49 protein-coding genes (2 of these 49 running past the window's edge) are annotated in these 57671 nt (G+C 61.6%); 23 read left to right on the top strand and 26 right to left on the bottom strand.

Annotated elements, in window-relative coordinates; genetic code table 11:
• The 4 genes from ACZ445_RS29860 to aspA form a co-directional block, all read right to left on the bottom strand.
• On the bottom strand, positions 1–878 hold the 5' portion of the coding sequence (locus tag ACZ445_RS29860; RefSeq protein WP_058424300.1) for an AraC family transcriptional regulator. It extends 115 nt beyond the left edge of the window; only the first 878 of its 993 coding nucleotides appear in the window; the start codon lies at positions 876–878; the stop codon falls past the left edge of the window.
• A gap of 51 nt (positions 879–929) precedes the next feature.
• Positions 930–1907: an asparaginase gene (locus tag ACZ445_RS29855; protein ID WP_179028269.1), complete on the bottom strand. Its 978-nt coding sequence runs from the start codon at positions 1905–1907 to the stop codon at positions 930–932.
• 77 nt (positions 1908–1984) lie between these two features.
• On the bottom strand, positions 1985–3436 hold the full coding sequence (locus ACZ445_RS29850; protein WP_058424298.1) for an alanine/glycine:cation symporter family protein: 1452 nt from the start codon (positions 3434–3436) through the stop codon (positions 1985–1987).
• 381 nt (positions 3437–3817) lie between these two features.
• Positions 3818–5242: an aspartate ammonia-lyase gene (gene aspA / locus ACZ445_RS29845; protein WP_025854459.1), complete on the bottom strand. Its 1425-nt coding sequence runs from the start codon at positions 5240–5242 to the stop codon at positions 3818–3820.
• Positions 5243–5424: 182 nt separating this feature from the next.
• On the opposite strand from aspA, the gene ACZ445_RS29840 reads away from it, so the two are divergent.
• Entirely contained in the window at positions 5425–6336 is a 912-nt protein-coding gene (locus ACZ445_RS29840) for a LysR substrate-binding domain-containing protein (protein ID WP_179028268.1), read from the top strand.
• A gap of 7 nt (positions 6337–6343) precedes the next feature.
• On the opposite strand, the gene ACZ445_RS29835 is transcribed toward ACZ445_RS29840, so the two are convergent.
• A complete protein-coding gene (locus ACZ445_RS29835; protein ID WP_179028267.1) occupies positions 6344–8086 on the bottom strand; it encodes a zinc metalloprotease in 1743 nt (580 codons plus the stop codon).
• Between the two features lie 361 nt (positions 8087–8447).
• Between ACZ445_RS29835 and purE the strand changes: the two genes are divergently transcribed.
• The 4 genes from purE to ACZ445_RS29815 all read left to right on the top strand — a co-directional run bounded on the left by purE (position 8448) and on the right by ACZ445_RS29815 (position 11003).
• The gene (gene purE / locus ACZ445_RS29830; protein ID WP_003176980.1) at positions 8448–8939 is read left to right on the top strand and encodes a 5-(carboxyamino)imidazole ribonucleotide mutase; all 492 of its coding nucleotides are present in this window, start codon (positions 8448–8450) and stop codon (positions 8937–8939) included.
• Between the two features lie 11 nt (positions 8940–8950).
• Complete coding sequence (locus tag ACZ445_RS29825; RefSeq protein ID WP_015886586.1) at positions 8951–10036, top strand: 5-(carboxyamino)imidazole ribonucleotide synthase; 1086 nt, start codon at positions 8951–8953, stop codon at positions 10034–10036.
• 106 nt (positions 10037–10142) lie between these two features.
• On the top strand, positions 10143–10388 hold the full coding sequence (locus ACZ445_RS29820) for a GlsB/YeaQ/YmgE family stress response membrane protein (RefSeq protein WP_058424295.1): 246 nt from the start codon (positions 10143–10145) through the stop codon (positions 10386–10388).
• Between the two features lie 78 nt (positions 10389–10466).
• A complete protein-coding gene (locus tag ACZ445_RS29815; protein ID WP_058424294.1) occupies positions 10467–11003 on the top strand; it encodes a DUF3299 domain-containing protein in 537 nt (178 codons plus the stop codon).
• A gap of 121 nt (positions 11004–11124) precedes the next feature.
• Here the strand turns inward: ACZ445_RS29815 and ACZ445_RS29810 are convergent, their stop codons facing one another.
• Both ACZ445_RS29810 and ACZ445_RS29805 read right to left on the bottom strand, forming a co-directional pair.
• A complete protein-coding gene (locus ACZ445_RS29810; protein WP_058424293.1) occupies positions 11125–12024 on the bottom strand; it encodes a D-hexose-6-phosphate mutarotase in 900 nt (299 codons plus the stop codon).
• 58 nt (positions 12025–12082) lie between these two features.
• Positions 12083–12487 (bottom strand): acyl-CoA thioesterase, encoded by a 405-nt coding sequence (locus tag ACZ445_RS29805; RefSeq protein ID WP_003176975.1) that lies wholly within the window; start codon positions 12485–12487, stop codon positions 12083–12085.
• A 455-nt stretch (positions 12488–12942) separates the two neighbouring features.
• Between ACZ445_RS29805 and ACZ445_RS29800 the strand changes: the two genes are divergently transcribed.
• The 10 genes from ACZ445_RS29800 to ACZ445_RS29755 all read left to right on the top strand — a co-directional run bounded on the left by ACZ445_RS29800 (position 12943) and on the right by ACZ445_RS29755 (position 24022).
• A complete protein-coding gene (locus tag ACZ445_RS29800) occupies positions 12943–14232 on the top strand; it encodes an MFS transporter (protein ID WP_058424292.1) in 1290 nt (429 codons plus the stop codon).
• Between the two features lie 178 nt (positions 14233–14410).
• Positions 14411–15397, top strand: coding sequence for a phosphate ABC transporter substrate-binding protein PstS (locus ACZ445_RS29795; protein ID WP_016978637.1), 987 nt, complete (start codon positions 14411–14413; stop codon positions 15395–15397).
• Positions 15398–15884: 487 nt separating this feature from the next.
• The gene (locus ACZ445_RS29790; protein ID WP_179030016.1) at positions 15885–17918 is read left to right on the top strand and encodes an ABC transporter permease subunit; all 2034 of its coding nucleotides are present in this window, start codon (positions 15885–15887) and stop codon (positions 17916–17918) included.
• 15 nt (positions 17919–17933) lie between these two features.
• A complete protein-coding gene (pstA, locus tag ACZ445_RS29785; protein ID WP_058424290.1) occupies positions 17934–19604 on the top strand; it encodes a phosphate ABC transporter permease PstA in 1671 nt (556 codons plus the stop codon).
• A gap of 133 nt (positions 19605–19737) precedes the next feature.
• Positions 19738–20571: a phosphate ABC transporter ATP-binding protein PstB gene (gene pstB / locus ACZ445_RS29780; RefSeq protein ID WP_058424289.1), complete on the top strand. Its 834-nt coding sequence runs from the start codon at positions 19738–19740 to the stop codon at positions 20569–20571.
• Positions 20572–20641: 70 nt separating this feature from the next.
• Positions 20642–21403: a phosphate signaling complex protein PhoU gene (gene phoU / locus ACZ445_RS29775; RefSeq protein WP_464707864.1), complete on the top strand. Its 762-nt coding sequence runs from the start codon at positions 20642–20644 to the stop codon at positions 21401–21403.
• Between the two features lie 169 nt (positions 21404–21572).
• A complete protein-coding gene (locus ACZ445_RS29770) occupies positions 21573–22484 on the top strand; it encodes a response regulator (RefSeq protein WP_464707863.1) in 912 nt (303 codons plus the stop codon).
• Positions 22485–22676: 192 nt separating this feature from the next.
• Complete coding sequence (locus ACZ445_RS29765) at positions 22677–23000, top strand: type II toxin-antitoxin system RelE/ParE family toxin (RefSeq protein ID WP_464707862.1); 324 nt, start codon at positions 22677–22679, stop codon at positions 22998–23000.
• A gap of 4 nt (positions 23001–23004) precedes the next feature.
• On the top strand, positions 23005–23304 hold the full coding sequence (locus ACZ445_RS29760; RefSeq protein ID WP_071494656.1) for a helix-turn-helix domain-containing protein: 300 nt from the start codon (positions 23005–23007) through the stop codon (positions 23302–23304).
• Between the two features lie 55 nt (positions 23305–23359).
• On the top strand, positions 23360–24022 hold the full coding sequence (locus ACZ445_RS29755) for a M23 family metallopeptidase (protein WP_464707860.1): 663 nt from the start codon (positions 23360–23362) through the stop codon (positions 24020–24022).
• A 3-nt stretch (positions 24023–24025) separates the two neighbouring features.
• Here ACZ445_RS29755 and ACZ445_RS29750 read toward each other — a convergent pair whose 3' ends face one another.
• The 3 genes from ACZ445_RS29750 to phoB all read right to left on the bottom strand — a co-directional run bounded on the left by ACZ445_RS29750 (position 24026) and on the right by phoB (position 27706).
• Positions 24026–25366: a hemolysin family protein gene (locus ACZ445_RS29750; RefSeq protein WP_058424283.1), complete on the bottom strand. Its 1341-nt coding sequence runs from the start codon at positions 25364–25366 to the stop codon at positions 24026–24028.
• Positions 25367–25635: 269 nt separating this feature from the next.
• Complete coding sequence (gene phoR, locus ACZ445_RS29745) at positions 25636–26922, bottom strand: phosphate regulon sensor histidine kinase PhoR (protein WP_464708639.1); 1287 nt, start codon at positions 26920–26922, stop codon at positions 25636–25638.
• Between the two features lie 94 nt (positions 26923–27016).
• Complete coding sequence (gene phoB, locus ACZ445_RS29740; RefSeq protein ID WP_003176964.1) at positions 27017–27706, bottom strand: phosphate regulon transcriptional regulator PhoB; 690 nt, start codon at positions 27704–27706, stop codon at positions 27017–27019.
• A 155-nt stretch (positions 27707–27861) separates the two neighbouring features.
• Here phoB and ACZ445_RS29735 point away from each other — a divergent pair, with 155 nt between their 5' ends.
• Both ACZ445_RS29735 and ACZ445_RS29730 read left to right on the top strand, forming a co-directional pair.
• Positions 27862–28242 carry a COG4315 family predicted lipoprotein gene (locus ACZ445_RS29735; protein ID WP_058424281.1) on the top strand — a complete coding sequence of 127 codons (381 nt, stop codon included), beginning with the start codon at positions 27862–27864 and terminating at the stop codon, positions 28240–28242.
• A 165-nt stretch (positions 28243–28407) separates the two neighbouring features.
• The gene (locus tag ACZ445_RS29730; protein WP_464707611.1) at positions 28408–29556 is read left to right on the top strand and encodes an integrase core domain-containing protein; all 1149 of its coding nucleotides are present in this window, start codon (positions 28408–28410) and stop codon (positions 29554–29556) included.
• Between the two features lie 79 nt (positions 29557–29635).
• Here the strand turns inward: ACZ445_RS29730 and ubiA are convergent, their stop codons facing one another.
• On the bottom strand, positions 29636–30526 hold the full coding sequence (ubiA, locus tag ACZ445_RS29725) for a 4-hydroxybenzoate octaprenyltransferase (protein WP_058424280.1): 891 nt from the start codon (positions 30524–30526) through the stop codon (positions 29636–29638).
• The gene (locus tag ACZ445_RS29720) at positions 30526–31089 is read right to left on the bottom strand and encodes a chorismate--pyruvate lyase family protein (protein WP_058424279.1); all 564 of its coding nucleotides are present in this window, start codon (positions 31087–31089) and stop codon (positions 30526–30528) included. The genes ubiA and ACZ445_RS29720 overlap by 1 nt, the downstream gene beginning before the upstream one ends.
• Before the next feature lie 194 nt (positions 31090–31283).
• Here ACZ445_RS29720 and ACZ445_RS29715 point away from each other — a divergent pair, with 194 nt between their 5' ends.
• The 3 genes from ACZ445_RS29715 (at position 31284) to ACZ445_RS29705 (ending at position 33105) form a co-directional block, all read left to right on the top strand.
• Positions 31284–31451, top strand: coding sequence for a rubredoxin (locus tag ACZ445_RS29715; RefSeq protein WP_015886569.1), 168 nt, complete (start codon positions 31284–31286; stop codon positions 31449–31451).
• A 38-nt stretch (positions 31452–31489) separates the two neighbouring features.
• Positions 31490–32638 carry an NAD(P)/FAD-dependent oxidoreductase gene (locus ACZ445_RS29710; protein WP_310862898.1) on the top strand — a complete coding sequence of 383 codons (1149 nt, stop codon included), beginning with the start codon at positions 31490–31492 and terminating at the stop codon, positions 32636–32638.
• A gap of 191 nt (positions 32639–32829) precedes the next feature.
• Positions 32830–33105, top strand: coding sequence for an HU family DNA-binding protein (locus ACZ445_RS29705; RefSeq protein WP_003176958.1), 276 nt, complete (start codon positions 32830–32832; stop codon positions 33103–33105).
• Positions 33106–33209: 104 nt separating this feature from the next.
• Here the strand turns inward: ACZ445_RS29705 and ACZ445_RS29700 are convergent, their stop codons facing one another.
• The 14 genes from ACZ445_RS29700 to tssA all read right to left on the bottom strand — a co-directional run bounded on the left by ACZ445_RS29700 (position 33210) and on the right by tssA (position 55136).
• The gene (locus ACZ445_RS29700; protein WP_058424277.1) at positions 33210–33617 is read right to left on the bottom strand and encodes a hypothetical protein; all 408 of its coding nucleotides are present in this window, start codon (positions 33615–33617) and stop codon (positions 33210–33212) included.
• Positions 33618–33632: 15 nt separating this feature from the next.
• Positions 33633–37940, bottom strand: a complete 4308-nt coding sequence (locus ACZ445_RS29695) for an RHS repeat-associated core domain-containing protein (RefSeq protein ID WP_464707859.1) — start codon at positions 37938–37940, stop codon at positions 33633–33635.
• 66 nt (positions 37941–38006) lie between these two features.
• Positions 38007–38288 (bottom strand): hypothetical protein, encoded by a 282-nt coding sequence (locus ACZ445_RS29690; protein ID WP_058424275.1) that lies wholly within the window; start codon positions 38286–38288, stop codon positions 38007–38009.
• 2 nt (positions 38289–38290) lie between these two features.
• Positions 38291–42721 carry an RHS repeat-associated core domain-containing protein gene (locus ACZ445_RS29685; RefSeq protein ID WP_464707858.1) on the bottom strand — a complete coding sequence of 1477 codons (4431 nt, stop codon included), beginning with the start codon at positions 42719–42721 and terminating at the stop codon, positions 38291–38293.
• A 12-nt stretch (positions 42722–42733) separates the two neighbouring features.
• Complete coding sequence (locus tag ACZ445_RS29680; RefSeq protein WP_058424273.1) at positions 42734–43168, bottom strand: DcrB-related protein; 435 nt, start codon at positions 43166–43168, stop codon at positions 42734–42736.
• Between the two features lie 14 nt (positions 43169–43182).
• Positions 43183–45123: a type VI secretion system Vgr family protein gene (locus ACZ445_RS29675; protein WP_464707857.1), complete on the bottom strand. Its 1941-nt coding sequence runs from the start codon at positions 45121–45123 to the stop codon at positions 43183–43185.
• A 157-nt stretch (positions 45124–45280) separates the two neighbouring features.
• The gene (tssH, locus tag ACZ445_RS29670; RefSeq protein WP_464707856.1) at positions 45281–47944 is read right to left on the bottom strand and encodes a type VI secretion system ATPase TssH; all 2664 of its coding nucleotides are present in this window, start codon (positions 47942–47944) and stop codon (positions 45281–45283) included.
• A complete protein-coding gene (gene tssG, locus ACZ445_RS29665) occupies positions 47937–48980 on the bottom strand; it encodes a type VI secretion system baseplate subunit TssG (protein ID WP_058424270.1) in 1044 nt (347 codons plus the stop codon). Before tssG ends, tssH begins: the two co-directional genes overlap by 8 nt.
• Complete coding sequence (gene tssF, locus ACZ445_RS29660; RefSeq protein WP_464707855.1) at positions 48944–50803, bottom strand: type VI secretion system baseplate subunit TssF; 1860 nt, start codon at positions 50801–50803, stop codon at positions 48944–48946. Before tssF ends, tssG begins: the two co-directional genes overlap by 37 nt.
• Positions 50800–51315 (bottom strand): type VI secretion system baseplate subunit TssE, encoded by a 516-nt coding sequence (tssE, locus tag ACZ445_RS29655; RefSeq protein WP_058424463.1) that lies wholly within the window; start codon positions 51313–51315, stop codon positions 50800–50802. Before tssE ends, tssF begins: the two co-directional genes overlap by 4 nt.
• Before the next feature lie 78 nt (positions 51316–51393).
• Positions 51394–51882 (bottom strand): Hcp family type VI secretion system effector, encoded by a 489-nt coding sequence (locus ACZ445_RS29650; RefSeq protein WP_464707854.1) that lies wholly within the window; start codon positions 51880–51882, stop codon positions 51394–51396.
• Between the two features lie 171 nt (positions 51883–52053).
• Positions 52054–53553, bottom strand: coding sequence for a type VI secretion system contractile sheath large subunit (gene tssC, locus ACZ445_RS29645; RefSeq protein ID WP_058424268.1), 1500 nt, complete (start codon positions 53551–53553; stop codon positions 52054–52056).
• A 2-nt stretch (positions 53554–53555) separates the two neighbouring features.
• Positions 53556–54062 carry a type VI secretion system contractile sheath small subunit gene (gene tssB / locus ACZ445_RS29640; RefSeq protein WP_010207547.1) on the bottom strand — a complete coding sequence of 169 codons (507 nt, stop codon included), beginning with the start codon at positions 54060–54062 and terminating at the stop codon, positions 53556–53558.
• Positions 54063–54116: 54 nt separating this feature from the next.
• Complete coding sequence (tssA, locus tag ACZ445_RS29635) at positions 54117–55136, bottom strand: type VI secretion system protein TssA (protein ID WP_058424267.1); 1020 nt, start codon at positions 55134–55136, stop codon at positions 54117–54119.
• A 394-nt stretch (positions 55137–55530) separates the two neighbouring features.
• Between tssA and tagH the strand changes: the two genes are divergently transcribed.
• The 3 genes in view from tagH to tssK are tightly spaced (at most 52 nt apart) and all read left to right on the top strand, a layout consistent with a single transcriptional unit that may run on beyond the window.
• A complete protein-coding gene (tagH, locus tag ACZ445_RS29630; RefSeq protein WP_464693865.1) occupies positions 55531–56865 on the top strand; it encodes a type VI secretion system-associated FHA domain protein TagH in 1335 nt (444 codons plus the stop codon).
• 52 nt (positions 56866–56917) lie between these two features.
• Positions 56918–57427, top strand: coding sequence for a type VI secretion system lipoprotein TssJ (gene tssJ, locus ACZ445_RS29625; protein WP_058424265.1), 510 nt, complete (start codon positions 56918–56920; stop codon positions 57425–57427).
• Positions 57428–57445: 18 nt separating this feature from the next.
• Positions 57446–57671: the 5' portion of a type VI secretion system baseplate subunit TssK gene (gene tssK / locus ACZ445_RS29620; protein ID WP_058424264.1), read on the top strand. Its footprint extends 1109 nt past the window's final position; only the first 226 of its 1335 coding nucleotides appear in the window; the start codon lies at positions 57446–57448; its stop codon lies beyond the right edge, outside the window.

The following is a 57671-nucleotide window of genomic DNA, read 5'->3' as shown; positions in this document are numbered from 1 at the left end:
TCCGCCAGCAGTTGCTTGGCGCGTTCGAAGCGCAGCTCGTCCAGCAGCTCCTGATAGCTGCAGCCCAGGTCGTGCAAATGCCGGCGCAGGGTGCGCGCCGAGCAGTTCATCTGCATGGCCAGGCCTTCCAGGCCCGGCGCGGCGTTGAGTTGCGCAGTGAGCAACTGGCGAATCCTGCCCAGCCAGGCCTGGCGCCCGGTGAACTCCAGGTTCTGTTTGCGGCAGCGCTCGGCCATGGCCTGGTGGGTGACGGTGTCTGCCAGCGGCAGTGGCTGTTCGAGCCAGTGCCGGTCGAAGGCAAACGCGTTGGCGGTGGCCTGGAACTGCAACGGGCAAGGGAAGCGTTCGGTATAACGCGCGCGGTAGTCCGGAGCGTCATATTCAAAGCGTGCGGCGAGCAGTGGCAGTGGCTGGCCCAGCAGGTCGTCGCAGATGACTTTCAGCGAGGCCAGGCACAGTTCGACATTGAACCGCTCAAGCGCCGGGTCTTCGCGATAATCACGGGCGGTGAACCAGACGCGCTGGCCGTCTTCCTCCAGGCTCAACTCGAAAAGTGTTCCCAACAGCGCCGGGTAGTGCAACGCCAGGCGCAAGGCGTCACCAAAGGTGGCACTGGTGAGCAGGGCATAGCCGAGCATGCCATAGGCCGATACATGCATCTGTCGGCCCAGTTCCAGGCCGATATCCCGCCGCCGCGCCACGGCATTGGCGCACACGCGCATCTCCTGGTTGGTGGTGATGCGCGTGTCGGCGCGGCTCAAGTCCGCCGCACAGATACCGCTGCCGGCCAGCAGTTCCTGGGCCGGCAAGCCTTCGGCCTTGAAAGCGTTAAGCACCAGGGACACGGCGTTGAGAGTGGTCAGGTGGGAGTGCAGCATAGGGGACTTCCAGCCAGGGGATGGCTGGAAGGGAAGCAAGTTACAGGCCGATCAGCTCAGCTCGCCACACAGGTCGAGTTCCACCAGGCGACGAACCTCGGCGGTGTCGAGCCCTGCACCGAGCAGTGCATTGAGCTTGCCGAACACCGCTTCGCGGGTCATGCCGCCACCGGACAATACGCCGACGCCGCGCAAGCGGCTGCCCGCTTCATACACATCCAGTTCAACGCCGCCTTCATGGCATTGGGTGATCGCCACCACCACCACGCCCTGATCCTGTGCTCGTTGGAGGCTGGCCAGGAACGCCGGGTTGTCGCTCGGCCCGGTGCCGCTGCCGAAGCATTCCAGCACCAACGCCTGAATGCCGCTGTCGATCAGTGCATCCAGTTGCCCGGCGGCAATACCCGGCACCAGCGGCAGCACACCCACGTTGGCCACGGCTTTGGGCTGGCGGTAATGCAGGGCGGCCGGAATCATTTCGGCCTGGGCGACGCCGCCATTGCGCTGCAGGGCAGCAAACGGATGGCGGCCGAAGCTGCGGATTTTCGCGCAGCGGGTCGGTGCCATCAGTGCGCCGTGGAAGAACAACTGCACACCTGGCGCCAGGCCTTCGCCGAGTGCCGCCAAGGCACCGCTGACGTTCTCCCAGGCATCGCTGTCGGGCACGCCGGCGGGCAGCATGGAGCCGGTGAACACCACCGGCGCCGGCAGGCCGAGCAGTTGGAAGCTCATGGCGGCGGCGCTGTAGGCCAGAGTGTCAGTGCCGTGCAGGATCAGTACGGCGTCGCAGCCGGCGTCCACCGCCTCAACCGCGGCGGCGTGCAGGCGCTGCCAGTAGGCGGGGGTCATGTTGGCGCTGTCGATCAGCGGCGACATTTCCCGGAAGCACCAGGCGGGCACTTGCACATCGGCAAGCTGTTCGCGCATGCGTGCTTCAAAGCCGGACGCAGGCGCCAGGCCGTTGGCACTGGCCTGCATGCCGATGGTGCCACCGGTGTAGAGCACCATCACGTTATTAGCTGGGGACATCGAATTTTCTCCTGAACGAAAAACGCCGCCGGGCCCAGAGCATGCCCAAGGCCGGGCGGCGTGTCATCTATCTACGCTCAGCGTTGCGCTTGAGCGTTCAGTTCAGCGCTTGCTTGAGTGCCTGGCTCAGGCTTGACCGGGTTGGCCGGCCAGGCCTTGCGGTCCAGGTCCAGGTCAGGGAACTGGCTGGAGTCGAACACCGGGGTCTTGATGCCCGCTGCGCGCTGGTTGTCGTAGTCGTTGAGGATGCGCATGGCGATCTTGAACAGGAACGCCAGGGCGAACAGGTTGACGAACGCGAGCAGGGTCATGGTGATGTCGGCGAAGGCGAACACGGTGCTCAGGTTCTCGATGGAACCCCAGAAAATCAGCACCAGCACCAGGGCGCGGTAGCCCATCAGCACCTTGCGGTTGTTGCCCACCAGGAAGCGCAGGTTGCTCTCGCCCAAGTAGTAGTTGTACATGATCGAGGTGAACACGAACAACGCCAGGGCCACCGAGATGAACATGCGGCCCCAGTCGCCGACCACCGCCGCCAGGGAGTTCTGGGTCAGGGCAATGCCGTCGCCTTCAAAGCCCGGGGTGTAGAAGCCGGAGAGCAGGATCAGCAATGCGGTACAGGTGCAGATCACGAAGGTATCGAGGAACACGCTGAACGCCTGGACCACGCCCTGGGCGATCGGGTGTTCGACCGAAGCCACCGCCGCCACGTTAGGCGCACTGCCCAGGCCGGCTTCGTTGGCGAACACGCCGCGCTTCACACCCATGATGATCGCGCTGCCCACCAGGCCACCGAAGGCTTGGTCGAGGCCGAACGCGCTCTTGACGATGGTCGCGAGCATGGCCGGTACGTGGTCGAATTGCAGCACGATCACGTACAGCGTCACGGCGATGTAGACCAGGGTCTTGACCGGCACCAGCAGGTCGGCGATCGAAGCAATACGCTTGATCCCGCCGATGAACACCAGGCCCAGCAGTACCGCCAGCGCCAGGCCGGTGTAGGTGGTGTCCAGGCCGAAGGCGTTGTTCAGCGAGTGGGTCACGGCGTGGGCTTGCAGGCCGTTGAAGGCGAAACCGAAGGTCACCAGCAACAGGAACGCCATGACCATGCCCAGCCAGCGCTTGTGCAAGCCGTGCTGGATGTAATAGGCCGGGCCGCCACGAAAGGTGCCTTCGGCGTCGGTGCGCTTGTACAGCTGGCCGAGGGAGCACTCGATAAAGCTCGACGACATGCCCACCAGCGCGGTGACCCACATCCAGAACACGGCGCCCGGGCCACCCAGTGTCACGGCAATACCGACGCCGGCGATGTTACCGGCACCCACGCGCCCGGCCAGGCTGAGCATCAGCGCCTGGAAGGAGCTGAGCTGGTCGGAGCTGCTCTTCAGGCTGTCTTTAAACACCGAGAACATGTGGAAGAAGTGACGCAGTTGTACGAAACGCGAGCGAATCGTGAAATAACCGCCGAGCCCGACAATGAGCACGATCAGTACTTTCCCTGAGAGGAAGTCGTTGATGACTTCGAGCATGGAGTGTTCCTCGCTGATTTTTCTAATGGCAAACGCAGGACGGTTCGACGCTATCGCTCAGCACCAGGCAGTGCACGACGCTTCGACCCCAATCCTTTTGCGGGTGTTGTTATTCATGCGGTTTCGCGCTGTCCAGGACCTCGTTACCGACGATCTCTGACGCGAAGAGGGGCGGCACTATACCTAGGCGAACGTGATCCGTCTGCTCGGGGCGATTAAAGGTTTCAGCTGGGTGGTGGACTTACAGAGCGATATTGGCGTTTTTATAGGCTTCATTTCACAACCTCGGGGCAAAAAAAAGGGCCTGAAGAACGAGCCTTCAGGCCCTCAAAAGGTGAGAGGTGTCTAGTCCCTCAACCTGGTGAGCGGTGCAACAAACGCTTAGGCCTTCAGCGGGACCAAGCGTGGGGCAATCATGTTTTCGGGGCGCAGGATGTCGTCGAGCATGGCGTCGTCGAGCAAGCCTTCTTCGCGCACCAGTTCCAGCACGCCACGCCCGCTTTCGAGGGCGATACGGGCAATGCGGGTGGCGTTTTCATAGCCGATGTACGGGTTCAGCGCGGTGACCAGGCCGATGGAGTGCTCCACCAGTTCGCGGCAGCGGGCTTCGTTGGCGGTGATGCCGACGATGCAGTGCTCGCGCAGCATGTCCATGGCGCGTTGCAGCAGGCGGATCGAGTCGAAGATCTTGAACGCGATCAGCGGCTCCATCACGTTCAGTTGCAACTGGCCACCTTCGGCCGCCATGGTCAGGGCCAGGTCGTTACCGATGACCTGGAACGCTACCTGGTTCACGGCTTCCGGGATCACCGGGTTGACCTTGCCGGGCATGATCGAGCTGCCTGGCTGGCGAGCCGGCAGGTTGATCTCGTTGATGCCGGTGCGTGGGCCGCTGGACAGCAGGCGCAGGTCGTTGCAGATCTTCGACAGCTTCACGGCGGTGCGCTTGAGCATGCCGGAGAACAGCACGAAGGCGCCCATGTCGGAGGTGGCTTCGATCAGGTCGGCAGCCGGCACGACCGGTTGGCCGCTGATCACCGCCAGGCGCTGTACGGCCAGGGCCTGGTAGCGCGGGTCGGCGTTGATGCCGGTACCGATGGCGGTGCCGCCCAGGTTCACTTCGGTCAGCAACTCCGGCGCCAGGGTTTTCAGGCGTGCCAGGTCTTCACCGAGGGTGGTGGCGAAGGCGCGGAATTCCTGGCCGAGGGTCATCGGCACGGCGTCTTGCAGTTGGGTGCGGCCCATTTTCAGTACGTGGCTGAATTCGACGCCTTTGGCGGCGAACGCCTGGATCAGGCTGTCGAGGCTGGCCAGCAGTGCGTCATGGCCCAGCAGCAGACCCAGGCGGATCGCGGTCGGGTAGGCGTCGTTGGTCGACTGCGCCATGTTCACGTCGTTGTTCGGGTGCAGGTATTGGTACTCGCCCTTGTTGTGGCCCATGGCCTCCAACGCGATGTTGGCGATGACTTCGTTGGCATTCATGTTGGTTGAAGTGCCAGCGCCGCCTTGAATCATGTCCACCACGAACTCTTCGTGGAAATCGCCGCGGATCAGACGGGCACAGGCTTCGCTGATGGCCGCGTGCTTGGCTTCGCTGAGCTGGCCCAACTCGCGGTTGGCGTCAGCCGCCGCTTGCTTGACCATTGCCAGACCGACCACCAATTTCGGGTAATGCGAAATCGGAACGCCCGAGAGGCGGAAGTTGTTCACCGCTCGCAGGGTCTGGATGCCGTAATACGCTTGAGCCGGTACTTCGAGTACGCCAAGCAGGTCTTTTTCGGTACGGAAAGATGCAGCGGAGGACATGACGGAAATCATCTCGATATGGACCCGGAACTGGCCGGAACGCTGCGAATGCTAGGCTTGTAGAACTTTTTGGGCCAATGCTGTTAAGCACTGGCCTATGCACAAACGGCATAATGTGAGTGTGACCCGGTTATCATGGCGGGCGTGTGTGCCAAAATGGTGCGTACCCACGGGAGGCAGCAATGAACCTTGAGAGCAAATGGCTGGAAGACTTCAGCGCCCTGGCGGCGACCCGCAGTTTTTCCCAGGCGGCGGAGCGGCGCTTCGTGACCCAGCCGGCGTTCAGCCGACGCATCCGCAGCCTGGAGGCCGCGTTGGGCCTGACCCTGGTCAACCGCTCGCGCACGCCGGTGGAGCTGACGGCGGCGGGCCAGTTGTTCCTGGTCACCGCGCGCACGGTGGTCGAGCAGCTCGGTGAAGTGCTGCGCCATTTGCATCACCTGGAAGGCGGGCAGGGCGAGGTCATGCAAGTGGCTGCGGCGCATTCCCTGGCCCTGGGCTTCTTCCCGCGCTGGATCGCGCAATTGCGCAACGAAGGCCTGAACATCGCCACGCGGCTGGTGGCCACCAACGTCGGCGACGCCGTGCATGCGCTGCGCGAAGGCGGTTGTGACCTGATGCTGGCGTTCTACGACCCGGACGCCGCGATGCAGATGGATTCGGAAATCTTCCCGTCGCTGCACCTGGGCAACACCGAAATGCTCCCGGTGTGTGCCGCCGACGCCGACGGCAATCCGCTGTTCGATCTGGAAGGCGAGGGCAGTGTGCCGTTGCTGGCCTACAGCGCCGGCGCGTTTCTCGGTCGCTCGGTGAATTTGCTGCTGCGCCAGCGAGCGCTGCGCTTTACCACCGTGTACGAAACCGCCATGGCCGACAGCCTCAAGAGCATGGCCCTGGAAGGCCTGGGCATCGCCTGGGTGCCGCAGTTGAGCGTGCGCGCCGAGCTGGCGCGGGGTGAGCTGGTGGTGTGCGGCGGGCCGCAATGGCATGTACCGCTGGAGATCCGCCTGTACCGCTGTGCCTTGGTGCGCAAGGCGAACGTGCGGTTGCTGTGGCGCAAGCTCGAAGGCGGGGCGGCGAGCCCCGCCGTTTAGTCGCCCGTCAACCGAACTGGCTCAGGTAGGTACGGATGTTGTCCCGGTTCTTGTCGCTGAACCGATAGGCATTGCCCCTCAGGAACGAGAAAAAGTCACGATCCTTCATCAGGGTTTCGTGCCACCAGCCATTGAAAATATTGTCGCCGTCTTCATGCAGCGCGCCGAGCATATGCCCGACTTCATGGGCCGCAGTGCGGTATGACGTTGTCGCGGCAATGCCGAAGCTGTCATGCAGATAAGCTACGCCGGCCGTTTGTGAGTCAATGTCATCGAGGGTCAGCAACAGATACAGGTCGAGCGGCGAAGGGGCGATCGAAGCGTGTTCCAGGTGCTGGAGGACGGTATTTTTCCAGGTAGACAGGCTGACCCGATGATCCCTTTTGTAGTTGAAATCGATTAGGTAAGCCGGTCCGGTTTCCTGATGGAAAGTGATCATGACTGTCCGACCGGAAAGGTCTTCCAGTTCGGTTTTCAGCCAGGAAAAATAATCGTCGCGCAGGGACGGCAGCCGGCTATCGCCGTGCAAATCACGATGGATGTAGACGTTCAGATTGATCGGCTTCGGCGCAGCAGGCGCAGGAATGGGCGCCGGGCGGGGCGGCAGTTTTCGTTCAAACGCCGCGATGGCGGGTGTCGCGTGGTCTTTGAAGGTGCTTTCAAGGGTCATCAATGACCTGAGGTCCGAGGCGGCCTCGATGTGACGGTTGATCCAATTGGCCTCCTGGAAATGCCGAGGCTGCGCCCATGCCCAGGCGTGCCGGATGTCTCGGCGTTGCTGGTTGATCAGCGCCAGGCTCACGTCCTCATAGAAGTGCGGGCTGAACACCATCGGTGACAGGCTGACGTGATCGTCCCGCAGCCCCCGCCTGGCCAGCTCTTCCAAGCGCTGGAGTTGATTGCGGTCGATACATGGCAGCAGGCGGTGGAGGGTGGTCTCGTTCAACTCGGCAATCAAATGGGCCCTGAGCAGGGCGGGCGAGTAGAACGCCTGCAGCTTGAGCCCGGGTACGTAAAGGACACAGGGGTTCTGACCGGGTGCAGCGTTGGCGGGCGTGCGGCTAATCAGGAATGCGCCGTACAGCGGGACATGCGCTTGTTGTTCTTCATCCTGAAACGCGATGCGGTAGAGATGGCAGCCGGAAATATGCCCGGGCGACGCCAGGAGCGTGATCAACGCCACGCTTTCATGGTCCAGCGAACCATCTGCCAGCCTGAGCGATGCCGCACACTGAAGCTGGGCTGCGAAGGCTCGCGCAACGTACGCCTGGTTGGTCATGTTGGCGTAGGCGTGCCGGGCTTGCCAGAAGTCGGCGAGGTCACTCAGGTAGAATTCGATACCCTGAAGGTTCTGCAGAACTATCTTCAATCGCGCCTGGCACTCGGGCGGCAGGGCTTGCAAGGCGTCTGCTCCGGGGGTGTAGAACACCACCGAACTGGCGTCGTAGGTGGAGGGCAGTGCGTTGAACAGAACGAGGTGGTGGTAGAGCTCGTACAAGGTTTGTTGCGGGGTAGCGTCCATCGGCGGGCAGGAGTAGAAGATGCGGTCCAGTTCTGGCTCGGGCAGGTAGTGCTTGAGCACCTGGGTCAGCAGCTTCAGCGCACTCACCGGGCGAGTCGGCAGGTGCCCGAGGGTGTAGATGACATTTTTGTTCAGCGCCTTGAGCAATGTGGCCGTTTCGGGCGGTGTCAGGTTGAGGATGTCGTGGGGCGTGGGTAGGGTGCGGTAATATTCGACCGATGCAGGCATGGGGCAGTCCTTGTCCTTGGAGATGTCAGTGGGGTGTGTCGCTGTCCACGATAAGGCTGCGCTCTGCCATTGCCTGTCGGTGCCATAGGCAAATGCGGTAGTGGCATTCGATGTTGGAGGGGTAAAGTTTCAGTGTTGGGGAAGGCCTGCCGGGCTGACCTGCAAGTCAGTAAATCTGCTGCTTTGGCGCTTAAGACAGATGGTCATCCCAGGGGCTGTTTATCTGGATTATTACGGTATACTGCGCGGCCTTCGGCCGGTCCAACCGGCCTTAATTCGTACACCAAGCCACGCCGGATTTCCCGCGTGGCTTGTTGTTTTTTGACGCGCCTGCGGGCGCCCAGAGAGAAGAGGCACGACGATGAGTGCATTGGTTGGCGTGATCATGGGCTCCAAGTCCGATTGGTCCACCCTTAGCCACACCGCCGATATGCTGGAAAAACTCGGCATTCCCTACGAAGTGAAAGTGGTCTCCGCCCACCGCACTCCGGATTTGCTGTTCCAGTATGCCGATGAAGCAGAATCCCGTGGCATCGAGGTGATCATCGCCGGTGCCGGCGGTGCAGCGCACCTGCCCGGCATGTGTGCGGCCAAGACCCACCTGCCGGTGCTCGGTGTGCCGGTGCAGTCGGCGATGCTCTCGGGCGTGGATTCGCTGTTGTCCATCGTGCAGATGCCGGCCGGCATCCCGGTGGCGACCCTGGCGATCGGCAAGGCCGGCGCGATCAACGCCGCCCTGCTGTCCGCCAGCATCCTGGGCGCCAAGCACCCGCAGTTCCACGCGGTGCTGAAAAAATTCCGTGCTGAGCAGACAGACAGCGTGCTGGACAATCCAGACCCACGCATCGCCTGAGGTGGTTGACGATGAAAATCGGTGTAATCGGTGGCGGCCAACTGGGCCGTATGCTGGCCTTGGCGGGAACCCCGCTGGGGATGAACTTCGCTTTCCTGGACCCGGCGCCGGATGCCTGTGCGGCGGCCTTGGGTGAACACCTGCGCGCTGACTACAGCGACCCGGACCACCTGCGCCAACTGGCCGACGAAGTCGACCTGGTGACCTTCGAATTCGAAAGCGTCCCGGCTGAAACCGTCGCGTTCCTGTCGCAGTTCGTCCCGGTGTACCCGAGCGCCGAAGCCCTGCGCATCGCCCGCGACCGCTGGTTCGAGAAAAGCATGTTCAAGGACCTGGGCATTCCGACCCCGGCCTTCGCCGATATCCAGTCCCAGGCGGACCTGGATGCCGCCGTCGCCAGCATCGGCCTGCCGGCCGTGCTGAAAACCCGTACCCTGGGTTATGACGGCAAGGGCCAGAAAGTCCTGCGCACCGCTGCCGATGTGGTCGGCACCTTCGCCGAGCTGGGTAGCGTCGCCTGCCTGCTCGAAGGCTTCGTGCCGTTCACCGGTGAAGTCTCGCTGATCGCCGTGCGTGCCCGTGATGGCGAAACCCGCTTCTACCCGTTGGTGCACAACACCCACGACAGCGGCATCCTCAAGCTGTCCGTGGCCAGCACCGACCACCCGTTGCAAGCGCTGGCCGAAGACTATTCCAGCCGTGTACTCAAGCAGCTGGATTACGTCGGCGTGATGGCGTTCGAGTTCTTTGAAGTCGACGGTGGCCTCAAGGCCAACGAAATCGCCCCACGCGTGCACAACTCCGGGCACTGGACCACCGAAGGCGCCGAGTGCAGCCAGTTCGAGAACCACCTGCGGGCGGTGGCGGGCTTGCCGTTGGGCTCCACGGCCAAGGTCGGCGAGAGCGCCATGCTCAACTTCATCGGTGTGGTGCCCCCCGTGGAAAAAGTCATCGCAATCGACGACTGCCACCTGCATCACTACGGCAAGGCCTTCAAGGCCGGGCGCAAGGTCGGCCATGCCAACCTGCGCTGCAAGGACCGCGCGACGCTGCAAGCGCAAATCCTCAAGGTTGAAGCGCTGATCGCCGAGCAATAAGCCTGGGATTGGCGGGAACCATTCGGTAGCCGCCATCCTCTGATTGCAGGATGCCAAAGCCTGACTAGGCTTTGGCATAGCTCACCTACATTCAGAGGGAAATGCCATGGGTATCATTGGAACCATCTTTATCGGCTTGATCGTCGGCCTGCTCGCGCGTTTCCTGAAACCAGGCGACGACAGCATGGGCTGGATCATGACCATCCTGCTGGGTATCGCAGGTTCGTTGGTCGCCACCTACGGTGGCCAGGCCTTGGGCATCTACCAGGCAGGCCAGGGTGCCGGCTTCCTCGGCGCGCTGATCGGCGCCATCGTGCTGCTGGTGATCTACGGCCTGCTGAAAAAGAAATGATCTAAGCGACGAAGCTCTCTGCGCTGCGCAGGCGCAGAGGGCTAGAATGCTCGCCACCTGTACTTGTCGAGCCTCTCCATGCGCCGTCTTTTGATAACACTCCTCCTGCTTGGCCCTGGCCTGGCGCACGCCGGCGAACTGCCGGAAACCGACTGGCTCGACCTGATGCCGCTGTCGGATCAAAAAGCCCTCGAAGCCATGCCCGAGATTGACCACAACTCCCCCGAAGCCCAAGGCACATTCACCGACAAGGGTGGCCTGAAGCAGAGCAAGGGCTTGCCGGCGGTGATGTACTCAACCAAGACCGTGGCGGCCATGAATGGCAAGGACATCCGCATCGGCGGCTATCCGGTGCCGTTGGAGACTGACGCCAAAGGCCGCAGCACCCTGTTCTTCCTGGTGCCGTACCCAGGCGCGTGCATCCACGTGCCGCCTCCGCCGCCGAACCAACTGGTGTTGGTGCGCTATCCCAAGGGGCTGAAGCTGGATGATATCTATACGCCGCTGTGGGTCACGGGCACGTTGAAAGTGGAGAAGGTCAATAACGATCTGGCCGATGCGGCCTATGCGCTGGATGCGGGGAAAGTGCGGGTGGTGAAGGAGTCCGATCTCTAAAACCCAATGCCTATCAATGTGGGAGGGGGCTTGCCCCCGATGGCGGTCTATCAGTAGCCAATGTGCTGACTGATCCACTGCTATCGGGGGCAAGCCCCCTCCCACATTTTGATTGGCGTTCTTACAGGGCGACAGCGCTGATGCTCACACCCAAGGTGTGGCGTTCACCGGGTGCCAGACTCACCACATCATCCAGCACATTGGCTGTCTCGATGCACAACATGCCCGTCCAGCCATCGTCAGCCATGTCATCAAACGCCTTGGCACGTTCCGTCCAGGGGTTCCAGATCACCGTCGACGTCGAGCCCTCGGCAGTGAGCTGGATGCCACGTTGCCAGCCTTTATCGACGATGTTCAACTGGGACGGCGTATCGAGGTAGATGCGATCGGTTTCTGCGGTGAAATGCAGCAGCCCGGATTGCGTCTTCTCGGCCCAGCCGTCCGCAGTATCGATATACGCCACCCCGTCCAGGCCCTCGACCTGCACATTGCGCACATCGCTTACGGCGAAGTAGGTGTGCAGCGCCTGGCTGAGGGTCACGGTATCGTCGCCACGGTTATGGCTGGTCAGGCGGATATGCAACTGATCGTCCAGCAGCAGGCTCAGTTTCAGGTCGACTTGATGGGGCCAGCCGGCAAAGCCGCCTGCGGGTGTCGGTAGCACCAGGTCCACGCGCAACGCATCGCCTTCAAGTTCGGTCGCGGCCAATTCCCAGAGTGCCGTACGCACAAAACCGTGGGCGCCGGCCGGCTGGTCGCTCTGGCGCATCGCCTTGACGCTCTGCGGGTTACGGTCGAACACACCAAACCATGGCCAGCACACCGGTACGCCGGTGCGAATGCCTTTGCCCTGTTTGAACACCGCTTCAGGGTTCGGCCAGATCAGCGGCTGCTCGCCGTCGCGCTGGTAACTGAATATATGCGCGCCCTGTTGGGCCACCATCAGTTCCGCGCCGTTGTGGCGGATGCGCCAGCAGTCCAGCTCGTCGATTTTCACGGTTTCAACGTGGGGCGTCGGCATAACAAAGCACTCTTCATGGCAGGCAATGCGGCAATTGACCGTCAAAACCCGGTGAGGTTTAACGTGCTCGCGACGGCACCGAACGCGTGCGGCCGCTGCCATCGATGGCGACGAACACGAACACCGCCTCGGTGACCTTGCGCCACTCACTGGACAGCGGGTCGTCGCTCCACACTTCGACCATCATCTGGATCGAGCTGCGGCCGATTTCCAGAGCCTGGGTATAGAAGGACAACTGCGCGCCGACGGCCACCGGCACCAGGAACGCCATGCGATCAATGGCCACCGTGGCGACACGCCCGCCTGCAACCTTGCTGGCCATCGCGGTGCCGGCCAGGTCCATCTGCGCGACCAGCCAGCCGCCGAAGATATCGCCAAAACCGTTGGTTTCACGCGGCAGGGCGGTGATTTGCAGGGCGAGATCGCCTTGCGGGATAGGATCTTCTTGTTCGAGTTCGATCATGCCGAGGGCCTCTGACCCGTAACGCTTCATGGGTATTTCAAGTGGATAGCCGTCTTCGAAAAAACGTTTCAGCACCAACATACACCGCGTGATGCGTTTCTCGTAAGGCGTACTAAAGGGAAACTCTGCCAAATCGGCTGGAGGGCTTCCAACGACGGTTTGGCACAGCAGCCCCTCAAGACTGGGCGTCTTGCGCTTGCAAGGGCCGAGTATATCGACACCCTGTCGCCACGACGACCTCTGGACGCTCATTTGGTCGGCAATTAGCGGCTGTATCGCGGCTTTTTCCGGCAACTGTGCTTCTGCGCGCAGATGCAGCACAAAAAAGCGGAATATTTCATGCCGTCGAACTGTTATTCGCTCAGCGCTGTGCTTTTTCGAGCGATTTGCTATCTTGCCAAGCCTGCCGCAAGTCCCGGGCTTGCCGTCCCGACTACTATAAGAGAAGCCTTGCCATGTCCTCCGTGCCCGCAAGCAGTGCGCAACCGTCGCGCCCGCTGACCCGCAACGACTACAAAACCCTGTCGCTGTCTGCCTTGGGCGGGGCGCTGGAGTTTTATGATTTCATCATTTTCGTGTTTTTCGCCACCGTGGTCGGAAAACTCTTCTTCCCCGTGGACATGCCCGAATGGCTGCGCATGATGCAGACCTTTGGCATCTTTGCCGCCGGTTACCTCGCGCGCCCGCTGGGCGGCATTATCATGGCGCACTTCGGCGACCTGCTGGGCCGCAAGAAGATGTTTACCCTGAGCATCTTCATGATGGCCGTGCCGACCCTGATCATGGGCCTGCTGCCGACCTACGCGCAGATCGGCCTGTGGGCACCGGTCCTGTTGCTGCTGATGCGCATCATCCAAGGCGCGGCCATTGGCGGTGAAGTGCCAGGCGCGTGGGTGTTCGTCTCCGAACACGTACCGCCACGGCATATCGGCTACGCCTGCGGGACGCTCACCAGCGGCCTGACAGCCGGTATTTTGCTGGGCTCTCTGGTGGCGACCGCGATCAACACTATCTATAGCCCTGAGCAGGTCTCGGATTACGCCTGGCGTATCCCGTTCCTGCTTGGCGGTGTGTTCGGCCTGTTGTCGGTGTACTTGCGCCGCTGGCTGCACGAAACGCCGATCTTCGCCGAGATGCAGCAACGCAAGACCCTGGCTGCCGAGTTGCCGTTGCGCGCCGTGCTGCGTGATCACCGGGGGGCCATCGTCTTGTCTATGTTGCTGACCTGGCTGTTGTCGGCCGGCGTCGTGGTGGTGATCCTGATGACCCCGACCGTGTTGCAGACTATCTACCACTTCAGCCCGACCGTTGCGCTGCAGGCCAACAGCCTGGCGATTGTCACGCTCAGCCTTGGCTGCATCGCTTCGGGCGCACTGGCCGACCGCTTCGGCGCAGGCCGTGTACTGGTCGCTGGTTGCGCACTGTTGCTGGCCACATCCTGGACGCTGTATCACAGCCTCATGGCCCACCCAGACTGGCTGTTCCCGCTGTACGCCCTGACCGGCCTCTTTGTGGGCACTATCGGCGTGGTGCCCTATGTGATGGTCAAGGCTTTCCCGCCCGTGGTGCGCTTCAGTGGCCTGTCGTTCTCCTACAACGTGGCCTACGCCGTGTTCGGTGGGCTGACGCCGCTGGCGGTGTCGCTGCTGATGAAGGAAAGCCCGATGGGCCCGGCTTACTACGTTGCCGCTCTGTGTGTGATGGGGATGGTGGTGGGTGGGTATCTGTGGAAGCGTTCGCGCTGATTTTTTGACAATGATCGCTCCCGCGCCCTGCGCGGGAGCGATGGCAACTCCTCGCGTCGCCCTTTCTCCTTGCAATAGTGGCCTTTCATCTAACTGTCACATTCCGGACATAGAGTGTTCACACGGCCTCCCGATACTTGGCCCCGATCCAATTATCCCTATCTGCTAGGAGCAAGGCATGAAACTGAAACGTTTGATGGCGGCAATGACTTTTGTCGCTGCTGGCGTTGCGACCGCCAACGCGGTGGCCGCTGGTGTTGATCCGGCAATCCCGGCGTACGTCAAGACCACTGGTGTGTCGGGCAACTTGTCCAGCGTTGGTTCCGATACCCTGGCTAACCTGATGACCCTGTGGGCCGAGGGTTACAAAAAGGAATACCCGAACGTCAACATCCAGATTCAAGCTGCCGGCTCGGCCACCGCGCCACCTGCGCTGACTGAAGGCACCTCCAACCTGGGCCCGATGAGCCGCAAGATGAAGGACACCGAACTGGCGGCCTTCGAGCAGAAGTACGGCTACAAGCCAACCGCTATCCCGGTTGCCGTGGATGCCCTGGCCGTGTTCGTGCACAAGGACAACCCTATCCAGCACCTGACCATGGAGCAAGTCGACGCGATCTTCTCCTCGACTCGCCTGTGCGGTGGCAAAGCCGACGTGAAAACCTGGGGTGACCTGGGTGTGACCGGCGACCTGGCCAACAAGCCGGTGCAACTGTTCGGTCGTAACTCGGTATCCGGCACCTACGGCTACTTCAAGGAAGAAGCCCTGTGCAAAGGCGACTACAAGCCAAACGTGAACGAACAACCCGGCTCGGCGTCGGTCGTGCAGTCGATCAGCTCCTCGCTGAACGGCATCGGTTACTCGGGCATCGGCTACAAGACCGCCAGCGTGAAGACCGTGGCTCTGGCCAAGAAAGGCAGCACTGACTTCATCGAAGACAGCGAAGAAAACGCCCTGAACGGCAAATACCCGCTGTCGCGCTTCCTCTACGTGTACGTCAACAAAGCTCCGAACAAGCCTCTGGCCCCGCTGGAAGCCGAGTTCGTGAAGCTGGTTCTGTCCAAGCAGGGCCAGGAAGTTGTCGTGAAAGACGGCTACATCCCGCTGCCAGCCAAAGTCGCCGCCAAGGCCCTGGCTGACCTGGGTCTGAAAGAAGGCAACTAAGCCTGCGGTACCCGGTGTAATACCGGGCTCCTGTGGGAGCGGGCTTGCTCGCGAAGACGGTGTGTCATTCAACACACCTGGCGACTGATACGACGCCTTCGCGAGCACGCCCGCTCCCACACAAAGCCCGGTTACATCCCTAATTTTAAGTCCGCTGCCAGCCTTGCTTCGCGGCGGATTTGTTGCGTCACTGCACTGTCATCTTTCTGTCATACAGGATCGCTAGGGTGTGCGCATGAATGATCTGGCCAATTCCACCATGACGACAACTTCTCCCCCCAAGCGCATTGACTTCAATACGCCTGAGCTGCAACGCAAGCGCCGCATTCGCGCGCTCAAGGATCGCCTGACCCGTTGGTACGTGCTGGTCGGCGGCCTCGCCGTCCTCGGCGCCATCACCCTGATTTTCTTCTTCTTGGCCTACGTCGTCGCGCCACTGTTCCAGGGCGCCTCATTGACCAAGGAAGACGCCCTGACCCCGGCCTGGATCCAGGACGCCGGCAAGCCGCTGATGATCTCCCTCGAAGAACAGAACCAAGTCGCCATGCGGGTTTCCGACAAGGGCCAGGCGCTGTTCTTTAATGTCGAGACCGGTGCCGAGCTCAAGCGTGTCGACCTGCCCCTGCCCACCGGCACCAGCGTTGCTTCTATCGGTGAAGACCAACCCGGCAGCCCGCTGGTGATCCTCGGTCTGTCCAACGGCCAGTCCCTGGTGTTCCGCCACACCTATAAGGTGTCCTACCCGGACGGCAAGAAAACCATCACCCCCGCGATCGAATACCCCTACGGTGAAACACCGATCGTGCTGGATGACGCCGGCCGCCCGCTGGAACACGTGGCCCTCAACGCCACGGATTCGTCCCTGGTGGTGGCAGGCTCCGCGGGTTCGCACTTGAATGTGCTGTCCCTGAGCCGCGAAGAAAACATGATGACCGGCGAAGTCACCAGCGAGCAGAAGCGCATCGAGCTGCCGCAGATGACCGAGCCGGTGAAGGCGATCTTCATCGACCCGCGCCAGCAATGGCTGTACGTGATCAACGGCCGTGCTTTGGCCGATGTATTCAGCCTGCGCGACAAGAGCCTCAACGGTCGCTACAAACTGCTGGAAGACGGCACTGCCGAAGTCACCGCGAGCACGCAGCTGGTGGGCGGTATCTCGCTGATCGTCGGTAACTCCAAGGGTGGCCTGGCCCAGTGGTTCATGGCCCGCGACCCGGATGGCGAGCAGCGCTTCAAGCAGATCCGTACCTTCCAGATGGGCACCACGCCCATCATTGAAATCACCGCCGAAGAGCGCCGCAAAGGCTTCACCGCCCTCGACGCGTCCGGCAAGTTCGGCGTATTCCACAGCACCGCCCACCGCACCCTGCTGGTGGACCCGGTGGTCGACGGCCAGGGCGTGTTCGGCCTGTCGCCACGGGCCAACCGCGTGATCGTCGAGGCGGGTGGCAAGCTGCAGCCACTGATGCTCGACAACCCGCATCCGGAAGTATCCTGGAGCGCGCTGTGGAGCAAGGTCTGGTACGAAAACTACGACGAACCTAAATACGTCTGGCAATCCACTGCCGCCAACACCGACTTCGAACCCAAGATGAGCCTGGCGCCGCTGACCTTCGGCACCTTGAAGGCCGCGTTCTACGCCATGCTGTTGGCCGCGCCGCTGGCCGTTGCCGCTGCGATCTACACCGCCTATTTCATGGCCCCGAGCCTGCGCCGCAAGGTCAAGCCGGTGATCGAGTTGATGGAAGCGATGCCGACGGTGATCCTCGGCTTCTTCGCCGGCCTGTTCCTGGCGCCGTATGTGGAAGGGCATCTACCGGGCATTTTCAGCCTGTTGATGCTGTTGCCAATCGGCATCCTGGTGGCCGGCTTCATCTTCAGCCGCCTGCCTGAATCCCTGCGCCTGCGTGTACCGGATGGCTGGGAAAGCGCGATTTTGATCCCGGTGATCCTGTTCGTGGGCTGGCTCTCGCTGTACATGAGCCCGTACCTGGAGACCTGGTTCTTCGGCGGCGATATGCGTATGTGGATTTCCCACGACCTGGGCATCACCTACGACCAGCGCAACGCCCTGGTAGTGGGTTTGGCCATGGGTTTCGCGGTGATCCCGAACATCTATTCCATCGCCGAAGACGCCGTGTTCAGCGTGCCACGCGGCCTGACCCTGGGTTCCCTGGCCCTGGGCGCCACGCCGTGGCAGACCATGACCCGCGTGGTCATCCTCACCGCCAGCCCGGGCATCTTCTCGGCGCTGATGATCGGCATGGGCCGTGCGGTGGGCGAGACCATGATCGTGTTGATGGCCACCGGTAATACCCCGGTGATGGAGATGAACCTGTTCGAAGGCCTGCGCACACTGGCGGCCAACGTCGCGGTAGAGATGCCCGAGTCGGAAGTGGGCGGAAGCCACTACCGCGTGCTTTTCCTGTCGGCGCTGGTGCTGCTGCTGTTCACCTTCATCATGAACACCCTCGCCGAGCTGATCCGTCAGCGTCTGCGCAAGAAATACTCGTCGCTTTAAGAAAGGTAGAAGTCTGTGAAACAGAACTCCCTGAATGGATGGTTCAAGAGCGGCGCCCCCGGCGTCTGGATCAGCGGTGGCGCGGTGTCCATCGCGGTCATCATGACCATCGGGTTGCTGGCCGTGATTGCCGTGCGTGGCCTGGGCCATTTCTGGCCGGCCGACCTGATCCAGGCCAACTACAATGTGCCGGGCCAGGCAAACCATATCGTCATCGGCGAAGTGGTGCAGAAGGAAGAAGTGCCCCGCGAACGCCTGAAAAGCGCGGGCCTGCCGGTGCCGGACCAAGGCCCGGAGTTCATGACCCGCGAGCTGATCAAGGTCGGCAACCGTGACTTGAACGGCAACGACTTCACCTGGATTGTCGGCGAGTGGCTCAAGGACCAGACCACGCCGGCGAACCTCATGACCATTGAGCGGCGTGAGTGGGGCAACTTCTACGGCACGCTGGTCAACGTCAAGCAGGATGGCAAGGTCATTGCCGAAGGCGAGGCCGCCTGGCCGGAGCTGCAGGCCCGGGTAGACCGCGTCAACAAGCTGGCTGCCCAGCTCAAGACCCTGGAAAAATCCGACATCGGCGCGATCAACGCCGGCCTGGAGCGTATCCGCCTGCATGGCCGCAAACTGGAACTGGAAGGCAAGCTCGACGCCGCCGCACAGGCCGACATGGACGCCGACCGCGCCGAGCTGAATGCCCGTTACCAGGACATCGAGGCGCGCCTGGCCGACCTGCACGCCCAGTTCAACCGCGACGCCCTGACGGCACGCGATGCGAACGGCAAGGAAGTGGAAATCGGCATCGGCAAAGTGGTGCACGCGTACCAGCCGAACGCCATGGGCACGATCACCAAGATCGGCTTCTACTTCAGCAAGGTCTGGGAATTCCTCAGTGATGACCCACGGGAAGCCAACACCGAAGGCGGGATCTTCCCGGCCATCTTCGGCACCGTGATGATGACCCTGATCATGGCGATGATCGTGACCCCGTTCGGCGTGCTGGCGGCGGTATACCTGCGTGAATACGCCAAGCAGAACACCCTGACGCGGGTTATCCGGATTGCCGTGAACAACCTGGCCGGCGTACCGGCCATCGTCTACGGCGTGTTCGGCCTGGGCTTCTTCGTGTATGTATTGGGGGGCTCGGTGGACCGCCTGTTCTTCGCCGAAGCCCTGCCGGCGCCGACCTTCGGTACGCCGGGCCTGCTGTGGGCCTCGTTGACCCTGGCGCTGCTGGCGGTGCCGGTGGTGATCGTGGCCACGGAAGAAGGCCTGGCGCGGATTCCTCGCACCGTGCGCGAGGGCTCCCTGGCGCTGGGCGCGACCAAGGCGGAAACGCTGTGGAAGATCGTGCTGCCGATGGCCAGCCCGGCGATGATGACCGGCATGATCCTCGCCGTGGCCCGCGCCGCCGGTGAAGTGGCGCCGCTGATGCTGGTGGGTGTGGTGAAACTGGCGCCGTCGCTGCCGCTGGACGGCAACTACCCGTACCTGCACCTGGACCAGAAGATCATGCACCTTGGCTTCCATATCTATGACGTCGGCTTCCAGAGCCCCAACGTCGAAGCCGCCCGACCGCTGGTGTACGCCACCGCATTGCTGCTGGTGCTGGTGATCGCCACGCTCAACTTGTCGGCGGTGTGGATCCGTAACCACCTGCGCGAAAAATACAAAGCGTTGGACAGCTGATTTACAAGTGAACGCAGAATAAATGTGGGAGGGGGCTTGCCCCCGATAGCGGCGGATCAGAAACAGATGTGCTGACTGACACACTGCCATCGGGGGCAAGCCCCCTCCCACACAACAGCACAGGGAGCATCCCATGCAACAAGACACCCACACCCACGGCATCAACATGTCTGCCCTGGGTCGCGACAAGCAGAGCCTGAGCCTGGCCCAGGAAACCGTGGCCATCGAAGTACCGGGCCTGAGCCTGTACTACGGTGAAAAACAGGCGCTGTTCGACGTCAGCATGAACATCCCCAAGCAGCGCGTGACCGCCTTCATCGGCCCGTCGGGCTGCGGCAAGTCCACGCTGCTGCGTAGCTTCAACCGCATGAACGACCTGGTGGACGGTTGCCGCGTGGACGGTGCCATCAACCTCTACGGCACCAACATCTACCGTAAGGGCGAGGACGTGGCCGAGCTGCGTCGCCGTGTGGGCATGGTGTTCCAGAAGCCCAACCCGTTCCCCAAGACCATCTACGAAAACGTGGTCTATGGCCTGCGCATCCAGGGCATCAACAAGAAGCGCATCCTCGACGAAGCGGTTGAGTGGGCCTTGAAAGGCGCGGCGCTGTGGGACGAAGTGAAGGACCGCCTGCACGACTCGGCCCTCGGCCTGTCCGGCGGCCAGCAACAGCGTCTGGTGATCGCGCGCACCATCGCGGTGGAGCCGGAAGTGTTGCTGCTCGACGAACCCTGCTCGGCACTCGACCCGATCTCGACGCTGAAAGTCGAAGAGCTGATCTACGAGCTCAAGTCCAAGTTCACCATCGTCATCGTGACCCACAACATGCAACAGGCGGCGCGGGTTTCCGACTACACCGCGTTCATGTACATGGGCAAGCTGGTGGAATTCGGCGACACCGATACCCTGTTCACCAATCCGGCGAAGAAGCAGACCGAAGACTACATCACCGGTCGCTACGGCTAGGAAGCTGTGGTTCTGATTGCACTGACGCTGCGGTTATCCGCACCTTACCGGACGCTCCAAGGACGCCAACATGATTAGCAAAGAAGGCCTTACCCACCATATCTCCGCGCAGTTCAACGCCGAGCTCGAGGAAGTGCGCAGCCACCTCCTGGCGATGGGCGGGCTGGTGGAGAAGCAAGTCAACGATGCGGTCACCGCCCTGATCGAGGCCGACTCGGGCCTAGCCCAGCAAGTGCGTGAGATCGATGACCAGATCAACCAGATGGAACGCAATATCGACGAAGAATGCCTGCGCATTCTTGCACGTCGCCAGCCGGCGGCGTCCGACCTGCGGTTGATCATCAGCATCTCCAAGTCGGTGATCGACCTGGAACGCATCGGCGATGAAGCCACCAAGATCGCCCGCCGCGCCATCCAGCTCTGCGAAGAAGGCGAAGCGCCACGCGGTTACGTGGAAGTGCGCCACATCGGTGACCAGGTGCGCAACATGGTGCGCGATGCGCTCGACGCCTTTGCCCGCTTCGACGCCGAACTGGCATTGTCGGTGGCCCAGTACGACAAGGTCATCGACCGTGAGTACAAGACAGCCTTGCGTGAGTTGGCCACCTACATGATGGAAGACCCGCGCTCTATCTCGCGGGTCTTGAGCATTATCTGGGTACTGCGCTCCCTGGAGCGGATTGGCGACCATGCGCGCAATATCTCCGAACTGGTGATCTACCTGGTACGCGGCACCGACGTACGGCACATGGGCCTCAAGCGCATGAAGGCCGAAGTTGAAGGTTCAGTCGATCAAATCCCTAATGTTCCGGGCGTATCTGACGATAAGTAAGGTTGCCCGAGAAATTAACGCCCGGCCTTTGGTCGGGCGTTTTTGTTTGTGGGTCCGAATTTTTTCAGCGTGGGGACATAAGAAAGTCCCAACGTGACTGCAGAGTTTTTGGCAAAATGCCATCAGTCAGGCGTCTTGCGTGCCGAAGTTTTTATAGGATGAAGGGTCGATGAGTAAAGTCAGTGTATTGGTGGTGGATGACGCCTCGTTTATCCGCGACCTGGTGAAGAAGTGCCTGCGCAACTACTTTCCCGGGATCAAGCTTGAAGATGCGGTGAACGGCAAAAAGGCCCAGGCCATCCTGATGCGCGAGACCTTCGACCTGGTGCTGTGCGACTGGGAAATGCCAGAGATGTCCGGCCTTGAGCTGTTGACCTGGTGCCGCGAGCAACCTCACCTCAAAGCCATGCCGTTCGTGATGGTCACCAGCCGTGGCGACAAGGAAAACGTAGTCCAGGCTATCCAGGCCGGTGTTTCAGGCTACGTCAGCAAACCGTTCACCAACGAACAGTTGCTGAACAAGGTCAAGCAGGCCCTGCACAAGATCGGCCGCCTCGACGCCCTGGTCGCCAGCGCGCCGACCAAGATGAACTCGGCGTTCGGCAACGATTCCTTGAGCGCCCTGACCGGCGGCAAGCCCGAAGTGGCACGCGCGGCTCCTGTTGCGGCTGCCGCTCCTGCGCCCAACAAAGGTTTGCTCAACAGCCCACCGGTGCAGGCCCCGGTCGTGGCTGCGCCGGCAGGTGGGCGTGGCCAGGGCCAATTGCGCCTGTCCAGCGGCACCCAGCAATGCGTGATCAAGGCGCTGAGCATCAAGGAAGCGCTGCTGGTGGTGCGTCGCGGCGAAGTCCTGCCCCAGGTCCTGGAAAGCGCTGTGCTCGACCTGGAACAAGGCGACAACGCCGAAGTGGCCCGCCTCAACGGCTACCTGCACGCCATCGTCGCCTTCGAACCGAAGCCGGACAGCGATTGGCTGCAACTGACCTTCCGGTTTATCGACCAGGATGCGCAGAAGCTCGACTACATCTCCCGCCTGATCGCACGTGGCACGGCGCAGAAGCATTTTGTGCCGGGTGCGTGATTCCCTGAGTGCCGGGAATCGACCGACTGTCTGATTCCCGGTGCCTGCCTTGATTTATATCTGTTTGGATATAGTCTCTCGATAACGCTCCGGTGTTATCGAGCCTTTGCTATGCCTTGAAACAAACCTCCACGTCCCTTGGCCAAATCGTCGATTACGCTTTTTCTTTCCATGAAAGGAGAAGAGAAGCCAATGCCAAGGCACAAGGATGTGGTGTTTCTAGGAAGCTCGCTCAAGGATCTCAAAGCGTTTCCGCTCGATGCCCGGAGGGCAGTGGGTTTTCAGTTGGATCTCTTGCAGCAGGGTAAGCAACCCTTTGACTGCAAGCCGATGAAGACCATTGGGAGGGGCGTCAGTGAGATCCGGATCACTGAAGAATCGGGTGCTTTTCGGGTGTTTTATGTGGTCAACCGGCCAGAGGCCATCTATGTGCTGCACGCGCTGCGCAAGACCACGCAAAAAACCGAAGGGCGTGATATCGAGCTGGCTCGCGCCAGGTTGCAGGAGTTAGGGTGAGTCCATGACAAATCAAAAAGTTTACGGCGAGCGTTTCAGCTCTGTTTGGGACGCTCTGGAAGAGACACCCCAGCAAGCCGCCAATATGCGGCTGCGTTCAAAATTGCTCTTGGAGCTGTGCCAAACCATTCGCAGCTGGGAGCTTTCTCAAAAAGATGCGGCGCAAAGACTGGGGATCAGTCAGCCCCGACTTAACGACGTTCTCACCGGCAAGATCGACAAACTCTCCCTGGATGCCTTGGTCAATTTGTCGGCGGCTGCCCAAATGAACGTGGATATTTGTTTCAACGGGCTGCCTGCCTGAAGTTGTCATCAAACCGCGCTAACCTGCCGTTCAGTCATCCCGGCAGGTTCACGCCATGCTCATGCGCTTTTTGCTGTGCTGCGGGCTGGCAACGGTCGCTATGTCGGCCCAGGCCATGACCCTCTACAAATCCGTCGATGCCAATGGCCTGGTGTTTATCAGCGACCGTTATACGCCGGGCGCCCTGGCGTTCGTGATCCAGGAGCGCAAGGTTGAGCGACCGATGCTTGCCGTGCCCAAGCCCAATCGTGCACAACAAGCCTACCGCTACCCCTTGCCCTGGCGTGGCGGTCCTTTCCGCATGACCCAGGGACCCAACGGCAGCTTCAGCCACACCGATGCCAAAAGTCGTTATGCGATGGACATCGCCATGCCCGAAGGCACGCCGATCATTGCGGCGCGTAGTGGAATGGTGGTGAAGACCGAAAACGCGCAGGCCGGGCGGGGCAGCGATGCGTCGGGGAATTTCGTGAGGGTGCGCCACGACGACGGCACCGAGGGCGTGTACCTGCACCTCAAGCAAGGCTCGGTCAGCGTCCGGGTCGGTCAGCGTGTGGCGGTGGGCAGCCCGCTGGCGTTGTCGGGCAATACCGGCAACAGCAGCGGGCCGCATCTGCATTTTGTGGTGCAGCGCGCCACCGAGGCGGGGCTGGTCTCGATTCCGTATGAGTTCAACCAGCCGGTCGGTGCATTGCCCAACTTTGCATTGGGCAATTGACGGTCAATCCAGCAACAGCACCTTGGCCAACACGATCTTAGGCCCTTTCATCTTCTTGATGATGATGCGCAAACCTTCAACCTCCAGCACTTCCTCCTCTTCCGGCACCCGCTTGAGGGTGTCGTAGATCAGGCCTGCGAGGGTTTCGGCTTCGATGTGGTCCAAGTCCACGCCCAGCAGGCGTTCCACTTTGAACAGGGGCGTATCGCCCCGTACCAGCAGCTTGCCCGGCTGATAGGCCAGGATGCCGCGCTCGGCCTTGCGGTGTTCGTCCTGGATATCGCCCACCAGTACTTCCAGCACGTCTTCCATGGTGAGGTAGCCGATGATCTTGCCGTCGGCTTCTTCCACCAGGGCGAAGTGCGCGCCGCCTTTGCGGAACTGTTCAAGCAGCTGCGACAACGGCATGTGCCGCGACACACGCTCCAGCGGGCGGGTCAGCTCGGCCAGGTTGAACGACTCGGGGATGTGGTCCAGGGCCGCCAGTTCCAGCAGCAGGTCCTTGATGTGCAGCAGGCCTACGAACTCGTTGCGCACTGCGTCATACACCGGGTAACGGCTGAACTTGTGACGACGGAACAGCGCGAGGATTTCCTTGAGCGGGGCGTTGAAGTCCAGGGTCACCAGGTCTTCCCGGGAGTTGGCCCAGTCCACCACTTCCAGCTCGCCCATTTCCACGGCGGAGGCCAGCACACGCATGCCTTGATCGCTCGGGTCCTGGCCACGGCTGGAGTGCAGGATCAGCTTGAGTTCTTCACGGCTGTAATGGTGCTCATGGTGTGGGCCAGGCTCGCCTTGGCCGGCGATGCGCAGGATGGCGTTGGCGCTGGCGTTGAGCAGGTAGATCGCCGGGTACATGGCCCAGTAGAACAGGTACAGCGGCACCGCCGTCCACAGCGACAGCAGCTCGGGCTTGCGAATCGCCCAGGACTTGGGCGCCAACTCACCAACCACGATGTGCAGGTAGGAAATCACGAAGAACGCCGCAAAGAACGACACGCCCTTGATCACTTCCGGCGATTCGACGCCCACGGCGCCCAGCAGCGGCTCGAGGATGTGCGCGAAGGCCGGTTCACCGACCCAGCCCAGGCCCAGGGAGGCGAGGGTGATACCCAGCTGGCAGGCCGACAGGTAGGCATCGAGCTGGCTGTGTACGGTGCGCAGGATCTGTCCGCGCCAGCCGTTTTTGTGGGCGATGGCCTCGACCCGGGTGGCGCGCAGTTTGACCATGGCGAATTCCGCCGCAACGAAGAAACCGTTGAGCAGTACCAGGACCAGTGCAAAAAGAATCATGCCGAAGTCGGCGAAGAGTGTCGCGAGGGTGATACCAGGGGAAGGGTCCATGATGGGGTTTTGCAGGTTCCGTATGTTCAATAAGGGGTGGCAGGTGGGCCGCAAAGGCAGGCGCAAGTCGGCCAATGTAGCGGCTGACGGGGCGCTTGCCTAGTGCCCACTGCCGGGCGGGGCTTGGAACACCGTCTCCAAAACAACACAACTCCACTGTGGGAGGGGGCTTGCCCCCGATGGCAGTGTGTCAGACAGCACATTCATATCTGATCCGCCGCCATCGGGGGCAAGCCCCCTCTCACATTTAGGCCCGTGGTGTATTTGGATTACTCGTCGTTGCCGAGGGCTCGCGAGCGCGCTACCTGAGCCGGCGGAAAATGGCAGGTAAACGTACTGCCATGTCCCAGCACGCTGCTGATTTCCAGGCGTGCGCGGTGGCGCAGCAGCACGTGTTTGACGATTGCCAGGCCAAGCCCCGTGCCGCCGGTGTTGGAGTTGCGGCTGGAGTCGACACGGTAGAAGCGCTCGGTCAGGCGCGGCAGGTGCTTGGCGTCGATGCCGATGCCGGAGTCCTGCACGCTCAAGTGTGCGCCTTGGTCGTCGGCCCACCAGCGGATGCGGATATTGCCTTTGTCCTGGGTGTACTTCACGGCGTTGAACACCAGGTTGGAAAACGCGCTGCGCAACTCGCCTTCGCTGCCCTTGAGCAACACAGCCGGGTCGGCTTCCAGGGTGATCTGCTGCCCGCGTTGGCCGGAGAGGGCCTGGGCATCGTTCTTGATGGTCTGTAACAGGCTTTGCACGGCCACCGGGTGGTTGTCCGACGGGTAATCTGTGGCCTCCAGCTTGGCCAGCAATAGCAGGTCGTTGAGCAGTGTCTGCATGCGCGAGCCTTGCTGCTGCATTTGTTGCAGGGCCCGGCTCCAGCGGGGGTTGATCTCGTCGACGTTGTCCAGCAGCGTCTCCAGGTAGCCGCAGATCACCGTCAGCGGTGTACGCAACTCGTGGGAGACGTTGGCGACGAAGTCTTTGCGCATCTGTTCCAGCTGGTGGATGCGGGTGACGTCGCGCACCAGCATCAGGTGTTCATTGTTGCCGTAGCGCGTCAGGTACAGCTGGATGCGCACGCGGTCATTGGTGGGCGAGGGGATTTCCAGGGCTTCTTCGTAGTTCTCCTGTTCGAAGTACTCCTTGAAGCGCGGGTGGCGCACCAGGTTGGTCACCGGCTGGCCGCTGTCCTGGGGCGTCTTGAGGCCCAGCAGGGTTTCGGCGGCGCGGTTCCACCATTCCAGGTTGCCGTCGCTGTCGAGCATGATCACCGCATCCTTGAGCGCGGCGGTGGACTCCTGCACCCGGTCGATCACCGCTTGCAGGCGCCCGCGCACGCGTTGGTCGCGGCGTTGCAGGTGGTAGATGCTGTCGAACACCTCGCCCCACAGGCCGTAGCCATCGGGTGGTGCTTCATCGGGTTTATGCTGGCGCAGCCATTCGTGCAGGCGCAGCAGTTGCTTGAGGGTCCAGCCCAGGTACAGGGCAATGCCGACTGCCAGGCTCCAGCCGTAATAGCCGCTGACCAGGCCAACCAGCAGGCAGCCGGTGATCAGCAAAAGCATGTGGCGGATCAGGGTGCCATGCCAGTTTTGGTTCACTTGAACATGCGTCCTTGTCAGCTGTTAAGTCAGGCTCTTGAGTCCGGATGCGTTTGGCTCAGCCCTTGGTAGAGAAACGGTAGCCAGTACCGCGCACGGTTTGTACCAGATTCTCGTACGCATCGCCCAAGGCTTTGCGCAGGCGACGGATATGCACGTCCACGGTGCGTTCTTCCACGTACACGTTGCCGCCCCACACCTGGTCCAGCAATTGGCCGCGGGTGTAGGCGCGTTCCTGGTGGGTCATGAAGAATTGCAGCAGGCGGTATTCGGTGGGGCCCATCTCTGCCGGCTTGCCATCGATGGTCACGCGGTGGCTGATCGGGTCCAGCAGCAGGCCGCCGACTTCAATCGGTGCCTCGCCATCGGTAGGCCCGGCACGGCGCAGTACGGCCTTCAGGCGCGCGACCAGTTCCCGAGGGGAGAAAGGCTTGGTGATGTAGTCATCGGCACCGACTTCCAGGCCCTGGATCTTGTTGTCCTCTTCGCCCTTGGCGGTGAGCATGATGATCGGGATGTCCCCGGTCAGTTCGTCACGCTTGAGGCGTCGGGCCAGTTCGATGCCGGAGGTGCCGGGCAGCATCCAGTCCAGCAGAATAAGGTCCGGCTTGCGGTCGACGATAATGGCATGGGCCTGCTGGGAGTTCTCCGCCTCCAGGCAGTCATAGCCGGCCATTTCCAACGCAACGGCGATCATCTCGCGGATGGGCGCTTCGTCGTCAACAATCAGAATGCTCCTGCCAACCATGCTCGAAAATCCTCTTGTCATTTAACTGTCTTGCGCCGCATTAGATAACGGAATTATTGCAGTCGTGTGACAGTAATTTAGTCGCTCGGGCAATTCCCGCCTCTCTGGACTACGCTTTGAGTCCGAATCCTGACAACCACAAAAGGAAGGTTCCGATGACTTACAGCACGATTTCCTGGAAAGCCCTGCTGGTGACGGCTGCATTGACGCTGCCGGGCCTGGCGTTCGCGGCGGAGCCGGCGATGACCAAAGACGGGATGCTGGTGGATCACAAGGGTATGACCCTCTACACCTTTGCCAAGGACGCCGATGGCAAGTCCATGTGCAACGACAAGTGCGCCATCAATTGGCCTCCACTGATGGCCGAATCCACCGACAAGCCTATGGGTAAATGGACCGTCATCACCCGTGACGATCAAAAAAGCCAATGGGCATACAGCGGGAAGCCGCTCTATACCTTCATCATGGACAAGAAAGCGGGCGACATGACCGGTGAGGGCAAAATGGACGGGGCCTGGAAGGTCGCCAAACCTTGATCATGCGGCACCACTGAAAGCGTCGGGGACAAGCCCCCTCCTACAGGCGAACACATTCCAACTGTGGGAGGGGGCTTGCCCCGGTACAAACCGGGGACATCGTTTACATTTCTAACCGGGGACATGGTTTACAGGTTAATACGCATGATCAGGAGGTAACTGATCATGCCCTGGAACCAAGAGTCCCCCATGAACCAACGAATCAAGCTGGTTGCTGACTGGCTTTCGGGTAACTTCACGAAAAGCCAACTGGCCCGCCGCTTCGGTGTCAGTCGACCTACCGTAGACAAATGGATTGCTCGGCATAACGGCGATTTGAAGTCGTTAGCCGAGGTTTCTCGTCGACCCCACAACAGCCCCAACAAGACCGACGATAAGATCCTCGCTCGCGTAGTGGCCATGAAGGAAGCCCACGATAAATGGGGGCCAAAGAAGCTCATTGAGCTATTGCGAATTGAAGATCCCTCTATCGATTGGCCGTCTCCCAGTACAGCCGGCCAATGGCTTGACCGACTTGGGCTGGTCAGAAAACGGCGGTTCAAGCGTCGGCACGGTACCTCGCATATTGAAATGCGAGAGGCCAATGACCCCAACAAAACCTGGTGCGTGGACTACAAAGGGCAATTCAAGATGCTCAACGCCCAGATGTGCTTCCCGCTGACGGTTACAGACCATGCATCCCGTTTGATTCTGGCTTGCAGGGCTCATCCTAAAATCATGACCCAGCCTGTAAAACAAACCTTTGAGCGGCTTTTTCAGGATTACGGCATGCCGGAAGTCATTCGTTCTGACAACGGAGTCCCTTTCGCCTCTCCTGGCCTGGCGAGGATATCCACACTGGCCGTCTGGTGGATCCGTTTAGGTATCTATCCCGAGCGAACCATGCCGGGAAGACCTGCCCAGAATGGTCGACACGAACGAATGCATCGCAGCCTGAAACTTGAGCTACCGCTAGGGAGCAACTTGGTGGAGCAGCAGCTTTTGCTGGAGCACTTCCGGCATGAGTTCAATTACGTACGCCCTCATGAAGCGCTTGGTATGAAACGTCCGGGAGATGTGTACGTGCCGTCTACTCGGCTTTACCCAGGGTGCTTGCCCGATGTGGAGTATCCGGCAGAAATGCGGGTGCGAAGCGTCAGGCAGGATGGATCGATCAAGTGGAACGGCAAGTTGGTATTTGTCAGCGAGGCCCTATCCGGAGAAAGGATAGGGCTTAAAGAAGCTGAGGATGATGCCTGGGATTTGTACCTGTGTGATTATCCCTTGGGGAGGCTTGGACGAGGTATGACCCGCGTCCAAGCCTCAAATGTGTAAACGATGTCCCCGGTTTCAGATGTAAACGATGTCTACGGTTCTACACCCCGATGAGGTCGCGACAGCCGCCACAAAAACCTCAGCGAAACGCGTAATCCAGCACAATCCCGACAAATATCGCCAACCCCGCCCAGTGGTTGTGCAGGAACGCCTTGAAGCACTTCATGCGGTCCTTGTCCCGGGTGTACCAGAACTCCCAGGCAAAACAGCCCGCCGCGGCCAGCAGACCCAGGTGGAACCAGCCACCCAACTCGAATCGCGCACCCGCCAGCAACAGGCACACCAGCGACAGCCCTTGTAGCGTCAGAATGATCACGCGATCGGCATCACCAAACAAAATGGCGGTGGATTTCACACCGATCTTCAAGTCGTCATCCCGGTCGGTCATCGCGTAATAAGTGTCGTAGCCGACCGTCCAGAGCAGATTGGCGATATAGAGCAGCCACGCGGTGGCAGGCAGGCTGCCGGTCTCGGCGGTGAACGCCATCGGCATGCCCCAGGAAAACGCCGCCCCCAACACCACCTGCGGGTAATAGGTGTAGCGCTTCATGAACGGGTAGCTCGCCGCCAGGGCCAGGCCACCCAGGGACAGCAGGATGGTGGTGGCGTTGGTCAGCAGCACCAGCAGGAAACTGATGCCCATCAGCACCGCAAAAAACACCAGCGCCTCTTTAGAAGTGATCTTGCCGCTGACCAGCGGGCGTTGCTCGGTGCGCTTTACGTGGCCGTCGACCTTGCGGTCGGCCCAGTCATTGATCACGCAGCCGCCGGCGCGAGTCAGCACCACGCCCAGCACGAAGATCACGATATTGATTAAAGAGGGCGAGCCTTTGCCGGCGATCCACAACGCCCACAGCGTCGGCCACAACAGCAGGTAGATGCCGATGGGCTTGTCCATGCGGGTCAACTGAATGAAATCCCAGGCCCTGGGGTTCAGGTGGTTCAAGGACTTGAGCAGACGTTGATACATCAGCAATTCTCCGCAGGGTTGTGCACGGCTTGCCACAGGCCCGGCAGGAAAACTTCTGCGACCAGCACGCTCAGCGGGCCGCGATCAAAGCGCGAGCGGCGCGCCCAAAGCCCTTCAATCTGATGGTCCGCAGGCAACCACTGCCTGGGGTAGCGGCACACTTCGATGGCCTGGCGGTTGAACGCATGATCGCTGAACAGGAGTGACCCCAGCGGGCGGCTGCCCAGTGCATCCATGTGCAAGCCGTCACCCTGCAAAGTACTGCGCGCGGCTACGCAACGGGCGAATACCCAGGGTTGGCCATTGCCATGCAGGTAGGTCTCGCGCACCCAGCCAACTGTCGCCAGCGGCAGGCCAAGGGCCACGCATTCATCATCCCGCAGCGGCTGCCAACCCTCGAACAGCGGGGTGATGCTGAAGCCGTTGTTTGACAGCTGGGTCAACCGCTGGGTCATCGAGCCTGTATCGAACAACCAATCAAGGGTCAAGGGCCCGGGCATGGGGCTCAGAAGGCTCTGGGGCAGCCATTGGCAAGCATCGGCAGGTTCGATTGAGTGCGGCACGGTGAGTCAGTATCGGCAGCAAAAGAGGCGGCGAGCTTACCATGGCGATCAGGGTTTTTGCCGGACGCAACCGGCTGTTTGCGTCGATCATGCTTGCATCTGCCGGCCACGATCAGTACAAAACGCCCTGAGCCGCACGGCAACGCGGGTCTATCGACCGTCGGCCAAGATGCCTGACCCTGAGGAAGCAAGTGATGAAGAAGTGGCAATGTGTAGTCTGTGGCCTGATCTATGACGAGAAAGACGGCTGGCCGGATGATGGAATTCTGCCTGGCACCCGTTGGGAAGACGTCCCGGAAGACTGGCTGTGCCCGGACTGCGGCGTGGGCAAAATGGATTTCGAAATGATCGAGATCGGCTGATTCTCGGTTTTCAGAAAAGTACTACAAAGGAGAAAGGAATGAACGCACCTGTCGTGATCATCGGCACCGGATTGGCCGGTTACAACCTGGCCCGGGAGTTTCGCAAGCTCGACAGCGAGACCCCATTGCTGCTGATCACTGCCGATGACGGGCGCTCCTACTCCAAGCCCATGCTCTCCACCGGCTTTGGCAAGAACAAGGAAGCCGATGGTCTGAGCATGGCTGAACCCGGCGCCATGGCCGAGCAACTCAAGGCCGAAGTGCGCACCCACACTCGCGTCAGCGGCATTGACCCCGGCCACAAACGCCTGTGGATCGGCGAAGAAGCGGTGGCCTACCGCGACCTGATCCTGGCCTGGGGCGCAGAAACCGTGCGTGTGCCGGTTGAAGGCGATGCGGCTGACCTGATTTTCCCGATCAACGACCTTGAAGACTACGCACGCTTTCGTGCCGCCGCTGCCGGCAAGCGCCGCGTGCTGCTGCTCGGCGCCGGTCTGATCGGCTGCGAGTTCGCCAATGACCTGATCCTGGGCGGTTATGAAATCGACCTGGTGGCGCCGTGCGAGCAGGTCATGCCGACCCTGCTGCACCCGGCCGCCGCTGCTGCGGTACAGGCAGGCCTTGAAGGCCTCGGCGCGCGCTTCCACCTGGGCCCGGTGCTCAATCGCCTGCAACGCAACGCTGATGGCCTGGAAGCCCACCTGTCGGACGGCGAAGTGATCGCCTGCGACCTGGTGGTCTCGGCCATTGGCCTGCGCCCGCGCGTCGACCTGGCCGCTGCCGCCGGCCTGCAGACCAATCGCGGGATCATGGTGGACCGCCACCTCAAGACCTCCCACGCCAACATCTACGCCCTGGGCGACTGCGCCGAGGTCGACGGCCTGAACCTGCTGTACGTGATGCCGCTGATGAGCTGCGCCCGCGCCCTGGCTCAGACCCTGGCCGGCAACGCCACCGCCGTCAGCTACGGCCCGATGCCGGTGACCGTGAAAACCCCCATCTGCCCGCTGGTGGTGTCGCCGCCGCCTCGGGGCGCCGAAGGTGTCTGGAGCGTCGAAGGTGAGGGCGCCGACATCAAGGCCCTGTGCCGTGACGCCAGCGGTCGCCTGCTGGGTTACGCACTCACCGGCAACGCCGTGATGGAAAAACTCGCCCTCAATAAAGAACTTCCGCCGTTGCTGGCGTAAATACCGGTCGTTCTGTCGGAATAAGCACGTTTTTCCCTCCAGAAAGGTCGCCGCTAGACTGGCGGAGCGTGCGAGGGCATGCCATCCTCACTCCCGTCTGCCGCAGAGTAGAGCCTGCGGCGCTTTGGGCGCTGCTCCAACGATGAGCAGCACGGACATAACAACAAAAAACCGTCAAAGAGGCTTCACACATGCGTAAACCAGAACTCGCAGCCGCCATCGCTGAAAAAGCCGATCTCACTAAAGAACAGGCCAACCGCGTCCTCAACGCCGTTCTCGAAGAAATCACCGGCGCCCTGCACCGCAAGGACAGCGTCACCCTGGTTGGCTTCGGCACCTTCCTGCAACGCCACCGTGGCGCTCGCACTGGCAAAAACCCTCAAACCGGTGAGCCGGTGAAAATCAAGGCCAGCAACACGGTTGCGTTCAAGCCGGGTAAATCGCTGAAAGACACTGTCAACGCGTAATGGCGTTACCGTCTCGAAGGGGGCGGGGTGGTAGGAGAAATGGGCACGCCGACGGGGTTGGGTGCCCATTTTTTGTGGGGCACCCCATAGCCTTTTTTGGGATTTCAGGCTACCCATTCGTTTTCGGTACACCATTGCTTCACATCGGCGATCAGTTGTTCTGAAACCGGCTGAAGATTGGGGAGCTTTTTTTCGTATTTTTTAATGCTCTCAACAAAAAACTCAAAAAACGCTGCGCCGATTAATTTACGTTGAGCGGCCTTATCCTTTTTGTACGGGATGAAATCTTCCTCGTCCATAGCGATGTCCAGGCCGAACATTTTGTCTTTGGTGTAGTAACGGCAAAATGTTTTCCGCTCGAGCCCCTGAGGCAGGCATCGCATGCAGACTGCAAGTTCCCAGTCGAGGGAGGGATATTTCTTCTCAAGAATCTCACTCAAGCCATTTAGCTCGTCAGTGATTTCAAAGACTTTTGTCCAGCTGGGTGAGTCCGATGTTGTATCGACTCGCATAAAGTAATCCTCATCTCAGTGTCTGCACTTGTTACCTGGAGGCAGTTTTCCTCGGCGTTTGAAATACTTTCCGATTTTTAGCCTTTCCCATACTTGCATGTTGCCTTTCGTGGGGGCCGCCATCACGCGTTTGTAAGCGAGGTTGTTAGCTTTGAGCCACTTTTGCGTGTATCGCCTGTTCGGATTGACAGTTTCACCGACTTTCCAGACTTCACCTTTCTTCAAATAAACTTTACCAACTGGCTTTTTATGGCCCCACGCCATTTCATCATAAAGGCCATCTTTCTTCGCAATCAGATAGTAAAGCTCGGGGGCCAGACCCCATGGATCAATCCAGGATATTGGATTGGGGGCGTACTGGTAAAAATTGAGCCCACCATCAAACCCAATCGGATCCGGCGTAGTAAACCGCCCCACATCCGGATCATAAAACCTGAACGTATTGAAATGCAGCCCCGTCTCCCGATCCAGGTACTGCCCCTGGAACCGCAGGTTCTGCTCCTCGATGTAATAAGGCTCGCGCACCTCTTCCAGTGTGTTGCCCCACACCCGATAAGTCGCCTGCCAGATGCTGTGCCCATCGGCCTCGGTCAGTTGTTCGGGCAACCCGTTCAGGTCGTTGTGGTAGTAGCGAATCTTCTGTAGCGGGCCAAGGCCGTCGACGCGGGCCAGCGGTTCGTAGCCGTCATCATCGTAAACATAAAGGCTGGTCTGGCTGTGTTTATGCTCCTGCAACAACCGCAGTCCATCCCACACAAACTGCGTTTCTCCCAGCGGATACCCGTCACGGCCATGCTCGGTTTTTTCGATGCGTCGGCCCAGCGGGTCGTAGGTCATTCGCACGACGCTGCCGTCATCGTTACGCACTTCAACCAAACGGCTTTCAGCATCGTAGGCAAACCGCTGCACGCCCCGTTTGGCGCTGCGTTTTTCAATCGTGCGGCCAAACGCGTCATAGCGATAACGCTTGTCCTGATAGGTCAGCAGCTTGTTATGCACCACCAACCCCGCGCCAGCCTGCGGGCCGTCCAGCAGGTTGGCGGCGGCGTCGTAGGCGAAGGTTTCGCGCTGGCCGTGCAGGCTGTCCTGGCTGGCGATGATGCGGCCGGTGGCGTCGTAGTGCAGCAGTTGGCGGTGTTGCGTGGCGGGCTGCTGGTCGAGTTTGCCGATCAGGTTGTCTGCGGGGTCGTATTCGAACTGTTTTTGCGCAGCCGCGGGCAGCAAGGTTGACTGACTGGCGTGACGGCGTTGGCGCGAACGCAGGCGGCCGCTGCGGTCGTATTCGCTGCGGGTGCTGAGCTGGCCTTGGGTGCGCAGCACTTCGCGGTGCAGGCGGTCGCGTTCGAAGTCGCTGATGACCTGGCCGTCGAGGTTGATCTGGTGCAGGTGGCCGCTGCCGTAGTACAGGCGATTGAGCCAGCGGCCGTCCGGCAGTTGGGTCTGGATCAGGTTGCCGAGCTCGTCGTAGTGGTGGTGCAGGCCGCCTGCCGAGCTTTGTTCGGTCACCAACTGGCCGAGGGCGTCGTAGGCGAAGCCCAGGGCCTGGGCGTTGCCTTGCAGGTCGGTGAAGGTGACAGCAGTGAGTTGGTCGAGCTCGTCGTAGCGGTACTCGGTGCGGCCATCGTCCGTGGTTTTGGCCACCAACCGGCCGACCGCATCACGTTCGAGTCGATGCACGATAGGCGCGGGTGGTATGTCGGGCACCAACGCCAGGCCATTGCCGTAAGGCGCGGGAACGGCCGTCAGCGTCGTGATGTTATCCAACGCGTCGTAATCGTAGCGCTTGGCGCTGCCATCGAGGTCTTGCTGCTCAACCAGCCGATCGCCAGCGTCCCACGCGAAACGATATCGCTCGCCGTTCTCATTGATCAGTGCCTGCAACCGCCCATAGCTGTCATAGCCGAACTGCACTTGCCTGCCATGGGCATCGACGCGCTGGCGTACCTGCCCGCGACGGTTGTGCTGGTACAGCGTGGTATGTCCGGCCGGGTTGGTGTAACCCACCAGTTGCCCGCTCGTATCGCGCTGGTACTGCTCGATACGACCGTCTGGCAATTGGGTGGTGAGCAAGCGCCCCTGGGCGTCATAGCTGAATTGAGTGCGTTCGCCGAGAGCATCGGTGATGACCTGCAGATAGCCGCGCTCGTCATAGCTGAAACGCGTCGGGTAATCCGAGCAGTCGATATGCTCGACCAGTTGCCCGAACGGATTCCAGCGCAGCTTTTTGCTTTTGCCGGTGGCATCGATGATTTCCACGACCTGACCGTGGTCGTCATAGCGGTAGCGGGTGACGTAGCCCAGCGGATCGGTTTCGGCGATGCAGTTGCCGCGCTGATCGTAGCGATACGCCCAGCTATTTTCGGCAGCGTCGGTCTCCACCAGCGGCAGTGCCCAGTGCTCAAGCCACAAGGTCGAATCGCTGCGCCCTAGCGGGTCGGTTTTGCCGATCAGGTTGCCGGCCTCGTCATAGCTGTATGCAAAGTGCCCGCCCAGCGGATCAGTGGCACTGAGCAACTGGCGCTCGTCGTTCCATTCGAACAGCCAGGTGTGGCCGAGATTGTCGCTGTATCGAATGATCTGGTGTTGGGTGTTCCAATGCCGGGTACTGACGCGTTGCAGGCCATCGGTAATTCGCGTGATACCGGCCTGCAAGTCATAGTCGAACTGGTAGGCGTCGCCTTCGTCGGTCCAGTGCCGCACCACGCGCCATTCCAGGTCTTCAACCAAGGCCCACTCATAGAAGCAGCGCAATCCGGTGGGCAGTTGATGCTCCACCATCCGCTGGCCACTGTCGTAGGCGAAACGCCGCTTGACCTGGCCAGTGGTATCGCGCACTTCAGCCAGGTTGCCCTGCGCGTCTAAGCCATAGCTGACGAGCACTTCGCGGCGCTGATCGGGGTACAGGCGTTCGATGCGCGCCAACTGGCCCTGATCACGGATCAACTCAACCTGCACCAGATCGAAGGTATCGCGCAGTCGCACCAGTTGCCCGGCGGCGTCGTAATCGACATGGATGCGGTTGTCATTGCGGTCGCCGAGCTGGCTAAGGCGCAGCAACGACGGGTTGGCAGAGGGTTCAAACAAGCGATACAACCCGTCATCGCTTTCGATCAGCAACTGCCCATTGAGATGTCGCCGCACGGCCAGCCCTTCACCCGCGCTGAACACGGCGCCGCCCAAGGGAATCGAGCCCATGTCGATGGGGCGGCCTTGTTCATCGGTGTAGACCAGTGTTTCGCCGCCATCGGGGTGAGGCTGGATGTCGACGCACACCTCATACGGCACGCTCCAGCCTGCGCCGAAAAGACTGCCCGTGCGTGCGTCGCGGCTGTTGTAGAAGCGTTGCCAATCAATCGGCAGGATGCCGGGCAGGACGAAATCCAGCTCATCATCGCCGCCCAGCACCTTCGCGCCGGTGGCCGCATGCACCGGATTCGAAGAGCCCATCGCTGCGTTCGCCACGGCCCCCATCGCGCTGCTGACCGCCATCGACGTAGCGCCGCCGATCAACATGCACGGCAGTTTGCTGAAGAACTTGCCCTTGCCGCCCTTGAGCATCAACAACGCCGTGACCGCCAGCCCCACGCCCGGGGTCTTGCCGCTGCGGATCTCACGCACCACCACCGAGCCGCCGCCGATGGTCACGTTGGAAGAAATCAACCCCGACGACACCACTGTCGCATCACAGGTACTGCGATCACCACTGCGCACCGCCGGTTGGCCGTTGATGGTGACTTTGTCCGATCCCTCGGCCAGAAACTGCGGCGGCATCGGCGGGTGCTTCATGCAGGTGACCAGGTCCAGCGGCTTGGGCTCGGCCCCAGGCGCGGGGGTGGCGACGGTAGGGCGCCACATCTGCGAGAAGAAACTTTCGGCCATGTCCAGGTAGCTGGCTTCGGGCTCCGGCTCGGGCGCTTCCAGCTCGGTACCGGCCGGTGCGACATGGGAGCTGATCGCCCCTGCGGCGCGTGCAGCGGGGATGTTGTTGGTCAGGGTATCGGTGGAACCGGTAAGAATATTGGCCTGAACCGTGGGCGGAAACAGCGCGTTGGCGAACGTATCGCATAAATTCGTCAGGCCTTTGTCGGCCCCGGTCTTGCTCATGGCCAGGCCGACAATCGTGCCCACCACCGCTCCCAGCAGGAAACAGCCAAGCCCACCGGTGGCGACGGTAATCCCGGTGGCGGCGACGACAGCCGCCGTCGCCACCGCCGTGATCGCGATATTGGCCGCCACTTCCAGCACCCCACCAAGGATGTCCGCCATCATCGACGTGTGGGAGAGCGCATCGCCCATGCGGGCGGCCCAGAGTGCATCAGACAAGGACTGCACTCCTGTGTCTGATTGAATTGAACGCACAACTGTCCATAGTCGCCGTGTCCTTGAGTGTTATGGCATGCGCATCAGTGCTGTCTTCAAGCGTTTTATCAGCGTGGGACTTTCCAGGCACTCCAGCGGGGTGAGGTTGTCGAGTGCCGGAACCTTTTGCCCGATCCACCACAACCCCTCTTCAAGGCCTCGTTTCCCACGCAGTATCACTGCCAGGTCGAGATGGCCGCCCAAGGCCTTGGCCAGTTCACGCGCATCGTCGTCAAGGTAGTCTTCTTCATACAAGGCCACTGTGCTCTGCCAGTCCGCGTCACCCGGGTATTCGTTTTCCAGTCGTTCCATGTTCAAAAACCTGCAAAGGAGATCAAGTTGCTGCCGGTCGGGTTGCGTGCCGATGGCGCCAGGATTCCATCATAGCCGTTGGCCTTGGCCCAATTGCCGATCTGATGGGTCTCGGTGTACTTCGAGCCGGTGATGCTTTTAAGGCTGACCCCTAGCTGTTTGCGCACATCGGCGCGGGTCAGATCCAGGACATTATTGAGCTGCACTTTCTTGCTGACCAACACCCGTTTGGACAGGTCGACCTTCCAGTGCGTGACCTCGCCCAGCGCGGTTTTCCGTGAGTTCGCGCCATACACCCCGCCGACGCCTTTGGTGGTGTAGCGGTGGGTGGACTCCACATTCCACTTGTGTGCCTGCCAAGTGGTCCCGATGCGCCCCGGTTCCTCGAACCGATACACGGTGCGACTGACCTTGCGCCCCTTGGGTGGGCTGGAGCATTTCATCAGGCCCAACGGGTCAATCCAGCTCAGCGGGTTGGGCGCATATTGGTAGAGATTCAGGCCGCCGGCCAGACCGATGGGGTCGGGTGTGGTGAAGCGCCCGATATCCGGGTCATAAAAGCGCAGAGTGTTGTAGTGCAGCCCCGTTTCCCGGTCCAGATACTGGCCCTGGAAACGCAGGTTCTGTTCTTCGATGAAGTAGGGTTCTCGGTTTTCCTCGACGGTATTGCCCCAGACTTCATAGCGCGCTTGCCACACCGTATGGCCGTCGCTCTCGGTGAGGCGTTCGGGCAATCCGTTGAGGTCGTTGTGGTAGTAGCGGATTTTTTGCAGGTGACCCGTGCCATCGACACGGGCCAGTGGTTCGTAGCCCTCGTCGGCATAGATATAGAGGCTGCTCTGCTGATTGCAGTGCTCCTGCACGAGTTGCAACGCGTCCCAAGTGAAACGTGTCTGGCTGCGCTGCACACCGTTGCGGTCGTAGGTGGTCTTGGCGGTGCGCCGGCCCAGCGGGTCATAGGTCATGACGATCCGGGAGCCGTCATCGTTATGCACCTGTGCCAGCCGTTGCTCCGCGTCGTAGCTGAAGCGCTGGGTGCCGCGCCGAAGGCTGCGCTTTTCAACCATCCGGCCAAAACCGTCATAGCGGTAATGTTTGTCCTGGTAGGTCAGCAATCGGTTGTGGGCGACCTGTCCTGAGCCATCCAGCAGGTTGGCCGCCGGGTCGTAGCGGAAGGCTTCCCGCTGGCCCAGGAGGTTGTCCTGGCTAGCCAGAATGCGGCCGGTGGCGTCGTAATGCAGTAATTGGCGGTGTGCCGCGCCGGGCTGGCTGTCGTAGCGTTCGACCAGTTGGTCGCTGTCGTCATAGCCCAGGCGTGTCTGCGCCGGTGGATGTAACAGTGAATGGTCCGGTTGGCGGCGCTGGCGGGCGCGCAGACGTCCACTGCGGTCATATTCGCAACGCGTGCTGATGCGGCCCTGGGTGCGCAGCACTTCGCGATGCAGACGGTCGCGCTCGAAGTCACTGATGACCTGCCCATCCAGGTTGACCTGATGCAAGTGCCCGCTACCGTAGCGCAGGCGGTTGAGCCAGCGGCCGTCGGGAAGTCGGGTCTGGGCCAGGTTGCCCAATTCGTCGTAGCGATGCTCCAGGCAACCGGCGGCGCTTTGTTCAAGGGTCAGCTGGCCGAGGGCGTCATAACCGAAGCCCAGGGTTTGCTGCTCGCCGTCGTGGCCTGTAAAGGTGATGGCTGTGACTTGGTCGAGCTGATCGTAGCGGTACGTCGTGCAGCCATCCACGGTGCGCTTGGCTATCAGCCGGCCAGCTGCGTCCCGCTCCAGATCATGAATGATGGCGGGCTCGGTGTCGGACGATGCGAGGGTTTCTACCTGTGTGACATTGTCCAGCGGGTCGTACGTGTACCGTTTCCGGCAGCCGTCCAGGCGCTGTTCGAGGGTCAGGCGATCACCGTCGTCCCAGTCGAATCGGTAGCGCTCGCCATTTTCGTTGGTCAGGCTGTGCAGGCGGCCATAGGCGTCATGGCTCAACTCCACACGGCGACCATGGGCGTCGATACGGTGGCGCAACTGACCGTTCGACGCATGCTCGAAGCGCGTGGTGTGGCCGGCAGGGTCGCTGTAGCCGATCAACTGGCCGCTGACGTCACGCTGATAGTGTTCGTTGCGCCCATCGGGCAACTGCTTGCTGATCAGGCGGCCCTGGTCGTCATACTTGAAGGTGGTGCGTTCCCCGAGCGCGTCGGTACTGGCCAGCAGCAAGCCTCGCTTGCAGTAGCTCAAACGGGTGGTCAGGCCGGTACAGTCGGTGTGCTCGGTCAATTGACCCAGTGGGGACCAGCGCAAGGTCTTGCGCTTGCCGCTGGCGTCGATGATCTCCCTGACTTGGCCGTGTCCGTCATAGTGATAGACCGTGCGGTTGCCCAGCGGGTCGGTTTCGCGAATGCAGTTGCCCCGCGAGTCGTAATGGTACTGCCAGGTATTGCCCGCGGCATCGGTCTCCGCCAGTGGCAGCGCCCAGTGCTCCAGCCACAAGGTCGATTCACTGCGCCCCAGGGGGTCGAGGGTCTCAGTCAGGTTGCCGGCATCGTCGTAGCTGAACTGATAATGCCCACCGAGAGGGTCGGTTGCGCCCAGTAGTTGGCTTTCATCATTCCACCGGAAGGCCCAGGTTCGCCCCAGTGCATCGGTGGACGCGATGATCTGGTGTCGCTCATCCCAGTGTCGAATGCTGACGCGCGCCAGCCCGTCGGTGATACGGGTGATGCCGGTGTCCAGCGCATAGTCGAATGTGTAGGTGTCCCCGGCCTCCGTCCAATGCCGCACAACACGCCATTCACGGTCGTCAACCCTGGCCCACTGATAGAAGCAACGCAGGCCGCTGGGCAGTTGATGCTCGACCATGCGCTGCCCGGCATCATAGGCAAAACGGCGCTTCACGTGCCCGTCGGACTGGCGTACAGCGGCCAGGTCGCCACGGACGTCGTAGGCGTAATGCATCAGTACTTCACGGTGGTGGTCGGGATACAGCCGTTCGATCCGGCTGACGCGCCGGGGCCAAGTGCTGTCGTAGGTCAGCTCGACCCTGACCAGGTCAAAGGTGTCACGCAGGCCCAGCAGGCGACCATCGTCGGCATAGTCGAGGTGGATTCGGTTGTCGTTGCGATCTCCCAGTTGGCTCAGGCGTAGCAACGATGCGTCCTGTGGCGCCGGATCGAATAGCCGGTACAAGCCGTCTGCGCTTTCGATCAGCCACTGGCCGTTCAAGTGACGCTTGACGCTGAGGCCTTCGCCAGCGCTGAACACGGCACCGCCCAAAGGGATCGAACCCATGTCGATACGTCGACCCTGCTCGTCGATGTACAACGCGTAGTCGCCCCCTTCAAGGTGAGGCAGCAGCTGCACGCTGACTTCATAGGGCACACTCCAGCCGGCACCAAACAAGCCATCGCGGCGTTCATCTCGGCTGTTGTAGAAACGCTGCCAGTCGATGGGCATGATTCCGGGCAAGGCGAAATCCAGCTCCTCGGGACCGCCCAGCACCTTGGCCCCCGTGCTCGCGTGCACCGGGTTGGAAGAGCCCATGGCGGCGTTGGCCAGTGCGCCCATGGCCTGACTGACCACAAACGAATTGACGCCTGCCAGCAGCATGCAGGGAAGGTTGCTGAGGAACTTGCCTTTACCCCCCTTGAGCATCATCAGTGCGGTGACGGCCAGGCCAACCCCCGGCGTCTTGCCGCTACGGATCTCGCGCACCACGACCGAGCCGCCGCCGATAGTCACATTGGGCGAAATCAGCCCTGAAGACACCACGGTGGCATCGCAGGTGCTGCGGTCACCGCTGCGTACCGCCGGTTGACCGTTGACCGTGACCTTTTCCGAGCCTTCGGCCAGAAACTGCGGCGGCATCGGCGGGTGTTTTGTGCAGGTCACCACGTCAAGCGGTTTAGGGACTGCACCTGGCGCTGGCGTGGCGACGGTGGGGCGCCACATTTGCGCAAAGAATCCTTTGGCCATGTCCAGGTAGCCGGGCTCTTCGCTGTGTTCGGGTGCTGGCGGCGGCGTTTCGGTTTCGGTGCCCGCAGGTGCAACGTGGGAGGGCACGACGCCAGCCGCGCGCGCAGCGGGCAAGGCGTTGATCAGTGTGTCGGTGGACCCGCTGAGGATCGTGGCCATGACCGAGGGAGGGAACAGCGCGTTGCCGATTCCTTCGCACATGGCGCTCAACCCCTTGTCGGCCCCGGTCTTGCTCATGGCGATGCCAACGATGACGCCGACGACCGCGCCCAGCACGCAGGCGCCCAGCCCACCGGTCGCGACGGTAATGCCGGTAGCCGCCACCACCGCAGCGGTCGCCAGTGCGGTAATCGCCACATTGGCCGCCACCTCCAGTACGCCGCCGAGGATGTCGGCCATGACAGAGGTGTGGGACAGCCCATCGCCCAGGCGCGCAGCCCAGAGCAGTGCGTCAGACATGCAAAGGCCGCTTCACTGGGGGACGTCGAACACGAGCGTGCCCTTGATCGTCGACCAGTGCGCCGCTTCGGCATCCCCGAGCTTGTCGGCCTTCACGTAACTCAAGGCAAGCATCTTGCGCGTACCCGGTAGCACCAGCGCAAGTTGATACTGGAACACCTTGTCATTGCCCTTGTTGAACTGGCTGCGCAGCTCAATGCCTTCGACCTCTTGCGCGGCGCCCAGGCGCACATCAACGCCCGGCTGATAACGCAGGTCCTGCACTTGTTTTTCCAGGCGCTGGAGTTGGTCATTGAAGTTGCTGTGCAGGGTCTCACCCTCGGCGAGCAGGCTGCGGCTGACGATCAGGGACGTCCCCAATTCAGGGAACTTGAGGATATTGATCGTAGCGTCCTGCAACTCGCCGGCGGGCAGTTGAAACTGGAATTCGTTGATGCGATACGTCATGAAAACAGGTCTCGTCAGGAGCTTTTAGGCGCGGGGAACGCGGCTTTGATGTTGGCGTCGATGGCGGCTTTCTGGCCCTGGCCATCGGGCGTGGCACCGGGGCCGCCGCCGTTGTTCAGGTGCAGCACGCCGCCGGTGTTGAACTCGGCGTCGCCGCTGGCATAGAAGCTGATCTGCACGCCGGTGAGGTTGATCTGCCCGCTGGCGTTCAACTCCAGGATGCTTTCACCGCAGACCAGGCGCAGGTTTTCGCCCACTTCGATGACGTAGCTCTGGCTGATGCTGTCGGTCTTGCGCTGGCCCACCGAGAGGATGTCTTCCTGCTTGACGATGCGCAGGCGGTTGTTGCCGATGGTCACCGTCTCGTTGTGCCCGATGCTCTTGTTGCGGTCATGCCCCACCGAATGGCTCTCATCCACCTCGACCACGATGTCCTGGTTGCGCTCGGCATGGATGTACAACTGCTCCAAGCCCTTCTTGTCCTCCATGCGGATTTCATTGAAGTTGGCCGGCGTGCCGCCCTTGCTCGAACGGCTTTTCATGCCGCTCTGGGTGGCGTTTTCCGGCAGGTCGTAAGGCACGGTCTGCTCGGCGTTGTACACCCGCCCGGTGATGATCGGTCGGTCGGGATCACCTTCCAGAAAGCTCACAATCACTTCCTGGCCGATCCGTGGGATCTGCATCGAGCCCCAGTTCTTGCCGGCCCAGGATTGCGACACGCGAATCCAGCACGAGCTGTTCTCGTTGGATTGGTCGTGACGGTCCCAGTAGAAGTGCACCTTGACGCGGCCGTACTGGTCGGTCCAGATTTCCTCGCCCTTGGGGCCGACCACCAGCGCGGTTTGCGGGCCTTTGACGATAGGGCGGTGGGTGCTGGCGAGCGGGCGGAAGCTCTGTTGGGCGTCAATGCAGGTGAGGCTGCTTTCGAACTGTGCCGAGCCCGAACCGCCGCCGCTTTCCAGGCTTTCCTGGACGATGTAGTAGCGGCAGCCGATGATCAGGTATTCGCGGTTCTGGTCCTGGCGGCTGAAGCCGGTGAGGCTGAACAAATGCCCCGAACCCAGCCCCCGCGCATTGCCGCTGAACTCGATCTGTTCATGCAGGGTTTGCAGGGCTTCGATGCGGGTGCGCGCGTAATGTTCGCCGTCTGCGCTTTGCACGTAGGTGCCGGGGTAGTCGTACAGCGGGTAGTCGCCGGCGGTGTGCGGGCGGGGCATGGCCGAGCGCACGTCGATGCTGGCGCTGGGGCGCTGGAAGTCGTAGTCGTTGAGCTCCAGCGAACCGGGCTGCACCTCCTGCGCCAGGTGCCAGTTGTGCATATGGTCGCGTTCGCGCTGCTGCTCGTCCTTGGGGTAATACGGGATCGACGCGTAGCCCGGCACCGTGGTGTGGGCACCGTAGGCGTCGGCCAGCACCAGCACATGGCGGTCCTGTTCGTGGCGGAAGAAGTAGTAGATGCCTTCCTGCTCCATCAGGCGGCTGACGAAATCGAAGCTGGTCTCGCGGTACTGCACGCAGTATTCCCACTCGCGGTACGGCCGGCTCAGGGCGTCTTCGAAGTCGGAAAAGCCCAGGTCGCGAAACACCTGCTTGATGATCTGCGGGATGCTCAGGTTCTGGAAAATCCGGCAGTCGGAGGTGCGGCTGAGCAGCCACAGCCACGGACGCAGGGTCACCTGGTAACTGGCGAACTGGCCCTGGTCGATGTTCTGGCTGCACCGTGCGACGATGCCGTGGAAGTGCCGTTCACCACCGTCCGCCAACTGCAGGCCCACGCTCATGGGTTTGCCGAGCAACTGGTTGAGGTCGATGTTGGCGTCCAGGGACGTCAGTTGCAGCTCGTAATTGAACAGCCTGCCCAGCTCTTCGCCACCGCCCATTTCATTGAGCAGCAGCACATCCGGCCCGAGGGGGCTGGTGATCTTGGCCAGGCGTGAGGCTTGGTTGAATAGCATCGGGCGTCTCGTAAATGACTAAATAACTGAAGAAACCGAATCCAAGTGTGGGAGGGGGCTTGCCCCCGATAGCGGTGTATCAGGTTAGAAATTCCTGGCTGACCCACCGCCATCGGGGGCAAGCCCCCTCCCACATTTTTGATTGTGTTTCGTCAGGTCAATCAGCGTCGCTGAAGTCGTAGTGCAATTCATTATCCCGACTGCTGATCCGTACCCCCGCCAACGCCTTGCCCTCCAGCATGCGCGTGAGGAACTCACGGCTCATGTCCGGCAGCAGGCTGTTGGTGAGGATGGTATCGATCATGCGCCCGCCGCTTTCGGTTTCGGTGCAACGCGAGACGATCAGGTCGACCACCGCGTCGTCGTAGTCGAAGGCCACTTTGTGCGTGCTCTCCACACGCTTCTTGATGCGGTTGAGTTGCAGGCGGGTGATCGCCTTGAGCATCTCATCGCTCAGCGGGTAGTACGGAATGGTCACCAGGCGGCCGAGCAGGGCCGGCGGGAAGATCTCCAGCAGCGGCTGGCGCAGGGCCTTGGCGATTTCTTCCGGCTCAGGGATGTTCGCCGGGTCTTTGCAGACCTGGGAAATCAGCTCGGTGCCGGCGTTGGTGGTCAGCAGGATCAAGGTGTTCTTGAAGTCGATCACCCGGCCTTCGCCGTCTTCCATCACACCCTTGTCGAACACCTGGAAGAAGATCTCGTGCACGTCCGGGTGGGCTTTTTCCACCTCGTCCAGCAGCACCACGCTGTAAGGTTTGCGCCGCACCGCTTCGGTCAGCACGCCGCCTTCGCCGTAGCCGATATAGCCCGGTGGCGCGCCCTTGAGGGTCGACACCGTGTGCGCCTCTTGGAATTCGCTCATGTTGATAGTGATGACGTTCTGCTCGCCGCCGTACATGGCTTCGGCCAGGGCCAGGGCGGTTTCGGTCTTGCCCACGCCCGAGGTGCCGGCGAGCATGAACACGCCAATTGGCTTGCTCGGGTTGTCGAGGCCGGCGCGGGAGGTCTGGATGCGCTTGGCGATCATCTGCAGGGCGTGGTCCTGGCCGATGATGCGTTTCTTCAGGTGCTGGTCGAGGTTGAGCACCGTCTCCAGTTCATTGCGCGCCATGCGACCGACCGGAATGCCGGTCCAGTCGGCGACCACCGAGGCCACGGCCTGGTAATCCACGGTGGGCAGGATCAGCGGGGTTTCGCCTTGCAGTTCGGTGAGGCGCTGTTGCAGGTCGACCAACTGTGCACGCAACTCATCGTTGCCGCTGTCCACAACGCCTGCTTTTTCGCGCAGCGTTGCACGGGTCGCCAGCAACTCATCGACCAGGGTTTTCTCTTCGGCCCAACGGCTTTCCAAGGTGGCCAGGCGCTCACGTTCAGCGCTCAATAGCGCGTCTGTGGTGGTCTGACGTGCACCAATCGCAATGCCAATGGCATGCTCACGGGCGATGATCTGCAGCTCGGTTTCCAACGCCTCGATACGACGACGGCTGTCGTCCACTTCGGCCGGCACCGCGTGCAGGCTGATAGCGACGCGAGCACAGGCGGTGTCCAGCAGGCTCACGGATTTATCCGGCAACTGGCGCGCCGGGATGTAGCGGTGGGACAGCTTCACCGACGCTTCCAGGGCTTCATCGAGGATCTGCACCTGGTGGTGCTTTTCCATGGTCGAGGCCACGCCGCGCATCATCAGCAGCGCCTTGTCTTCCGACGGTTCGGCGACTTGCACGACCTGGAAGCGGCGAGTCAGGGCCGGGTCTTTCTCGATGTGTTTCTTGTACTCGGCCCAGGTGGTGGCGGCCACGGTGCGCAAGGTGCCACGGGCCAGGGCCGGCTTGAGCAGGTTGGCGGCATCACCTGTTCCGGCGGCGCCACCGGCACCCACCAGGGTGTGGGCTTCGTCGATAAACAGGATGATCGGCTTGGGCGAGGCCTGGACGTCTTCGATAACCTGGCGCAGACGCTGCTCGAACTCGCCTTTCATACTGGCGCCGGCTTGCAGCAGGCCCACATCGAGGCTGCGCAGTTCCACGTCTTTCAAGGCTGGCGGCACGTCGCCGGCGACAATGCGCAGGGCGAAGCCTTCGACCACGGCGGTCTTGCCCACCCCGGCTTCACCGGTGAGGATCGGGTTGTTCTGGCGGCGGCGCATAAGGATGTCGACCAGTTGGCGGATCTCTTCATCACGGCCAACAATCGGATCGAGCTTGCCGCTGCGCGCCTGTTCGGTCAGGTCGACGGTGAAGCGCTTGAGCGCTTCCTGCTTGCCCATTGCACTCGGCGCCATCGCGCCGCTGGCTTCGCCGGGTACGGCGCCGGCATTGAAACCGTCGCTGGCGCTCAACGCATTCTCCGGCGAATCACCGACGTATTCGTCAAAGCGTTCGCTCAGGGCTTCGGCCTTGATCTTGTCGAATTCGGCAGACAAGCCCAGCAACGCGTGGCGCAGGCTTGGCGTCTTCAGGATGCCCAGCACCAGGTAACCGGTGCGTACCTGGCTTTCACCGAACATCAGGCTGCCGTAGACCCAGCCGCGTTCTACCGCTTCTTCCACATGGGACGACAGGTCGGTGATCGACGTCGAGCCACGCGGCAGGCGGTCCAGGGCCTCGGTGAGGTCGCGGGCCAGGCGCGCCGGTTCGACGTTGAACTGGCGGATGATGCGGTGCAGGTCCGAGTCCTGCAGTTGCAGCAACTGGTGAAACCAGTGGGCCAGTTCCACATACGGGTTGCCCCGCAGTTTGCAGAACACGGTGGCGGCTTCGATGGCTTTGTAGGCCACGCTGTTGAGTTTGCCGAACAGTGCGGCGCGACTGATTTCACCCATGCTCTGGATTCCTTGAGGTGGTGGCGTGGTCGGCGTAGTGCCGGGCCAGGATTAGGTCGTTGGCGTCATGCTCGGGTTTACCGAGCCAAGTGTTGAAGCCCAGGCGGAACTGGCCGTTGAGTTGCAGCGCCGGGACTTCGGGTTGTTGCAACACCAGGTTGAGGTCCCAGTCCAGTTCATGGCCCAGGTACTCGGCCACCCACGCCACCAGCTCGTTGAACGGCTGGTGGCCGGGCAGCATGCCCATGTAGTCATCCAGCGTGAGCGGGCCCAGGCGGATGCGGAATTTGTGCTGGCGGTCCCACACGAAGCTGCCCAGGCAAAAGTCCACGCCCAGGCGGTTGGCGCTGACGCTCACGCGGCTGCGTTCGGGCAGCTCCAGCCATTGGCCGACATACTCTTCGATCTCCACCGGCAGGCCGAAGTACTCGCTGAGGATCGCCTTCAAGCCGTCCGGGTAGCGGGTTTGCGCCGACAGGTGGCCGCTGTAATGCAGCTTCGCGGTATCCGGGATCAGCCCCTGATTCAGCAGGCTCGGCATGCCCCGGCCGCTCAGCGCAGCGAGGCGTGCCGACCAGTAGTCATCGTCCGGGCGGTCGTGGCTGACCGTTGGCCGCGCCTCGGCCCAGGCCCGGTAGAACAGGCTGAGCAGGCGATGGTGGAACACATCCAGGAACTGCTTGCTGGTGCTGTCGGCATTGTTGCGCTGACGCTCGCGCACGTACTCGGTGATGTGCAGCGGCAACGGGCCGTTGGGGCCGCCAAGGCCGAAGAAGAACTGCTCCAGGCGCGCCGGCTTGCCGTCGCCGCCGGGGTCGACCGAGGCCAGCGTGGCCGGGGCGAAGGTGCAATCGGCCTGTTGCCCCAGGCGCAGCGGGTCATCCGCCAGGCGCAGGGAATGGCCCAGGCGCGGCAGCTCCGGCGATTCGCACTCGATACGCCGCAGCGCCTGGAAGAAATCGTATTCCCAGGGCTCCTGGTGCATCGCATCCAGGGTACTCACAGGGTCGGACGACGTCCGGGCTTGGCTTTCCATCGCATGATCTCGCCGCGTTCGGTGGTACGGATCACCGTCTCGGTAAAACTGTTGATCGACACGTAGCGTGCCAGGAAGCGTTCCAACACCGCACCGAGCAGGAACACACCGGTGCCGCGAAACGCGTTTTCATCGAATTCCAGGGTGATCTCCAGGCCGCGGCCAAACACGATCGGGCCGGGCATCGGCAGGCGGCGGGTCACGGCTTTGCTGCTGACGTCGCGCAGGCCTTCGATCTGCAATTGCAGCGCGGCGTCGTTGCTGTCGCCGTACAGGCGCAGCAGTTCGCGCAAGGCGCCGGCGCCCTGGCCCTGTTCGCTCAGGGACAAATAGTTGAGCGAGAGCTGGCTGATCAGGCGCCAGGCCTTGGCGTCATGGGCGTGGCTGGGGCGCGGGCGGCTCGGGCCTGCCACGCAGCGCACCGACAATACCGGCGCGCTGTCGGCCAGGGTGAAGTCGGTCTTGCCGTTGCCCACGCTCATGAACAACGGCAGATCGCGGTTGGTGCACAGCGCGGTCACGCCGAGCTGGCGCAGGTCGTGGCGGTACGGCGACTGCCGGCTGTCCACCAGGCTGACAAAGGTTTCGCTGCCCACATAGGTGGAGCGCGGGCCGTTGCGGCGCTGGTCGCTGGACAGCACACGCGGCTCGCGGCGCACGGTGTAATAGGCCTGGTCACGGCCATAACGCGAAGGATCGCGCACTGCGTAGAACGGCAAAAACGGCTGCTCCGGCCCGGTGCCGTGGCCGGTAATGCCGCTCAAGGAGTGAATCTCGAAATCCATCGGACGTGTGCGGTCGGCGATTACATGGTGTTCGTTGACCCGGTCGGACAGGTGGATACGGTCCACGCGCTTGGGGAACAGGTTGATCGCCGGGGTACAGAACGGCAGGAACTGCGCCGCGCCGACGCTGCCTTCCAGGCTCGGTTCGTGGCGGTCGAACAGCACAATCAGTTCCAGCTCCTGGCCGTCGCAACGCTTGACCGCTCGGCTCAGCTCGGCGAAATCGACGAACAGGAAGCGGTGGGGCAGGGCGAAATATTCCTGCAGCAGGCGATAGCCCTGGAAGGCCCGCGCCACCACCGGCATGGCCGCGTCGGCGTCGTCGAAGCCTCGGGAGCGCAACGCGTCCTGGGGCAGGCGCTCGACCCAATCGCCCCCCGGCTTGCGCGCAAACACCGCGCAGGCGTTGCCCAGCAGTTGCTCGTAGAGGCGGAAGGGTTGCTCGTCGGCGCCACTGAGGTACAGCGGCAGATTATCCAGGTCGAGGCTGTTGAACGGCAGCTCGGCACCGGTGCGCAGGGTCAGGCGCAGGCCGGCCTTGGCTTTCGGCTCGCTGGCGGCCAGGCGGCCCAACACAGCGGCGGGGTTGCCGAAGTACTCGGCGTTGCTCACCTGCAACGGCCACAGCGTCACCGGGTGTGCGGTGCGGTACTCGCAGCAGGTCTGGGTTTCGCGGCCCAGGGCGGCGCGCAGGACGGTATCGCGGGGCAGCGGGAAACCACTGGCCAGCGAGCCTTCGTCCGGGTCGGTGTGCAATTGCACTACGGTCATCGACGGCGTGGGTGCCAGGTAGTGCGGGTAGGCGATTTCCAGCAGGTTATGGGTGAAGGTCGGGTACTCGGCGTCGAGCTTGAGCTGCACGCGGGCCGTGAGGTAGGCAAAGCCTTCGAGCAAGCGTTCGACGTACGGGTCGGCGCAGTCCATACCGGACAGGGTCAGCCGACTGGCGATCTTCGGGTATTCCTTGGCGAACTCCGCGGCGCTTTCGCGCACGTGGTGCAGTTCCTGGTTGTACAGCTCCAGCAGGCGCGGGTTCATGGGCGCCTCCGCTGGTCGGCATTGACCACGCGTACGTGGCCGGATTCCAGGTCGAGGTCGGTTTGCAGCAACAGGCGCAACGGCACCGGCTGCGCCCATAGGTCGCCTTCGATCTCGAAACTCAGGGCGTTGTGATTCATCTCGCCATGGCCGACACGAGCTTTGACACGCAGGGTATGGCGCAGAATGCGTGGCTCAAAGGTAGCGATGGCCTGGTAGATCAACGCTTCCAGCGCCTTGATATCCACGCTGGAAACGCTGTTGCCCGCCAGCGCCGGCAGGCCGTAATTGACCACCGAGGTGCCGGCCGGGGTGTGCAGCGTGGCATCGGCATCGAGCAACGACGTGGTGTTGAGCAGCCACGCCAGGTCACGCAGTACCGAGGCTTTCAATTGGGTCAGGGACAGCACGCGTTTGTCGGCGCTTTCCTTGGGATTGGTTGGATCGTCGTCCGTCAGCCGGTCCAACAGGGACGGTTGCAGACGGTCGCGGGAAGCGATTTCAGTGATCACCAAAGCAGCTCCACGGACGGGTTGCGAGAGGGACAAAAAACCAGGGGCCGTGGCATGGCGCCACGGCCACCAGGGCTATCAGCGCTTGGTGTTGGAACGGATATTCCAGCCAAACTTGATCGCGCCGCCGTCTTTGGTGCCGTCGGCTTTCTGCGGCTGGTAGTCGACCATCACTTGGGCGAAGTTCAGGGTGACGTTCTCGGTCAGGCGGTCATCGGTGCCCGAACCGCCAGTGCTCAGCGAGGTGACCAGCACTTCTTCCAGGTTGATCACCATGTACTCGACCTGGCTTTCGCCACCGGCCTTGCGCACGGTCAGCTTGACCTTGTCGATGTGCTTGCCACTGGCGCAGTGCATCATCAGGTTCGGCGAAGCCTTGTCGACGTACTTGGTCAGCGACAGGTCCTGGATGTTAACCTTGCCCGCGCCGCCACCGCCGCCCACGTGCATGTTGCCGGACTGGGCCATGCCCCAGCTCCAGTTCAGCACGTCGATTTCGTCCTTGTGGGACTTGTCCATGGACTCGCCCTTGATGTCGCCGATCTTGATGAAAATATCAACAGCCATGTTTTCTCCCTGTGTGGCCCAAGCCACTAAATTTGATTAACTCCAAATGGGCAGTGCTTTTGTGTGGGAGGGGGCTTGCCCCCGATGCAGGCACCTCGGTGTGTCAGTTACACCCCGGTGATGCCATCGGGGGCAAGCCCCCTCCCACAGAAGAGCTAGCTCATCGGTGGTTTAGGCGCTTTTCGCCGAAGGCAGCTTCGATACCAGGCGCAGCGACACCGTCAGCCCTTCGAGCTGGTAGTGCGGGCGCAGGTAGAACTTGGAGTTGTAGTACCCCGGGTTGCCCTCGACTTCTTCCACGATCACTTCGGCGGCAGCCAATGGGTGCTGGGCCTTGGTGGTTTCGGTGGAGTGCGCCGGGTCACCGTCCACGTAGTTGAGGATCCAGTCCTGCAACCAGCGCTGCATCTCGTCCTTCTCTTTGAAGGAGCCGATCTTGTCGCGCACGATGCACTTCAAGTAGTGAGCGAAACGGCAGGTGGCGAACAGGTACGGCAGGCGCGCGGCCAGGTTGGCGTTGGCGGTGGCGTCCGGGTCATCGTACTCGGCCGGTTTCTGCAACGACTGCGCGCCAATGAACGCGGCGAAGTCGGTGTTTTTCTTGTGCAGCAGCGGCATGAAACCGTTCTTCGCCAGCTCCGCTTCACGACGGTCGCTGATGGCGATTTCGGTCGGGCACTTCATGTCCACGCCACCGTCATCGGTCGGGAACGTGTGGGCCGGCAGGTTTTCCACTTCACCGCCGGACTCGATGCCACGGATGCGCGAGCACCAGCCGTAGTGCTTGAACGAGCGGTTGATGTTCACCGCCATTGCGTAGGCAGCGTTGGCCCAGGTGTACTTGGAGCTGTCGGCACCGTCGGTGTTTTCTTCGAAGGCGAAGGCCTCCACCGGGTCGGTCTTGGCGCCGTACGGCAGGCGCGCCAGGAAGCGCGGCATGGTCAGGCCGATGTAGCGCGAGTCTTCCGATTCACGCAGCGAACGCCAGCCGGCGTATTCCGGGGTGGTGAAGATCTTGGTCAGGTCGCGCGGGTTCGACAGCTCTTGCCACGAGCCCATGCCCATCACGGTCGGCGAGGCCGCAGCGATGAACGGGGAGTGCATGGCGGCGCAGACTTTGGACAGCTCGCCCAGCAGTTCCACGTCCGGTGGCGACTGGTCGAAGTAGTAGTCGCCCACCAGGCAGCCGTACGGTTCGCCGCCGAACTGGCCGTATTCTTCTTCGTACATCTTCTTGAAGATCGGGCTCTGGTCCCATGCCGTGCCCTTGAATTTCTTCAGGGTCTTGTGCAAGTCCGGCTTGGAGATGTTGAGCACGCGGATCTTGAGCTGCTCATCGCTCTCGGTGTTGTTGACCAGGTAGTGCAGGCCACGCCAGGCGCTTTCCAGCTGTTGGAAATCCGGGTGGTGGATGATCTGGTTGACCTGGGCGGTCAGCTTGGCGTCGATGGCAGCGATGATCGATTCGATCGACTTGATCGCGTCATTGGACACCAGGTCGGTTTGCGCCAGGGCCTGTTCGGCCAAGGTGCGCACGGCGGTTTCCACGGCTTCGCGGGCGCGCTCGGTCTTGGGCTTGAACTCTTGCAGCAGCAGGTTGGCGAACTCGCTGGCTTCTTCGGTCTGGGTGCCCAGGATCTGGGAGCCTTCGCGGGCGGTATTGTCAGTCATGATTACTGGTCCCCTGCAGGCTTAGGCGCGCTGGCAAGTGCTTGCAGCAGTGCCGGGTCCTTGATCGCCTTCATGATGATTTCTTCAGCGCCGGTCTTGCCGTCCATGTAGGTCAGCAGGTTGGCCAGCTGGGTGCGGGCTTCGAGCAGTTGGTTCAGCGAGTCGACCTTGCGGGCCACGGCGGCCGGGCTGAAGTCGTCCATGCTTTCGAAGGTGATGTCCAGGCTCAGGTTGCCTTCGCCGGTCAGCTCGTTCGGTACGTGAAACGCCACGCGCGGTTGCATGGCCTTGAGGCGCGAGTCGAAGTTGTCGACGTCCACTTCAAGGAACTTGCGGTCGGCCACCGGCGCCAACGGCTCGGCAGGCTTGCCGGCGAGGTCGGCCATCACACCCATTACGAAGGGCAGCTGGACCTTTTTCTCGGCGCCGTAGAGCTCGACGTCGTACTCGATCTGCACTCGAGGCGCACGGTTGCGCGCGATGAATTTCTGAGAACTTTGCTTCGCCACGTTGCTGCTCCTGGTCGCTTGAGCGACGGTGTTGTTACTGCACAGTCGGATGGCTTACTCGCCGTCCGGCCCGCGCAGGTTTTCAAATTGGGACATGCCGTCGGGAATCAGATTACGCACGATGGCCGCAAAGTCGGCGTGCACCAGATTCTTCGCCCGGTTCAACAGTACCGGCAGCGGGCTCGAAGGCTCGTGCCGGGTGTAGTACGCAAGGATCTTGTCGAGGCTGCGCAACACATCGTCGCGGCTGGCGATATCGCCAACGGGACGCGGTGCTGCGGGGGCGGCGGCGAAGTCGGCCGAGGGGGCATTGTCGTCACTGACGGCCTCGGGTTCGCTGCTGCCGGCGGCGCCGGGCACCGCTTGATTGAGTATCTGCAACGCCTGCTTGAGCGGCTGCTTCAAGGCACTGAGGTCCACGCCCTGGGCCGAACCGACCTGATCGTTGACCTGTTGTTCGATGGCTTCGCACGCCGCCCGCGCCGCGATCAGGGCGTCGCGGGTGGCCTGTAGCTGCTCGGGGTCGCTGTCGAGGAACGCGGCGTTGAGCTGCTGCGCGCCGAGTTGTTCATCGGGGAAGCTCAACAGGCCACTGGCGTTGAGCGCCGCACGCAGGCTCACGGGGCCGAAGGTGCGCGAGCGCGTGAGGATGCTTTCGCGCAGCAGGCGGATGTTGGTGTCGCAGGTCAGGCCGGTGAGGGCGTTGATGCGTACGGTGGGGTCGTTATCGTCGTCGGCGTCCAGGCGTGGGTGCAGGTCGGACCAGTAATCACGCAGTAACGCATCGATCAGCGTCAGCGCTTCGGCCAGGCCGGCCACGCCTTGGAGGGCGAGGGCGCTTTGCAACAGGAAGTGGGTGATGCGCAGGTCTTTGCTGCGCGCGAGCAAGTCGAGGCTTTGCTGCTGGATGCTGCGCCATTCCGGCGGTTCAGCGGGCAGGATCGAGTCGCCCATGCTGCGCTCGGGTTGGCCCTTGGCATCACGCTCCAATTGCAGAAATTGCGCGTCATATTCCATGTCTTCGCCACAGGGCGAAGTCGCGGAAACGGCGGTGAGCAGCAACGGCACATCCACTGAATTTGATCTCCCTATCAGCCCGTTAGATGGCGGGCAATTCATGCATTAGTTGCGCAAGGAACTTTGCATGTTTTCTTGGTCATATAAGCAAGACGCCACTAATGTGCCATCACTGGTATTCAAGAAGTTGTGCATTTTTGGTGTAGTACTTATGCCTTGTCAAGGTAAGCTATTCGCCCTCTGTGACAGATGTGCGGTGCTTAACAACCTGCGCGACTAGTGGGTCGAACGATGTACTGGTACAGGATTTTTGTCATAGAGCCCAGTTAAGATCAGCGATCATGCTGGTATTGGCAGGTTTTGGACGGTCGATTGCTCGACCTGATGGGGATATCCCGGGAAGCGCTGTCCCGGGAATCGACCGCGCGCGAAGTATCAGCAAGGAGGCAAGATGTCGCTGTGTTTGACTATCACTAGTTATCACAAGATTACCCCTGGGCAGTGCTCCGAAAAGTCCATGAATCAGGGCTCGATGGCTATCGGCCGCAGCTCGGATAATGACTGGGTATTGCCTGATCCTGAGCGTCTGGTCTCCTCGCAGCACTGCGTTATTCAGTACAAAGATGGCCGTTATTATTTAACTGATAACAGTACCAACGGGGTGGAGTTGGTTAACGCCGGCATTCGTTTGCGCAGGGGTAACAGCGAGCTGTTGCAAGATGGCGAGCTGATCCGCATCGGCGATTACGAGATCCAGGCGCGTATCGATTTCAACGTACAGGTCGTCGACAGCCAGCCGTTTGCCGGCGAGTTGCCGAACAGCTTTGAAGCGCTGATGGGCGCCGTGTCGAATAAGCCCGTGCCTGTTTCCACCCCTGTGATCGCGCCGCAGTTCCAGGGCGCTTCATCGATGGACACGCTGCCGGACCTGTTCGACTTCCTCAGCCCCACCGCTGTGCCGCCGCCCACCGTGGCGGATCATGTGCCTTCCGAGCAACATGACTTCCGTCCACCGACGCCAGTGGCCGTGCCGGTAGTGACACCGCCGGTGGTGTCGGGCGCGGTGATTCCCGAAGACTGGGACCTGTTTGGCGACACGCCAGCACCCGTCGTCAGCGCTGCGCCACCACCTGCGCCACCACCGGTCATCCAGCCGCCCCCCGTGGTCGAGCCCCCGCCTCCCGTGGCCGACAGCCAGCAACCCGACCTGCTGCAAGCCTTCCTGCGCGGTGCGGGCCTGGACCAACTGCGCCTGGACAAAGCCCAGGCCGAGGCCCAGATGGAAAGCATCGGCCGCAGCTACCGCCTGATGGTCGAAGGCCTGATCGACGTGCTGCGGGCCCGTGCCAGCCTCAAGGGCGAGTTCCGTATGCAGCAGACCATGATTCAGCCGGCGGAAAACAATCCGTTGAAATTCGCCCCGAATGCCGACGAAGCGTTACTGCTGCTCCTGCGCCACGGCAACCAGGCGTTTATGGCACCGGACGTCGCCGTGCGCGACAGTTTCAACGACCTGCGCGCCCACCAGTTGGCGGTGATGGCCGGCGTGGAAGCGGCGATCAAGCACCTGCTCAGTCGCTTCGAACCGGCCCAACTGGAGGAGCGCATGGGCAAGCCCGGCGGGCTGTCGAGCATTTTCAATGGCTCGCGCCAGGCCCAGTACTGGCAGCAGTTCACCGAGCTCTACAGCAATATTTCCCGCGAGGCCCAGGAAGATTTCCAGGACCTGTTCGGCCGCGAATTCAGCCGAGCCTACGAAGAACACAGCGCACGACAGCGACGCTGAACCGCACCACATGGATTTAACGGATAGCTAAGTACGTCATTGAGGACGCAGGATGATTCCCAGGTTTTTACTCGCAGCTGCCACCTTGCTGCTGCTGACGGCGTGTGCCAAAGACGCCGCCAAACCCGAAACAGCCGCCGAGGCCGAAGTGGATACGGCCGCCGTCGAGCTGCACTTTCATGCGATCAGCGGGCTTAACCCCGGCGCCAACGGCCAGGCCGCCCCGGTGCGGGTGCGCATCTTCGAACTGAAAAACGCCGCCACCTTCGCCCGCTCCGATTACTTCGCCCTGGCGGACCGTGCGCAATCCACACTGGGCCTGGACCTGCTGGACCAGGACGAAGTGATGGTGCAACCCGGCGAGCAACTGAGCATCCAGCGCGATCTCGACCCGTCCACACGCCAGATCGGATTGCTGGTGGGCTATCGCGAGCTGGACCGCGCGCAATGGCGCACAGTGATCAATGTGCCGGCGCGCCAGTACACCGAATACCAGATCAGCCTCGATGTGCGTGCCGTGCGCGCCGACGTCGTGGTCACCCCATCCAGCCCTGCCCAATAAGAAGCAATCGGAGCCCCCATGTCCTGGAACAATCGCGTGGTCTGGTCGGAAGGCATGTTCATCGGAACGCAGCACTTCCAGCAGCATGACCGTTACCTGGAAAACCTGATCGATGCCCGCAGCCGCCCGTTGTCCGCAGGCGCCTGGGGGTTTTCCGAGCTGCTGATCGACCAGGGCCTGCTGGCCCAGGGCAAGCTGGCGATCGTGTCGGCGCGTGGCCTGTTGCCCGATGGCACGCCGTTCC

It is taken from the genome of Pseudomonas allii, from assembly GCF_055380095.1.
Note: the sequence above shows the minus strand (reverse complement) of the source record. Positions and strands in the feature narration are given on the sequence as shown.

What these genes read in the sequence shown, in the direction of transcription:
- ACZ445_RS29855 (WP_179028269.1), bottom strand. Translation starts at nt 1,907, where the DNA reads ATGTCCCCAGCTAATAACGTGATGGTGCTCTACACCGGTGGCACCATC.
- ACZ445_RS29850 (WP_058424298.1), bottom strand. Translation starts at nt 3,436, where the DNA reads ATGCTCGAAGTCATCAACGACTTCCTCTCAGGGAAAGTACTGATCGTG.
- aspA (WP_025854459.1), bottom strand. Translation starts at nt 5,242, where the DNA reads ATGTCCTCCGCTGCATCTTTCCGTACCGAAAAAGACCTGCTTGGCGTA.
- ACZ445_RS29840 (WP_179028268.1), top strand. Translation starts at nt 5,425, where the DNA reads ATGAACCTTGAGAGCAAATGGCTGGAAGACTTCAGCGCCCTGGCGGCG.
- ACZ445_RS29835 (WP_179028267.1), bottom strand. Translation starts at nt 8,086, where the DNA reads ATGCCTGCATCGGTCGAATATTACCGCACCCTACCCACGCCCCACGAC.
- purE (WP_003176980.1), top strand. Translation starts at nt 8,448, where the DNA reads ATGAGTGCATTGGTTGGCGTGATCATGGGCTCCAAGTCCGATTGGTCC.
- ACZ445_RS29825 (WP_015886586.1), top strand. Translation starts at nt 8,951, where the DNA reads ATGAAAATCGGTGTAATCGGTGGCGGCCAACTGGGCCGTATGCTGGCC.
- ACZ445_RS29820 (WP_058424295.1), top strand. Translation starts at nt 10,143, where the DNA reads ATGGGTATCATTGGAACCATCTTTATCGGCTTGATCGTCGGCCTGCTC.
- ACZ445_RS29815 (WP_058424294.1), top strand. Translation starts at nt 10,467, where the DNA reads ATGCGCCGTCTTTTGATAACACTCCTCCTGCTTGGCCCTGGCCTGGCG.
- ACZ445_RS29810 (WP_058424293.1), bottom strand. Translation starts at nt 12,024, where the DNA reads ATGCCGACGCCCCACGTTGAAACCGTGAAAATCGACGAGCTGGACTGC.
- ACZ445_RS29805 (WP_003176975.1), bottom strand. Translation starts at nt 12,487, where the DNA reads ATGATCGAACTCGAACAAGAAGATCCTATCCCGCAAGGCGATCTCGCC.
- ACZ445_RS29800 (WP_058424292.1), top strand. Translation starts at nt 12,943, where the DNA reads ATGTCCTCCGTGCCCGCAAGCAGTGCGCAACCGTCGCGCCCGCTGACC.
- ACZ445_RS29795 (WP_016978637.1), top strand. Translation starts at nt 14,411, where the DNA reads ATGAAACTGAAACGTTTGATGGCGGCAATGACTTTTGTCGCTGCTGGC.
- pstB (WP_058424289.1), top strand. Translation starts at nt 19,738, where the DNA reads ATGCAACAAGACACCCACACCCACGGCATCAACATGTCTGCCCTGGGT.
- phoU (WP_464707864.1), top strand. Translation starts at nt 20,642, where the DNA reads ATGATTAGCAAAGAAGGCCTTACCCACCATATCTCCGCGCAGTTCAAC.
- ACZ445_RS29770 (WP_464707863.1), top strand. Translation starts at nt 21,573, where the DNA reads ATGAGTAAAGTCAGTGTATTGGTGGTGGATGACGCCTCGTTTATCCGC.
- ACZ445_RS29765 (WP_464707862.1), top strand. Translation starts at nt 22,677, where the DNA reads ATGCCAAGGCACAAGGATGTGGTGTTTCTAGGAAGCTCGCTCAAGGAT.
- ACZ445_RS29760 (WP_071494656.1), top strand. Translation starts at nt 23,005, where the DNA reads ATGACAAATCAAAAAGTTTACGGCGAGCGTTTCAGCTCTGTTTGGGAC.
- ACZ445_RS29755 (WP_464707860.1), top strand. Translation starts at nt 23,360, where the DNA reads ATGCTCATGCGCTTTTTGCTGTGCTGCGGGCTGGCAACGGTCGCTATG.
- ACZ445_RS29750 (WP_058424283.1), bottom strand. Translation starts at nt 25,366, where the DNA reads ATGGACCCTTCCCCTGGTATCACCCTCGCGACACTCTTCGCCGACTTC.
- phoR (WP_464708639.1), bottom strand. Translation starts at nt 26,922, where the DNA reads ATGCTTTTGCTGATCACCGGCTGCCTGCTGGTTGGCCTGGTCAGCGGC.
- phoB (WP_003176964.1), bottom strand. Translation starts at nt 27,706, where the DNA reads ATGGTTGGCAGGAGCATTCTGATTGTTGACGACGAAGCGCCCATCCGC.
- ACZ445_RS29735 (WP_058424281.1), top strand. Translation starts at nt 27,862, where the DNA reads ATGACTTACAGCACGATTTCCTGGAAAGCCCTGCTGGTGACGGCTGCA.
- ACZ445_RS29730 (WP_464707611.1), top strand. Translation starts at nt 28,408, where the DNA reads ATGCCCTGGAACCAAGAGTCCCCCATGAACCAACGAATCAAGCTGGTT.
- ubiA (WP_058424280.1), bottom strand. Translation starts at nt 30,526, where the DNA reads ATGTATCAACGTCTGCTCAAGTCCTTGAACCACCTGAACCCCAGGGCC.
- ACZ445_RS29715 (WP_015886569.1), top strand. Translation starts at nt 31,284, where the DNA reads ATGAAGAAGTGGCAATGTGTAGTCTGTGGCCTGATCTATGACGAGAAA.
- ACZ445_RS29710 (WP_310862898.1), top strand. Translation starts at nt 31,490, where the DNA reads ATGAACGCACCTGTCGTGATCATCGGCACCGGATTGGCCGGTTACAAC.
- ACZ445_RS29705 (WP_003176958.1), top strand. Translation starts at nt 32,830, where the DNA reads ATGCGTAAACCAGAACTCGCAGCCGCCATCGCTGAAAAAGCCGATCTC.
- ACZ445_RS29700 (WP_058424277.1), bottom strand. Translation starts at nt 33,617, where the DNA reads ATGCGAGTCGATACAACATCGGACTCACCCAGCTGGACAAAAGTCTTT.
- ACZ445_RS29690 (WP_058424275.1), bottom strand. Translation starts at nt 38,288, where the DNA reads ATGGAACGACTGGAAAACGAATACCCGGGTGACGCGGACTGGCAGAGC.
- ACZ445_RS29685 (WP_464707858.1), bottom strand. Translation starts at nt 42,721, where the DNA reads ATGTCTGACGCACTGCTCTGGGCTGCGCGCCTGGGCGATGGGCTGTCC.
- ACZ445_RS29680 (WP_058424273.1), bottom strand. Translation starts at nt 43,168, where the DNA reads ATGACGTATCGCATCAACGAATTCCAGTTTCAACTGCCCGCCGGCGAG.
- ACZ445_RS29675 (WP_464707857.1), bottom strand. Translation starts at nt 45,123, where the DNA reads ATGCTATTCAACCAAGCCTCACGCCTGGCCAAGATCACCAGCCCCCTC.
- tssH (WP_464707856.1), bottom strand. Translation starts at nt 47,944, where the DNA reads ATGGGTGAAATCAGTCGCGCCGCACTGTTCGGCAAACTCAACAGCGTG.
- tssG (WP_058424270.1), bottom strand. Translation starts at nt 48,980, where the DNA reads ATGGAAAGCCAAGCCCGGACGTCGTCCGACCCTGTGAGTACCCTGGAT.
- tssF (WP_464707855.1), bottom strand. Translation starts at nt 50,803, where the DNA reads ATGAACCCGCGCCTGCTGGAGCTGTACAACCAGGAACTGCACCACGTG.
- ACZ445_RS29650 (WP_464707854.1), bottom strand. Translation starts at nt 51,882, where the DNA reads ATGGCTGTTGATATTTTCATCAAGATCGGCGACATCAAGGGCGAGTCC.
- tssC (WP_058424268.1), bottom strand. Translation starts at nt 53,553, where the DNA reads ATGACTGACAATACCGCCCGCGAAGGCTCCCAGATCCTGGGCACCCAG.
- tagH (WP_464693865.1), top strand. Translation starts at nt 55,531, where the DNA reads ATGTCGCTGTGTTTGACTATCACTAGTTATCACAAGATTACCCCTGGG.
- tssJ (WP_058424265.1), top strand. Translation starts at nt 56,918, where the DNA reads ATGATTCCCAGGTTTTTACTCGCAGCTGCCACCTTGCTGCTGCTGACG.